At 67.2% G+C, this 50466-nt stretch carries 13 protein-coding genes and 1 pseudogene; 13 read left to right on the forward strand and 1 reads right to left on the reverse strand.

The annotated features are described in order from the left end of the window. A partial coding sequence (locus F3J14_RS14585) for a 4Fe-4S dicluster domain-containing protein (RefSeq protein ID WP_211080354.1) occupies positions 1 to 524 on the forward strand: 524 nt, incomplete at its 5' end. Positions 525 to 637: 113 nt separating this feature from the next. Here the strand turns inward: F3J14_RS14585 and F3J14_RS14590 are convergent. Beyond that, entirely contained in the window at positions 638 to 910 is a 273-nt protein-coding gene (locus F3J14_RS14590) for a hypothetical protein (RefSeq protein ID WP_211080355.1), read from the reverse strand. A gap of 55 nt (positions 911 to 965) precedes the next feature. Between F3J14_RS14590 and F3J14_RS14595 the strand changes: the two are divergent. From F3J14_RS14595 to F3J14_RS14650, 12 genes and pseudogenes are all read left to right on the forward strand, one after another. After that, a pseudogene (locus tag F3J14_RS14595) lies at positions 966 to 1253 on the forward strand (L-asparagine permease); the annotation flags it as partial. Positions 1254 to 1619: 366 nt separating this feature from the next. Beyond that, positions 1620 to 2339 (forward strand): alpha/beta fold hydrolase, encoded by a 720-nt coding sequence (locus F3J14_RS14600; RefSeq protein ID WP_166723594.1) that lies wholly within the window; start codon positions 1620 to 1622, stop codon positions 2337 to 2339. A gap of 155 nt (positions 2340 to 2494) precedes the next feature. Continuing rightward, the gene (locus tag F3J14_RS14605; RefSeq protein WP_006751989.1) at positions 2495 to 3445 is read left to right on the forward strand and encodes a UDP-glucuronic acid decarboxylase family protein; all 951 of its coding nucleotides are present in this window, start codon (positions 2495 to 2497) and stop codon (positions 3443 to 3445) included. Positions 3446 to 3651: 206 nt separating this feature from the next. Continuing rightward, positions 3652 to 4962 carry a diaminobutyrate--2-oxoglutarate transaminase family protein gene (locus F3J14_RS14610; protein ID WP_166723595.1) on the forward strand — a complete coding sequence of 437 codons (1311 nt, stop codon included), beginning with the start codon at positions 3652 to 3654 and terminating at the stop codon, positions 4960 to 4962. Between the two features lie 77 nt (positions 4963 to 5039). Further along, positions 5040 to 6038 (forward strand): TauD/TfdA family dioxygenase, encoded by a 999-nt coding sequence (locus F3J14_RS14615; protein ID WP_166723596.1) that lies wholly within the window; start codon positions 5040 to 5042, stop codon positions 6036 to 6038. A gap of 195 nt (positions 6039 to 6233) precedes the next feature. Then, positions 6234 to 10658, forward strand: a complete 4425-nt coding sequence (locus tag F3J14_RS14620; RefSeq protein WP_166723597.1) for a beta-ketoacyl synthase N-terminal-like domain-containing protein — start codon at positions 6234 to 6236, stop codon at positions 10656 to 10658. Further along, positions 10655 to 13978, forward strand: coding sequence for a type I polyketide synthase (locus tag F3J14_RS14625; protein ID WP_166723598.1), 3324 nt, complete (start codon positions 10655 to 10657; stop codon positions 13976 to 13978). Before F3J14_RS14620 ends, F3J14_RS14625 begins: the two co-directional genes overlap by 4 nt. Beyond that, positions 13975 to 27399: a non-ribosomal peptide synthetase/type I polyketide synthase gene (locus F3J14_RS14630; RefSeq protein WP_166723599.1), complete on the forward strand. Its 13425-nt coding sequence runs from the start codon at positions 13975 to 13977 to the stop codon at positions 27397 to 27399. The genes F3J14_RS14625 and F3J14_RS14630 overlap by 4 nt, the downstream gene beginning before the upstream one ends. Further along, positions 27389 to 29026: an MBL fold metallo-hydrolase gene (locus F3J14_RS14635; RefSeq protein WP_348771995.1), complete on the forward strand. Its 1638-nt coding sequence runs from the start codon at positions 27389 to 27391 to the stop codon at positions 29024 to 29026. Before F3J14_RS14630 ends, F3J14_RS14635 begins: the two co-directional genes overlap by 11 nt. Beyond that, complete coding sequence (locus F3J14_RS14640; protein WP_168736224.1) at positions 29023 to 32928, forward strand: non-ribosomal peptide synthetase; 3906 nt, start codon at positions 29023 to 29025, stop codon at positions 32926 to 32928. Before F3J14_RS14635 ends, F3J14_RS14640 begins: the two co-directional genes overlap by 4 nt. Then, positions 32925 to 42035 carry a non-ribosomal peptide synthetase gene (locus F3J14_RS14645; protein ID WP_166723602.1) on the forward strand — a complete coding sequence of 3037 codons (9111 nt, stop codon included), beginning with the start codon at positions 32925 to 32927 and terminating at the stop codon, positions 42033 to 42035. Before F3J14_RS14640 ends, F3J14_RS14645 begins: the two co-directional genes overlap by 4 nt. 87 nt (positions 42036 to 42122) lie before the next feature. Next, on the forward strand, positions 42123 to 50466 hold an 8344-nt coding region (locus F3J14_RS14650; protein WP_166723603.1), incomplete at its 3' end, for a non-ribosomal peptide synthetase.

Genomic DNA, 50466 nt, shown 5'->3' on the forward strand with positions numbered 1-50466 from the left:
AATCGTGGCTGTACACGGAGCTGTACCGCGCGCGCAACTTCAAGCAGTGGATGGCCAAGGGGCTGTACCTGGGCACGCTGATGGTCGGGCTCGAGCAGAAGGTGATGGGCGGCAACGTGCCGTGGACACTGCATCACAAGCATGCGGACCACGAGATGCTGAAGCCCGCATCGCAATGCACGCCGATCGAGTATCCGAAGCCGGACGGCAAGCTGACGTTCGACCGGCTGTCGTCGGTGTTCATCTCGAACACGAATCACGAGGAGAACCAGCCGGCGCACCTGACGCTGAAGGATGCGAACGTGCCGGTGAACGTGAACCTGCGCACGTACGCGGGGCCGGAGGCCCGCTTCTGCCCGGCGGCGGTGTATGAGTTCATGAAGAACGACGACGGCGGCGATCGGCTCGTGATCAACGCGCAGAACTGCGTGCACTGCAAAACCTGCGACATCAAGGACCCGACGCAGAACATCGTGTGGGTCACGCCGGAAGGCGGTGGCGGGCCGAATTACCCGAACATGTAACCTGCCGGAAAACGCCGCCTCGCGCGGCGTTTTTTTGCCCGTTCGACCGTCGACGCTGCCATGCCCGCTATCCGGCGTGCGACTCATGCACGGCACGCCGTACCCTCGCCTCGTCAGCGCAATACACTGCCACGTCCGCCCCTTACCCATGCCTCATAATCCGCATAGGCCTGCGCGCTCGGCGGATAAACACCCCACAACGGTTCGCCGGCGGCGATGCGCAGCGCGAGGTAGGTTTCGATGTCGTCCTGCTTCTCGCAAATATCGGCCAACTCGTCCGCCAGATGTGCGGGCACCACCGTCACGCCGTCGTGGTCGCCGACGCCGGAATCCGTCGGGACCGCACGAATTCCTTTGACGACGTCTTCGCAACGGTGATGCTGCACCGAGATGTCGGATGACGAGTTCTTGCATTCGGATCTGCCAAACCTGCCGCCGGACGTGTTCGAGATCGTGCTCAACGTTGCATCGCTTGGCATCATCAGCACGTGGGGTTTCATCATTGTCTGCCAGATGAAGTTCCGCGCGGCCGTCAAACGTGGTGACGTGGACGACGTGCCATTCAAGATGCCAGGCGCACCGGTCACGTCGTGGCTCACGCTGCTGTTCCTGCTCGGCGTGCTGGTGCTGATGGCGTTCGACTATCCCAATGGAACCTGCACCGTGGCGTCGATTCCGGTAGTCGCACTGCTGCTTGTCATCGGCTGGCGTTGGGTGAGCGGCCGAGCTACGCGCGTCCCCTTTTCCTACGACATACATTCAAGCGGCCTCATGTTTAACTCATGCCAGACCGGATCGGGCGTATTCCGGATCCGAGCGGCGCGCAACGTGAATTTTCATGACGCAAATCGATGCTTCCATGACTTCCGTCGTGCTCGACGCACCGCCCTTGTAGCGTTGACGAACCGGCCATCGGAGCGTGAGCCGGGGCGCGCCTGGCTGTCGCGCCCGTTTCTCTCCACGTGAAGATTGCCGACGCATCGCCATGGCAACAATGACTGGAACTTGAATGGTGAAAAACACCGAACACGTGAATTCCCGCAGCGCGATCCCCGGTGCGCCGGTAGCAAGCGAGCCGCTCGAGTACCCGCTCGCATGCGCCTGATCTGTTTTCCCTATGCGGGCGGCTCGGCCGCCGTTTATCGTGCCCTGCAAGCCTTGTTGCCCGGCATCGAAGTGTGCCGTCATGAACTTGCAGGCCGGGGCAGCCGCCTGTCCGAGCCTGCCGCACGCGACATGTCGACGCTGATCGACGCGTTGCTGTGCGACTTGGACAACTGCTTCGATCGTCCCTTCGCACTGCTCGGACACAGCATGGGCGCGGCTATCGCCGTCGAACTGGCGCTGCGGCTTCCCGCCCGGGCGCAACCGAATCTTCGGCATCTGTTCGTGAGCGGGCGCGCCGCACCGGGCAGGGAGCGATCGATTCGACACATGCAGGCGCTGGACGACCGCGCCTTCGTCGATGCACTGCACGAGATGGGCGGCACACCGAAGCCGGTGCTGGACAACAGCGAACTGATGGCGCTGCTGATGCCGGCGCTGCGTGCGGATTTCACGCTGATCGAAAACTACCGGCCCGTGCCCGGGCGCAGGCTCGCGGTGGACATCACCGCGTTCGCGGGCCGGGCGGATGAACACGCCCCCGTTGATGCCGTTGCAGGCTGGGGCGCCGAGACGACCGGGCACTTCGATTTTCATGTCATCGAAGGAGATCATTTCTTTATGAGAAGCGAAATGCGGGCGATGGCCGGCATCATCGCGGCGCGCCTGCGGCGCACGGAACACGTTGCGTTGAGCGCACTGCAAGCATGACGGGCCGATCCTCGCGATCGGCGTGCCGGCCGGTGCCGTGATCGTCGAATGAAGAGGCTCGCGCCTTATCGGCTTCCATGCCGGCGCCGCGGGCCGGTCAAGCATGCGTGGAGGCCGCGCGTCGCTTCCTTGCGCGCGATACCTGGAGTGCAATTGTGCAACGTAATCGAAAACGAATCCTCGTAACAGGTGGCGCGGGTTTCCTCGGTTCGCATCTTTGCGAGCGTCTGGTCGAACTCGGTCACGACGTATTGTGCGTCGACAACTATTTCACCGGCACGAAGCAGAACGTGGCCGCACTGCTCGGCAACCCGAGCTTCGAGGCGCTGCGCCACGACGTGACCTTTCCGTTGTACGTGGAGGTGGACGAGATCTACAACCTCGCCTGTCCGGCTTCGCCGATCCACTATCAATTCGATCCCGTGCAGACCACCAAGACCAGTGTGATGGGCGCGATCAACATGCTGGGGCTCGCCAAGCGCACGCATGCACGCGTGCTGCAAACCTCGACGAGCGAAGTGTACGGCGACCCCGATGTGCATCCGCAACCGGAGAGTTACCGGGGCAACGTCAACCCGCTCGGGCCGCGCGCCTGCTACGACGAAGGAAAACGTTGCGCGGAGACCCTGTTCTTCGACTATCACCGCCAGCAAAACGTGCGAATCAAGGTGGTACGCATCTTCAACACGTACGGGCCGCGCATGCATCCCAATGACGGCCGCGTGGTTTCCAACTTCATCGTGCAGGCGCTGCGCGGCGAGAACATCACGCTGTATGGCGACGGCAGCCAGACCCGGGCGTTCTGCTATGTCGACGATATGGTCGACGGTTTGATCCGGATGATGGCCTCGCCCGCGGACCTCACCGGCCCGATCAATCTCGGCAATCCGCACGAGATCGCGATCAGCGAACTTGCGCAGATCATTTTGCGCCTGACCGGCTCGAAGTCGCGGCTCGTATTCCGTCCGCTGCCGAAGGATGATCCGACACAACGCTGCCCCGATATCGGCCTCGCACGCGCCCACCTCGACTGGGCGCCGACGGTCGGGCTTGAAGCCGGGCTGCGGCGGACCATCGACTATTTCCGCTCGACCGTGCCGGCTTGACGCCGCGTCCCAAAACCACGCGTCGATGATCGGGAGGCGATGGCATGACGTAGTGACGTTGCGTTGCCTGTGTCCCATTTTTACGTGACAGACGTGATATGGAGGACATGCTCCAATCAGGCCGTACCGTTACGCCATTGGCCGGGATGAAGCGATTCTCGTGCGCCAGTGTCCATCAATCCGCCTCGCAAGCCGGATCTCCGTGCATGGAAAAACTTGAGTATCTGAAGCGTGTCGAATCGAAGGCGCGAACCTACGCGACATCTTTCCCACGGCTGTTTACCCATGCCAAAGGCATACGCGTACGCGACGCCGACGGGCAGGAATACATCGACTGTCTGTCCAATGCAGGTACGCTCGCGCTCGGACATAATCACCCGGAAGTCAATGAAGCCGTCATGCGGTTTCTGTCGTCCGATCAAATGCAACAGGCACTCGATCTGGCAACGCCGGCAAAGCACGCATTCGTCGAGAAGCTTTTCTCGCTCCTGCCCAGGAAGATCGCCGAATCCGGCAAGATCCAGTTTTGCAGTCCCAGCGGCGCGGATGGCGTCGAAGCGGCCGTCAAGCTGACCAAGCACTATACGGGCCGCTCGACGATCATGGCGTTCCACGGCGCCTACCACGGCATGACGGCCGGCGCACTCGCCGCATCGGGAAATCTCACGCCCAAATCGGCCGGCGGCAATGGACGCGACGTTCATTTCCTGCCGTATCCCTATGCGTTTCGCTGCCCGTTCGGCACCGATGGCTCGGCGACCGATCAACTCAGCATCAACTATATTCGGACCGTCCTGTCCGATCCCGAGAGTGGAATAACCAAACCGGCGGCAATCATTGTCGAAGTCGTGCAAGGCGAAGGCGGCTGCATCCCCGCTTCGGACGCCTGGTTGATCGAATTGCGCAACCTGACGCTTCGGCATGAAATCCCGTTGATCGTCGACGAAGTGCAGACCGGGCTCGGTCGAACCGGCGCCCTGTTCGCCATCGAACATTCCGGCATCCGGCCGGACGTACTGGTGTTGTCGAAGGCCTTCGGCGGCGGCTATCCGTTATCGGTGGTGGTCTATGACGAGCGCCTGGACACCTGGCCGCCCGGCGCACACGCCGGCACCTTCAGAGGCAACCAGATTGCGATGGTGGCCGGCTTGTCGACCATGCACATCGTCGAACGAGAGGGTCTGTCGGCGCACGCGGACAGAGTCGGCAAACTGCTGGTTGCCGGCCTCGAAGGGTTGGCCGAACGCTTCCCCTGTCTGGGCCAGATACGCGGCCGCGGCCTGATGATCGGCGCTGAAGTCGTCATGCCCGGCACACATGGCCAAACCGGCCCGACCGATGCAGCACGGGCAAAAGCCATCAAGCTGAACTGCCTGCGAAACGGACTCGTGATCGAAACCGGCGGCCGCAACGGCGCGGTGCTCAGGTTCCTGCCGCCGCTGATCGTTTCGGAAGCGGATATCCACGAAATTCTCAATCGCTTCGAGCATGCCGTGGAAACGGCCTGCCGTGCCTAGCCGCATCGCGGCGCGACCCTGCAGGCCGACCGGTTCGGGTTTCGCCGCGATCCTCGTTCAGAAAAGGACTATTGACGATGCTGGGCATGACGGAACGCAAGCTGCTTGCCGAGGGGAGCTCCCCGTGGCTGCTGGAGCCTGCGTCGAACGCGCGCGCGAACGGGCACGATCTCGTGCTGGCGGTGAACGACAACCGGGTGGAACTCGAATCCCGGCTTCTGGAACACGGTGCGCTGCTGTTTCGTGGCTTCGACGTTTCATCCGTGGGCGGCTTCGAAGCGTTTGCCAACGCGATTTCGGCCCATAAGTCCGACTACGTCTATCGTTCCACGCCGCGCACCTCGATCGGCAACGGCATCTTCACCGCTACCGAGTATCCGCCGAGCGAGACAATCGCACTTCATTGCGAAAACGCGTATCAACGAAGCTGGCCGCTGAGCGTTGCATTCTGTTGCCTGACTCCGGCCACGACCGGCGGCGAAACGCCAATTGCCGACATGCGGGAGGTGAGCCGCAGGATCGGACCGCGCATCATGGAGCGCTTCGAGGCGAAACAGGTCCGCTACGTCAGGCACTACCGGCGGCATGTCGACATTCCGTGGGAAACCGTCTTTCAGACCTGCGACCGCAGCCAGGTTGCGGCCTTCTGCGCAGACAACGACATCGAGCTCGAATGGCTCGACGACGACACGTTACGCACCGTACAGATCAATCAGGGCGTGGCTTACCATCCGGTCACCCGCGACAGGGTGTTCTTCAATCAGGCACACCTGTTCCATATCTCGAACCTGGAAGCATCGCTCGCCAGTTCGATCGTCAGCCTGTTCGGTCATGACCGAATTCCGCGCAATGCGAGCCATGGCGACGGGAGTCCGTTCGATCTCGCCGACATCGAGCAGATCCGCAACGCGTTCCGCGAATGCGCGATCACGTTTCCATGGCAACGAGGCGACGTCCTGCTGGTCGACAACATGCGCTTCGCGCATGGCCGCAACCCGTTCGAAGGCGAGCGCAAGGTCGTCGTGTCTCTGCTGGACCCGTACTCCCCCGACATCGAAGGAATGGCCGGTCGTTAGCAGGGCCGCGCGCGCAAATTAATAAAAACCCATATTGATCAAGCGCGCGAAACGCCGTGTCCATGGATTACGGGGCAGACGTCGGGTTAGAGCGGTGCTCTAATTTCATGCCATCCAATTCAAGAAGCAAGCTTGGCGGGATCGCCGCAACTGGTCCTGAGGAATTCAACGTTTAGCAGACAACGAAGGTCGAGTATGCTTCCCGATACAAAATTCAGGACTGTTACAGAAATTTTCATATTTCGCGGCAAGGTCGAACCGGAGAAGACGGCATTCATTTTTCTCGAGAACGGCGAATCGGAGCGGGCTCGACTCACGTTCGGCGACCTGGACAAACGGGCTCGCGGCATCGCCGCCAGGCTGCAGGGCATGGCGCAACCGGGCGATCGCGTCCTGCTGGTCTATCCGCCCGGCCTTGAATTCATCTGCGCATGGGTGGGATGCCTGTACGCCGGCCTGATCGGCGTGCCGGCCTATCCTCCGCGCAAGCATCGTCCCGCCGATCGTCTCAAGGCCATCGTCGCCGACGCCCGGCCGGTCGTCGCGCTGACCGATGCAGCCACGCTCGACGGCATGGCGCATCGCGCGGATGGCTATTCCGACACGCTGGAACTGAAGATCCTGGCGACGGACCAGGGCTTCGACGCACCGGCCGAACAATGGCGCGCACCGGACATCACGCCGCAGACGCTGGCGCTTCTGCAATACACGTCAGGCTCCACCGGTACGCCCAAAGGCGTGATGATCAGCCACGCGAACATCCTGAGCAATATGGCGGTCATCGCCGAGGCGAGCGATGCCGATGCGTCGACGGTGTTCGTCAGTTGGCTCCCGGTGTTTCACGACATGGGTTTCTTCGGGAAGGTGCTGCTGCCGATCTATCTCGGCGTGCTGGCGGTGCTGATGGCGCCCGCGGCGTTCGTGCAGAAACCCATCCGCTGGCTGCAGGCAATCACGAAGTATCGCGGCACGCACTGCGCCGCGCCGGATTTCGCGTACGACCTGTGCGCGCGCAAAATATCCGATGAAGCCCGCGCGCAGCTGGATCTGAGCAGTTGGCGGGTTGCATTCAACGGCGCGGAACCGGTGCGCGCGGAGTCGGTGGCACGTTTTTCGCGCGCCTTCGCCGCATGTGGTTTCCACGCGCAAACCATGCGCCCGGTCTACGGCATGGCCGAGGCGACCTTGTTCATCTCCGGTCAGCCGGCACGCTCGCTGCCGCTCGTGGCGGACTACGACGCCGACGGCCTGGCACAAGGCGTGGCGACGAGAAGCGACCGCGGCAAGCGCCACGCGCTGGTCTCATGCGGCCGGGCCTGGGCGGAGCACCGCCTGCAGATCGTGAATCCGGATACCGGTGAGCGCTGCCCGCCCGACCGGATCGGCGAAATCTGGTTGACGGGCCCGAGCGTCGGCGTCGGTTACTGGAACCGCGTCGAGGAAACGGAGCACACCTTTCGCGCGAAGCTGGATGGCGATGATGCGCACTACTTGCGCACGGGCGATCTCGGCTTCGTCGATGGCGAGAACCTCTTCGTCACCGGCCGTCTCAAAGACCTCATCATCGTCGCCGGGCGCAATCACTACCCGCAGGATCTCGAGCAATCCGCCGAGGGAAGCCACCCCGCGCTGGCGCCCAACGCGTCGGCGGCTTTCTCGATCAACGTCGATGACGTGGAGCGGGTCGTTATCGCATGTGAAGTGCGCCGGGAAGCGCTCAACACGCTGGACGCGGAAGCCGTCGCCGCGGAGATCCGGCGCAAGCTCGCCGAAGAGCATGACGTCGATCTGTATGCGGCGATCCTGTTGAAGCCCGCCACGATCCTGCGCACGTCCAGCGGAAAAATCCAGCGGAGCCGAATCCGGCAAGCATTCCTCGATGAACAGGGGCTCGCGATCGCGGGCGAGTGGCGGCGTTCGTTCTCCGCGGAGTACGCGCCCTCCACGGCCGCGGTACGCGACACGCAAGCGCTGGTGCAATGGTGCGTCGAGCGTGTCTCGCGTCTGTCGGGAATCGCTTCCGGCAAGATCGACCCCGACGCGCCGTTCAGCATCTACGGGCTCGATTCGAAGGACGCCATCATGCTCTCGGGCGAGTTGCAGGACTGGCTCGGGCTGCCGGTCTCGCCTACCGTCGTCTACGATTTTCCGAGTATTGCCCTGCTGGCGCGCCATTTGAGCGGTATCGGGAATGCCGTGCCGGACCACGCGCCCGGTTCCGCCGAAGCACGCGCGGATATCGCGATCGTCGGCATGGGATGCCGTTTCCCCGGCGCCGGTCATCCCGACGCATTCTGGCAGCTTCTGCTGGAGGGCCGGGACGCGGTCGGCGCGTCGAAGAAGCGTGCCAGCGACCTTCCGCCCACCGGACTGCTGGACCAGGTCGATCTGTTCGATGCGGCGTTCTTCGGCATCAGCGCCCGCGAAGCCGAATCGATGGATCCGCAACAGCGCCTGCTTCTCGAGGTTGCGTGGGAGACGCTCGAGCATGCGGGGATCGCGCCCCGGCGTCTCGCCGGCGGACGCACCGCGGTCATCGTGGGCATCAGCAATTCGGACTACATCCGTCTGGCGCAGGAAGAAGTCGCGGATGTCGGCCCTTATGTCGCGACCGGCAATGCGCTCAGCGTCGCCGCCAACCGCATTTCCTACACGCTCGATTTGCGCGGCCCGAGCTGGGCGGTCGATACCGCGTGTTCGTCCTCGCTCGTCGCGGTTCACCACGCGTGTCGCGCGCTGCAGCGTGGAGAGGCCGATGCCGCGCTGGCCGGCGGAGTCAACCTGATTCTGGCACCGCAATTGAGCGACTCCTTCACGCAAGCGGGCATGCTTTCGCCGGATGGCCGATGCAAGGCGTTCGATGCGGCAGCCAACGGCTATGTGCGCGGCGAAGGTGCGGGTATGGTGCTGCTCAAGCGTCTCGACGATGCGCTCGAGCACGGCGACACCGTGTTCGCCGTGATCCGCGGCTCGGCGGTGAACCAGGATGGACGCAGCAATGGCCTGACCGCGCCGAACGGCCCGGCCCAGCAGGCCGTGATTCGCGGTGCGCTGCACGATGCCGGCGTACGCGCGCAGGACATCGGCTTCGTCGAAGCGCACGGTACGGGAACGCCGCTCGGAGATCCGATCGAATTGAACGCGCTGGCGGCCGTCCTGAGCGAATCCCGTCGGCCGGACGATCACTGCTGGATCGGTTCGGTCAAGACTAACATCGGCCATCTGGAATCGGCGGCGGGCATCGCCAGCCTGATCAAGACCGCCCTTGCGCTACACCATCGCGCCATTCCGCCGAACCTCCATTTCCGGTCGATCAATCCTGAAATCGCGCTCGACGGCACGCCCTTCCGTATTCCGCAGCAGGTCACGCCCTGGCATTCGGAACACGGGCCGCGCATGGCCGGCGTGAGTTCGTTCGGCTTCGGCGGCACCAACGCGCACATGATCCTGTCCGAAGCGCCACGGCCCGGCGAGATCGACGCCGACCCGGCGGCGCCCGCGGCGCGCGTCGTGACGCTCTCCGCGCGCACCCCCGAAGCGTTGCAAGCACTGGCGGCGTCCTATGCGGCGTATCTCGACGCCCATCCCGAGATCCGTGTGCGGGATGTCGCGTTCACGGCAAATACCGGGCGCACCCACTTCACGCGGCGAGCGGCCATCGTCGCATCGAGCCTCGATACGTTGCGTTCGCAACTGGATGCCGTTTCGGCCGGCGAGCCCGCCGAAACGCCGCCTGCGGTGACATTCCACTTTTGCGCCGACGACGGCGGCAGCGACGAGGCGGTGCGGCAATTGCGTTCGGCCAGCCCCGCTTTCGGCGCGCTGATGCAGCGGCAACCGGAGGTGTCCGAGGCGCCCGGGGTCGATTCCGCCGAAGCCGGGTTCACGGCATTCCAGCGCGCGCTCGCGCAACTGTGGATGTCCTTCGGCATCACGCCGGGCGCCGTCAGCAGCACGGGCGACGGGCATCGCGCCGCGGCCGCGTTTGCGGACGTGCCGCAGGCGCCGGACGGCGCTGCGGCGGGAAGCCACGGCATCGTGATCGAAATCGGCGCGCACACGGCCGCGTGGGACACGATCCTGCGCACGCTCGCCGAGCTCTACGTACGTGGCGCGTCCATCGACTGGGATGCCGTGGAGCAGGACGCCCCGCGCCGCCGGCTCGCGCTGCCGACCTACCCGTTCGAGCGCCGCGCCTTCTGGATCAGTCCACGTGCGCCTCGGCATCCGTTGCTCGGGCGTCTCATGGAGCAGCACGCACATGCGCCGGCCACGTGGATCTGGCAGTCGCGTCTCGACGCGCCGGCCACCACCTTTCTCAGCGGTCATCGCGTCAAGGGATCGCCCGTGCTGCCCTATTCCGCCTATGTGGAAATGGCGCTGGCGGCGACGTCGGAAATCGGCGCCGCCAGTCATACCACGTTGAAGGACCTCGCACTGCATGCGCCGTTGCCGTTGCATCCGCATGCATCGCGCACCGTGCAGACCGTACTGAGCCGCCGGTCCTGGGGACCGTTTTCGTTTGCCGTCTATCACCGGATCGAGGACACCCGCGCCGCCGCGTCATGGCAGATATGCGCGAGTGCCGAAATTCACGAATCGGATCGGAGCCAAGCATGAAATTCGGCCTGATGTTCTTCGCCAGCAGTGAAGAGGCGTTGTCCGGCAACAAGTACCAGCTTGTCATGGAAAGCGCCCGTTTCGCCGATGCGAACGGGTTTTCCAGCGTCTGGGTGCCGGAGCGCCATTTCACCGAATTCGGCTCGCTGTACCCGAATCCCGCTGTCCTGCACGCCGCGCTCGCCGCGGCCACCCAGCGCGTGAAGCTGGTCGCGGGCAGCGTGGTCGCAGCGCTGCACAACCCGATCCGGATCGCGGAAGAGTGGTCCATGGTGGACAACCTGTCGAACGGCCGCGTGGGCGTGTCGTTCGCATCCGGATGGAATCCGGACGACTTCGTGTTCGCCCCGGACAAATATGCGACCCGGCAGGATGAGATGCTGACCACGATGCGCGCCGTCCAGCATCTGTGGCGCGGCGGGTCGCTGGATGCGCGCAACGGCGTCGGCAAGCCGGTGCAGTTGCGCATCTATCCGACGCCGGTGCAGCCGGAGCTGCCCGTCTGGGTGACCGCCGCGAGCAATCCGCAGACCTTCGTGCGCGCCGGTGAAGTCGGCGCCAACCTGCTGACCCACGTGCTCGACCAGGATCGGGACCAGCTCGCGCAGAAGATCGCCCTCTACCGCGCGGCGCGCGCAACGCATGGCTTCGATCCGGCGGCCGGCACCGTGTCCGTGATGCTGCACACGTTCGTCGGCGACGATGCGGCGCGGGTGCGCGAGCAGGCGCGTGCGCCGTTCTGCAACTACATCCGCAGCAATATCGGGCTGTTGAACGGGCTGGCGCAGAGCCGCGGCCAGTCGGTGGACGTGCGCGCGATGGGCGCGCGCGAACTGGACGAGTTCGTCGAGTTTCTCTACGAACGCTTCGCGCAATCGCGCGGCCTCATCGGCACGCCGGAAACCTGCGTCGACCTGGTGCGCGATCTCGAGTCGATCGGCGTGGACGAAGTGGCCTGCCTGCTCGATTTCGGTCCGCCGGTCGAGCTGATCCTCGGCAATCTTCCGCAGTTGCGTCGGCTGCGGGAGCTGTGTGCCCCGAGGCAATCCGCCGCGCCGACGAGATTCGATGCCGCCGCGGTGCAGGCCCGCTGCATCGAAACGACTTCAGGCGCGGACTTCAATGGCGAAGTCCGGCAGCACGGCGTGCAGATCGACGGCGTGTTCGACGCGATCCAGCAGATCTGGCGCACGGCCGGCGAGGCGCTCGGGAAAATCAGCCTGCCGGCCGACGCGCTGGCATCGTCGCAATACCAGGTGCACCCCGCCTTTCTCGACGCGTGCAGCCGGGTGCTCGCCGCCGCGATCGATCCGGCCGCGCTGGAGGCGGGCGACCTGTACCTGCCCAGTTCGATCGGTGCGGTACGGGTTCATCAGCCGCCGTCGTCAACGGATGCGTGGAGTCACGCCACGCTGCGCAAGCCGATCGGGCAAGGCGCGCTGGAGGGCGATATCCGCGTCCATGACCTCGCCGGGCGACTGCTGATCGAGATCGATGCGCTGCGGTTGCAGCATGTGCGTTCCGGGCCCACCGTCGAGCGGCACGACTTGTCCGCGCTGCTCTATCAGCGCGTGTGGAGACCGTCGAGCGTCGACGCGGCAACCGGCGCTTCGGCGCAGGGCGAGTGGCTGATTCTCGCGGACCGCGGCGGCGTCGGCGCGCAACTGGCCGACCTGCTGGAAAGCGCGGGCGATACGTGCACGCTGCGCTTCGCCGACGCGACGCCGGAACTGCCCGCGCTCGACCGGCCGCTGAAGGGCATCGTTCACCTGTGGAGTCTCGATCTCGCGCCGGCCGACATCGCGGCGAGACGGCGTGCCAGCGCGAGCGTGCTGCAACTGGTCAGGGCGCTTGCGTCACGCGCACCGGCGGCCCGGCAGGCGCGTCTGTGGCTGGTGACGTCGGGTGCGATGAACGTGCTGGACGGCGAATCGACCGCCGTGGCGCAGGCCCCGCTGTGGGGATTGGGCCGGGCGATCGCCGTGGAGCAGGCGGCGCTGCGGGGCGGGCTCATCGACCTCGATCCCGCGCAGCCGTCGGCGGCGCACATCGTGCAGGCGATACAGGCCGGCGGCCGTGAAGACATGGTCGCGTTTCGCAGCGGACAGCGGTACGTCGCGCGTATCGCCCGCGACAACCGCGAATTCGTCAGCCACCGTCCGATCAGGTTCCACCATGACGCGACCTATCTGGTGACCGGCGGGCTCGGCGGGCTCGGCCTGCGGCTCGCGTCCTGGCTTGCCGCCAACGGCGCCGGCAAGGTCGTGCTGCTCGGGCGCGGCGCGCCCTCCCCCGCGGCCGGGAAAATCCTGAGCACGCTCGACGCGCGGTTCATTCGCGCCGACCTGTCGCGGCGCGAGGACGTCGCGCAAGCGCTCGGTGAAATCGCGCATTCGATGCCGCCGCTCAAGGGGGTCTTTCACCTCGCCGGCGCGCTGGACGATGCGCTGCTCACGCGCCAGGACGACGATTCCTTCCATCGCGCCGGAAGCGGCAAGGCCGATGGCGCGTGGTATCTGCACGAGCTGACGGCCGACCTGCCGCTTGATCATTTCGTGCTGTTCTCGTCGATGGCCGCGCTGATCACCATGCCGGGCCAGGGCAACTACGCGGCGGCGAACAGCTTCCTCGACGCCCTCGCACAGCATCGGCGCGCGCAGGGAAAACCGGGGCTCAGCGTGAATTGGGGGCCGTGGGCGGAGATCGGCCACGCCGCCACCGACTATGGACGGCGCGCGCACGAACAGCTGGCCGCGCTCGGCGTCGGCACGCTGTCGCCCGAACTGGCCATCGCGGCACTGGAACGGCTGATGGCGTCCGGCGTCGCCCAGTCCGGGGTGGCCCGGATCGACTGGCCGACCCTGTTCCGGGTCGACGCGCCGGCCGCCGGGTCGGCGCTGTTTGCCGAGCTGGCGCAACCGGCCGCGCAGCCTGCGCAGCAAGAGACGGCATTGCTGCGCCAACTGCATGCGTGCGCGCCGCGCGAGCGGGTCGAGCTCATCACCGACACGCTCGCGAAGATGCTGGCCGAGACCCTTCGTCTGTCCGGCCCCGACGCCATTGCGGCCGAGCAATCGCTGCTCGATCTCGGCCTGGATTCGCTGGTCGCGCTCGAACTGACCGACCGCCTCAACAAGGTGTTCGGACGGCCGTTTCGCGCGACGCTGTTCTTTTCCTATCCGAACCTGCAAACGCTCGCCCAGTACGTTCTCAACGAACTGTCGCCGTCGCTCCCCGCGCCCGTCGTCGATGAAGCATCCGACGACCTCGACGAGGACGACCTTTCCGAACTGATCGCCCAGGAGATCGGCGCCCAATGAACGCCAAGGCCACGCATGCACTGAAAGCCGCGCTCGACGAACTGCGCCTGCGGCGCGCGGAGATCGCGGCACTGCGTTCGGACCGCAACGAGCCGATCGCCGTCATCGGCATGGCTTGCCGATTCCCCGGCCGCAGCGATACGCCGTCCGCGTTCTGGCAATTGCTCGATCACGCGCGCGATGCCGTCGCCGAAGTGCCGGGCGAACGCTGGGACATCGATCGCTATTACGACCCCGATCCGTCCACGCCCGGCAAGATGGCGACCCGCCACGGCGCGTTTCTCGAACGCGTGGATGAATTCGACGCGGCGTTCTTCGGGATCGCGCCGCGCGAAGCCACTTACCTCGACCCGCAGCAAAGGCTCCTGCTCGAAGTGGCCTGGGAAGCGCTCGAAAACGCCCATCTCCCGCCCGAACGCTTCAGGCAATCCGCCACGGGCGTGTATGTCGGCATTACCTGCTTCGACCATGCGATCCAGGTGTCCAACGCGGCGACTCCGTCGAGCAGCTACGCCGGCACGGGCAGCGCGCTGAACATGGCCGCGGGCCGCTTGTCGTTCGTGCTGGGCCTCACCGGCCCGAGCATGGCGATCGATACCGCCTGCTCGTCGTCGCTGGTCTGTCTGCACCTGGCCTGCGAAAGCCTGCGCTCGCGCGAAAGCAACATGGCGCTTGCAGGCGGCGTCAACCTGATGCTCTCGCCCGAGGTGATGGTCAGTTTCTCGCAAGCGCGCATGCTGTCGCCGGACGGCCGGTGCAAGACCTTCGACGCGGCGGCAGACGGCTATGTGCGCGGCGAAGGTTGCGGCATGGTGGTGCTCAAGCGCCTGTCCGACGCGCTCGCCGACGGCGACCGCGTGCTCGGTATCGTGCGTGGCACGGCGGTCGATCAGGGCGGTGCGGGCGGCGGGCTGACCGTGCCGAGCCGCGATTCGCAGGAACGGGTGATCCGTCGCGCACTGAATCAGGCCGGCCTCGTGCCCGGCGACATCTCCTATGTCGAGGCCCACGGTACGGGGACGTCCCTCGGCGACCCGATCGAGGTCGAGGCGCTGGCCGGCGTCTACGGTCCCGGCCGCGAGGCGGCCGAGCCGCTCGTGATCGGTTCGGTCAAGACCAATATCGGGCATCTGGAGTCGGCCTCCGGCATCGCCGGCCTGATCAAGGTGTTGCTGTCGTTCGAGCACGACAGGATCCCGGCGCATCTGCATTTCACGCAGCCCAATCCGCATACGCCGTGGCAGGACATCCCCATTCGCGTGGCGGCCGACCCAGTCGCCTGGCGGCGCGGCGAACGCAGGCGAATCGCCGGGGTGAGCGCGTTCGGATTCAGCGGCACCAATGCGCACGCGATCGTCGAGGAACCGCCCGTCGCGCCGGCCCATGCCGCGCAGCGCACGCTGCTGCTGCTGTCGGCCCGGTCCGAAGCGGCGCTCACGGCGCTCGCACAACGCTACGAGCGCGCGATCGCCGGCGCGACGCCGCGGGAACTGGCCGCCATCTGCCGGGCCGCCGCCACTGGGCGGGCTCATTATCCGTTTCGCGCGGCCTATGTGTCGGGCGTGAGGGAACCGTCGGCGGCATCGGCACGCACCGGCAAGGCGTTGCGCATCGGCTTCATGTTCGGTGCGCCGGACACCGGCGTCGCACGCGAACTCCACGCGTCAGAACCGCTTTTCCGCGACGCCTTCGCGCGTTGCTCGGTGCCGCTGGCGGCACTCGATACCGACGAGGGCCGCTTCGCGATCCAGTTCGCGTGGGCGGAACTGTGGAAGGCATGGGGCATCCGCCCGTCCGTCGTGTCGGGCCACGGCGTCGGAGAATATGTCGCGGCCTGCGTGGCGGGGGTCATGAGCGTTGCCGATGCGCTGCGCCTCGTCGCAGCCCGGTCGGATTCCGACGCCTTGCGCGCGGCGCTTCAGGACATGCCCCTCGCACGGCCCTCGGTCCGCCTGATTTCCGGCTGTCTCGGCGCCGAGCTGACCGACGAGGTAACGCATCCGCAGTACTGGTTGCAGCTTGCCGAGTTGTCGAATCAGGCCCAGGCGCAGGCCAACGCGCAGGCCGAAGCGCCGCCCGCGCAGGAGGGGCTTGCCGACGGCTGGCTGCCGCCGCCATGCGCCGGCGATGCACTGGAGCGCGCACTCGCGGCGCTGTATGTGCAGGGCGCGCAGTTCGACTGGAACGCATTGTTCCCGGTGCCCGCCCAGCCCGCCACGACCCTGCCGAACTACCCGTTCGAGCGGCAGCGCTTCGGTCTGGAGAAAACGCCGTCGCCCATCGTCGGCATGGATGCCGGCAGCATCGAGGAAGCGTTGCGGCACCTCAAGACGTCGGGCAAGTACGCCGAGGACGTGCTGAACGCCTTTCCGGACCTGCTTCAGACTGCGTTCGCTCCCGCCGGAACCGCTGCCCCGAACGCCCACCCGCTCTATCACGTCGCATGGGAGCCGCAAGCCGCGTTGCCGGAGGCCAGGTTCGCCACCGACGCGTCCCCGTGGCTGATTTTCGCGGATGAAAGCGGTGTCGGCGAGCGGTTCGCCGACCTGCTGCGCGCGCGCGGCGCATCCTGCTCGCTGGTGCGCCCCGGCCCCGACCATGGCGGCGGCGCGGAAGCGGGCTGGCAAGTCGCGCCCGAGCGGCCGGATCATTTCGTCCGCTTGCTGAACGAGACCGCCGCGCCGGGCCAGCGCATCGTGTTTCTATGGGCGCTGGACGAAGCCGTCGGCGCGTCGCGCATGTCCACCGCCCTGCTGCATCTCGTGCACGCGTTGGTCGGCAGCGCGCGCGATTGGGCGCCGTCGACCCGACCCAGGATCTGGGTGGTCACGCGCGACGCGGTGGAAGCCGGCGAAGCGCCCCGCGTATCGGGGCTCGCACAGGCTGCGTTGTCGGGCCTGGCGCGGGGGGCGATGATCGAGCATCCGGAATGGTTCGGCACCTCGATCGATCTCGATCCGGCCGCGCCGGAGGATGAGACGCAGGCGCTGCTTCAGGAAATCCTCGGTGAAAGCCGTGAAGAGCTCGTGGCGTTGCGGCACGACGTGCGCCATGTCGCGCGCCTGAGCCCGCTCGCGCCAGCCGAAACGGCCGCGTTGCGGGTCGACCCGGAAGCGGCCTATCTGATCACCGGCGGGTTCGGCGCGCTCGGGCTGCACACCGCCCGGTGGCTGGCGGCACACGGCGCAGGCACGCTGATCCTCGTCGGCCGACAAGGGGCCCGCAGCGACGAGAGCCAGCAGGCGATCGCCGAGCTGCGCGAGCGCAACATTTCCGTGCGTTGCGAGCGCCTCGATATCGCCGATCCGGTGGCGGTCGCCGATTTCTTCGCCGCGCTCCGGCGCGACGGCGTGCCGCTGCGGGGCATCGTGCACGCGGCCGGCATCGTCGGCTACAAGCCGCTGATGCAGGTCGAGCGCGAGGAACTGGAAGCTGTCCTGCAACCGAAGGTCGCGGGCGCCTGGCTGCTTCATCAGCACAGCGAACCGTTCCCGCTCGATTTCTTCATCCTGTTTTCGTCGATCGCGTCCGCGTGGGGTTCGCGCGACCAGGCGCACTACAGTGCCGCGAACCGATTCCTCGACGCGCTCGCGCATCATCGCCGCGGCCTGGGCCTGCCGGCCCTGAGCGTGAACTGGGGGCCGTGGGCGCAGGGCGGCATGACGTTCCCTGACGCGGAAGCGCTGCTGCGCCGTGTCGGTATCCGCTCGCTGGCGGCGGATCGCGCGCTCGACGTGCTGGATCGTCTCCCCGCGGTGCCCCAGATCGCGGTCGTCGATATCGACCTGGCGCTGTTCCAGGGCTCCTACGAGGCGCGCGGACCCAAGCCGTTCCTCGATCGCGTGCGGGTGGCCGGAGCCCCGTCAGGCGCGCTGGCGATGCCGGCGTTGAGCGACGCATCACCCCGCGAGCGAAAGCGCCTGCTGGCGGACAGCATCGATCGCGCGGTTGCCCAGGTGCTCGGCTTCGGCGCGGCGACGCTGGACCGCGACCTCGGCTTCTTCGAGATGGGCATGGATTCGCTGATGGCGCTGGATGTGCGCACGCAGCTCGAGAAAGTGCTTGGCATCCCGTTGTCGGTCGCGCTGTTGTTCGACCATCCGACGGTCAATGCCCTCGCGGATTTCCTCGCGGAGCAATCGTCCGGCACTTCGCCGGACGCGCACGCGGCACCGGCGCAGGCCGTGCCGCCGCAGCCGCGGCCGATCGCGCCGGCCATCGAGGCCCGCGAGGCCGGCACGCCGGAACCGATCGCGATCGTCGGCATGAGCTGCCGGTTTCCGGGCGCCGCGCGCGATCTCGACGCCTACTGGCGGCTGCTGAACGACGGCGTGGATGCGATTTCCGAAGTGCCGCGCGAGCGCTGGGATGTCGACGCGTACTACGATCCCGATCCGGAAACGCCGGGCCGGATGGTTTGCCGCTTCGGCGGTTTTCTCGAAGACGTCGATCAGTTCGATCCGGCATTTTTCCGGATCACGCCGCGCGAAGCGGCCGCGATGGACCCGCAGCAGCGCCTGTTGCTCGAAGTCAGTCACGAAGCGCTGGAGCACGCCGGCATTCCCGTCGACAGTCTCAAGGGCAGCCGGACCGGCGTCTTCGTCGGCATCACCACCAACGATTACGCGAATCTGCAGCTTCGCAACGGCGGCGGCAGCGGCATCGACGGCTATTTCTTCACCGGCAATCCGCTCAACACGGCGGCCGGCCGCATCTCCTACGGGCTCGGTGTGCAGGGGCCGAGCATGGCGATCGACACCGCCTGCTCGTCGTCGCTCACCGCGATCCATACCGCCAGCCAGAATCTGCGCAGCGGCGAGTGTGATCTCGCGATCGCGGGCGGCGTCAACCTGATCCTGTCGCCGGACAACTCGATCGCCGTCTCGCGCACGCGGGCGCTGGCGCCGGACGGCCGCTGCAAGACCTTCGACGCGGCGGCGGACGGCTTCGTGCGCAGCGAAGGCTGCGGCGCGCTGGTGCTCAAGCGCCTGTCCGATGCGCTCGCCGCGGGCGATCGCGTGCTGGCCGTGCTCCGCGGATCGGCCGTCAACCACGACGGTGCGTCGAGCGGCTTTACCGCGCCGAACGGCCGCGCGCAGGAAGCCGTCATCCGCCAGGCGCTGGGCGGGCTTCCCGCCGCATCCATCGATTACGTGGAAGCGCACGGCACCGGCACGCCGCTGGGCGATCCCGTCGAGGTGCAGGCGCTGGCGACGGTGTTAGGCGCCGACCGCGGCGACGGCCGGCGGCTGCGCATCGGCTCGGTGAAAACCAACATCGGCCACACGGAATCCGCCGCCGGCATCGCGGGGGTCATCAAGGTCGTGCTGTCGCTGAACCACGACCGCATTCCCGCCCACCTGCATTTCCGCCAGCCGAGCCCGCTGGTGCAGTGGGACGCGCTGCCGATCGAGGTCTGCGCCGAGGCGAGCGCGTGGCCGCGCGGCGAGCGGCCACGGCGCGCCGGCGTCAGCGCGTTCGGCGCGAGCGGCACCAATGCGCACCTGGTGCTGGAAGAAGCGCCCGCGCCGGTGCGGCAGGCGACGCCGTCGAAGCACAAGGTGCATCCGCTGGTCCTGTCGGCCAAGACGCCGGCGGCATTGCGCGAGCTTGGCCGGCGCTATCAGCGGCGGCTCGAAGCCGAACCCGGTCTCGATATCGCGGCCGTGGCCTTTTCGGCATCGACCGGCCGCTCGCATTTCGCGCATCGGCTGGCGCTGCCGGTGACGTCGCTCGAGGACGCCATCGAAAAGCTGCGCGCGTTCCAGGCGAAGGAACCGGCCGACGCGGCGCAGCCCCCGCGGGTGAAGATGGCGTTCCTGTTCACCGGTCAGGGCTCGCAATACGCCGGCATGGGCCGCCGTCTGTACGACGCCTATCCGGTTTTCCGCGACGCCATCGACCGCTGCCGTGCGGTGGCCGATCCGCTGCTCGACAAACCGTTGCTCGAGGTGCTGTCGGCTCAGAACGACGATATCCACCAGACCGGCTACAGCCAGCCGGCCCTGTTCTCGCTGCAGTTCGCGCTCACCACGTTGCTGGCGTCGTTCGGCGTGGTGCCCGACGCCGTGATGGGACACAGCGTCGGCGAGTACGCAGCGGCTTGCGCGGCCGGCGTCTTCTTGCCGGAAGACGGCCTGCGGCTGATCGCCGAACGCGGCCGGCTGATGCAGGCGTTGCCCCGCGACGGCGAGATGGCGGCCATCTTCACCGACCTCGCCACGGTCGAGCGCGCGATCGAAGCCTGGCCGCACGAGGTCGCGGTGGCGGCCGTCAACGGTCCGGCCAGCATCGTGATCTCCGGCAAGCGCGAGCGCATCGCGACACTGGTCGACGCGTTTGCTGTGCTGGACATCCGGTCCGTGCTGCTCAATACCTCGCACGCGTTCCACTCGCCGCTGGTCGAGCCGATGCTGGACAGCTTCCAGGCCGTCGCGAAAGCGGTGCGCGTCACGTGCCCGGCGATTCCGTTCTATTCGAATCTCACGGGTGCCGTGATGGACGAGGCGCCCACCGATGCGTACTGGCGCCGTCACTGCCGGGAGCCGGTGCAGTTCGCGAGCAGTGTCGAGCGCCTCGCCGAAGCCGGGTTCAACCTGCTGGTCGAAATCGGCCCCAAGCCGGTGCTCGTCAACCTGGCCCGCGCGTGCTGTGCGCCGGACGCCGGGATCCAGTTCCTTGCGCTGCAGCGGCCGCAAGTCGAGCAGCAAGCGCTGGTCGAAACGCTGTCGAGCCTTTATGCGCGCGGCGTCGATGTCGACTGGGCCCCTACCGAAACACCCGCGCCCACGCGCGTCGCATTGCCGTCCTATCCCTTCCAACGCAGCCGTACCTGGTTCCAGAAAGCGGACATGTCCATGACTCAGACAAGCGCATCACCCATCGCTGCAACCCCGACGCACAACCGTAGCGGCGAGGTTCTCGAATGGCTTCGCGGCAAGATCGGCGAATTGATCCAGGCCGATCCCGCCACCATCAACATCGACCTGCCGTTCCTGGAGATGGGCGCCGACTCGATCGTGCTGATCGAGGCCATCCGACACATCGAGAAACAGTACGGCGTGAAGCTGGTCATGCGCCGCTTCTTCGAAGACCTGGCGACGGTGCAGGCGCTCGCCGAGTACGTCGCGGACAATCTGCCGGCGGTTGCCGCGCCGGCCGAGCCCGAGGCCACGGCCGAAGCCGGGCTGTCCGCGGTGGCGGTCGCGCCGTCCGGGGAGGCGCTCGCGCCGCTCGCCGCCGCCCCGACGGAATGGGTGGCGGCCGAAGGCGGCTCCACGGTCGAGCGGGTATTGCGGGAGCAGAATCAGTTGCTGTCCCGCGTCATGGGTCAGCAGATGGAATTGCTGCGCACGTCGCTGACCGGCCAGGCCGGCGTCCGGCCGACAACGATCGCCGCGCAAGCCGTCGCGAGCGCTGCGAGCGTCGCCAACGTCGCCAACGTCACACCGAAGGCCGCCGGGCCCGCAACGAAGCCCGCGCCTGCAACTGCGGCCGCGGCCGCGGCGGACAATCGGCCGTCCAAGCCGATGATGCCGTGGGGCAGCCCGGTCGAACAGCGGGCGCGTGGCTTGTCCGCCGTGCAGCAGGAGCATCTCGAAGCGCTGATCGTGCGTTACACGACGCGCACCCGGAAATCGAAGGAATCGGTGCAGGCGTCCCGCCCGGTGCTGGCCGACAGCCGCGCCACGGTCGGCTTCCGGTTTTCGACCAAGGAGATGCTGTATCCGATCGTCGGCGATCGCGCGGCCGGTTCGCGGCTGTGGGATATCGACGGCAACGAGTACATCGATTTCACGATGGGCTTCGGCGTGCATCTGTTCGGCCACACGCCGGACTTCATCCAGCACCAGGTCACCCGCGAGTGGCAACGTCCGCTCGAACTGGGCGCGCGCTCGAGCCTCGTCGGCGAAGTGGCCGCGCGCTTTGCGCGCGTCACCGGTCTCGATCGCGTGGCTTTCTCGAACACCGGCACCGAGGCGGTCATGACCGCGATGCGGCTCGCGCGTGCCGTGACCGGTCGCGACAAGATCGTGATGTTCACGCATTCGTATCACGGCCATGCCGACGGCACGCTCGCCGCGGCAAACGCGGAAGGCGTGACGGAAACCATCGCCCCCGGCGTGCCGTTCGGTTCGGTCGAGAACATGGTCCTGCTCGACTACGGCAGCGACGCCGCGCTCGACGCCATTCGCGGGATGGCGTCGACCCTCGCCGCCGTGATGGTGGAGCCGGTGCAGAGCCGCAACCCGTCCCTGCAGCCCGTTGCGTTCCTCAAGGAGTTGCGCCGCATCACCGAGGAGGCCGGAATCGCGCTGATCTTCGACGAAATGATCACCGGCTTCCGCGTCCATCCGGGCGGCTCGCAGGCCATGTTCGGGGTCCGGGCCGATCTCGCGACGTACGGCAAGATCATCGGCGGCGGCCTGCCGCTGGGTGTCATCGCCGGTTCCAGCCGCTTCATGGACGCCATCGACGGCGGCATGTGGACCTACGGCGACCACTCGTTCCCCGCGGCCGACCGCACCGCGTTCGGCGGCACCTTCTGCCAGTATCCGCTCGCGATGGCGGCCGCGCTGGCCGTGCTGGAGAAGATCGAACAGGAGGGGCCGGCGCTGCAGGCCGCGCTCAACGAACGGACCGCGCAAATCGCCGAAACGTTGAATGCGTTTTTCGCGGAGGCCGAGGCGCCGATCAAGGTGACGTGGTTCGGCTCGATGTTCCGCTTCGAATTCACCGAGAACCTCGACCTGTTCTTCTATCACATGCTCGAAAAGGGCATCTACATCTGGGAGTGGCGCACCTGCTTCCTCTCCACCGCGCATACGGAAGCCGATATCGACCGGTTCATCCGGGCGGTGAAGGACAGCGTCGCCGACCTGCGCCGGGGCGGTTTCATCCGGCCTCACTCGAAGCACGGCACGGTGGCCGCGCTGAGCGAAGCGCAACGCCAGCTGTGGATCCTGTCGGAAGTCGATCCCGAAGGATCGCTGGCCTACAACGTCAACACCACCCTCGAACTGAATGGCCGCCTCGACGAGGCCGCCATGCGCGCGGCCGTGCAGGGTCTCGTCGACCGGCACGAAGCGCTGCGCACCACGCTGACGCCGGACGGGTCGGGCCAGATCGTGCATCCGTCGCTGACGCTTCAGATTCCGCTGATCGACACGAACCAGGACGCGTGGCGCGACCACGAAAGCCGCCAGCCGTTCGACCTCGTGAACGGTCCGCTCTTTCGCGCCGCGCTCGTGCGCCTGGACAGCACGCGTCACCTGCTGGTGATGACGGCCCATCACATCATCTGTGACGGCTCGACGTTCGGCGTCCTGCTCGAGGATCTCGCCCGCGCTTATGCCGGTGCTGCACCGGCCGCGGCGCCGCTGCAGTTCCGCGAGTACCTGAAGCAGCTCGACGGCCAGCGCCACAGCCCGGAAACGAAGGCGAATCGCGCGTACTGGCTGGCGCAATGCGCGCGCCAGGCCGAACCGCTGAATCTTCCGCTGGATTACCCCCGGCCCGCGGTGAAGACGTTTCATGGCGCGCGCGTGTCCCTGCATCTGGACGCGGCCGAGGCCGCGTCGCTGCGCACCGCCGCTCGTCAGAACGGCTGCACGCTCTACATGATGCTGCTCGCGGGCTTCAATCTGTTCCTGCACCGCATCGCCGGCCAGCAGGAGATCGTCACCGGCATCCCGGTGACCGGCCGCTCCGTGGCCGGCAGCGATCGCCTCGCCGGCTATTGCACGCATCTGCTGCCGTTGCGCTCCACGCTGCCGGAGCAGGCCACCGTGGCCGGCTTCCTGGCGGGCACCCGCCAGAACCTGCTCGACGCGCTCGAGCACCAGGATTTCCCGTTCGCCGAACTGGTCCGCGAAATCGGCGCGCAGCGCGATCTCAACGCCGCCCCGCTGGTGTCGGTCGTCTTCAATCTGGAACCCGTGTCGGCGCTGCCCGAACTGCCCGGCCTGACGGTCGGCCTGGTCACGCCGCTGATCCGCCATACCGCGTTCGATCTGAACGTCAACGTCCTCGACGCGGGGCAGGCACTCCTGATCGACTGCGACTACAACAGCGATCTGTTCGACGAGAGCACGGTGCAACGTTTCCTCGGGTTCTACCGGACCTTGCTGACGTGTGTCGCGGACGATGCGTCGGCCGCCGTTGCGCGGCTACCGCTGACGAGCGAGGCGGAGCGGAACCTGCTGACCATCGAATGGAACCGGACCGAGACGGATTTCGGCGAGGCCGCCGCGCAACCGCTGCACCGGTTGTTCGAACAGCAGGTCGAGCGCACGCCCGATGCCGTCGCCGCCGTCTACGACGACCTCGCGCTCACCTACGCCGAACTCAACCTGCGCGCCAATCGCCTCGCCCACCGGCTCATCGAGCTCGGCGTTGCCCCCGATGCCCTCGTCGGCGTCGCGATGGAACGCTCGCTCGACATGATCGTCGCCCTGCTCGCGATCCTCAAGGCCGGCGGCGCTTACGTCCCCGTCGACCCCGAGTACCCCGCCGAGCGCGTGCGCTTCATGATCGACAACGCGCAGCTGCGCTGGCTCCTCACCCAGCAGCATCTGCTTGACGTGCTGCCCGACACCGACGCCCGCGTGATCGTCGTCGATCGCGACACGCTCGACCTCGATGCCGCGCCCGCGTCCAACCCCGCGCCCGCGCTGAGCGGCGAGAACCTCGCCTACATGATCTACACCTCCGGTTCGACCGGCAGGCCCAAGGGCGCGCTCAACACCCATCGCGCCATCACCAACCGCATCCTGTGGATGCAACACGCGTACACGCTCGGCGCCGACGATGCCGTGCTGCAGAAGACCCCGTTCAGCTTCGACGTGTCGGTCTGGGAATTCTTCTGGCCGCTCGTCACCGGCGCGCGCCTCGTGTTCGCCCGGCCCGGCGGCCAGCGCGAGACCGACTACCTGGTCGAACTCATCGAGCGCGAACGGATCACCACGGTCCATTTCGTGCCGTCCATGCTGCGCGCCTTTCTCGATCATCCGGACCTCGACGCGCACTGCACGTCGCTGCGCCGCGTCGTGTGCAGCGGCGAGGCCCTGCCATTCGACCTGCAGCAGCGTTGCCTTGCGCGCCTGGACGTCAGGCTGTTCAACCTCTACGGCCCCACCGAGGCCGCCGTCGACGTGACCGCATGGGAATGCCGGCGCGACGACCCGCACCGCATCGTGCCGATCGGCCGGCCCATCGCCAATACGCGCCTCTACATCGTGGACGCGCAGCTGCAGCCCGTGCCGGTCGGCGTGGCGGGCGAGCTGCTGATCGGCGGCACGCCGGTCGGGCGCGGCTACCATGGCGAACCCGAACTGAGCGCCGAAAAGTTCATCACCGATCCGTTCTCCGCCGATCCGCATGCACGCCTCTACCGCACCGGCGATCTCGCGCGCTACCGGCCCGACGGCAACATCGAATTCCTCGGCCGCATCGACCACCAGATCAAGCTGCGCGGCCTGCGCATCGAACCCGGTGAAATCGAGGCGGCGCTGGCATCGCATCCGCTGGTCGAGGCCGCCGTCGTGGCACTGCGCGGTGCGGACGATGGCGCGCGACTCGTCGCATGGCTGCGCTCGTCGCACCCCGAAGCCGAACTGATCGCAGCGGTACGCGGGCACCTGCGGCAGCGGCTGCCGGATTACATGGTGCCGTCCGCATTCGTCGTCGTGCCCGCATTCGAGCAACTGCCCAACGGCAAGCTCGATCGCGTCCGACTGCCCGAACCCGGCGACAGCCTGGACCACGTTGCGCCCGCCAACGCGCTCGAAGCGCAGTTGACGGCAATCTGGCAGGAAGTGCTCGGCCAGGCCCGGATCAGCACGACCGCCAATTTCTTCGAATTGGGCGGCAATTCGCTTTCCGCGACGAAGGTCGCCGCGCGCATCCGCCGCGATCTGCAGGTGAAGCTGGAAATCCGCAGCCTGTTCTCGCATCCCACCATTTCGAGCCTCGCGAAACGCATCGCCGATACGCAGCCGATCGATTACGCGCCGGTGACGCCGCTGCCGGTGCAGGCGCATTACGCACTCTCTCCCGCCCAGACGCGGCTGTGGGTCCAGGATCGCCTGAATGCGGCGCAAGCCGGCGGGCCGCTGCCCACGTCCCTGCTGTTCGAGGGGGTGCTGGACGTGGACGCGCTCGTGCGGGCGTTCCGTGCATTGAGCGAACGGCATGAGATCTTGCGCACGCGGTTCGTGCTGTCCGGCAATCAGCCGGTCCAGCAGGTGCTGCCTCCGGGCGAAGCCGCGTTCCCGGTCGAGGTCATCGATTTGCAGGAAGCCGAGGACCGGGATGCCCAGGCCATGTCGATCACCGCCCGCGAACGGCTCGCGCCGATGGATCTCGGCACCGGCCCGCTCTTCCGCGTCAAGCTGCTCAGGCTCTCCGAAGTCCGTCACGTCTGCATCTGCACGATGCATCACATCGTGAGCGACGGCTGGTCGACGGAGGTGCTGCTCGACGACCTGTCGAAGATCTATGACGCGTTGGTCCAGCGTCGCGACAATCCGTTGCCCGCGCTCTCGATCCAGTACAAGGATTACGCCGGCTGGCTGAACCGCCTGCTGGCCGGGCCGGACGGCGAACGCATGAAGGAATACTGGCTGACCAGGCTGGGCGGCGGCCTGCGCGCGCTGGAACTGCCGGGCGACATCGAGCAGCCGGCCGCGCCGAGCTGGAAAACCTGGCGGTTCGAGCTGCCCGCCGCCGAGACGACGGCGCTGGAATCGCTCGGCCAACGCCACGGCGCGACCTTGTTCATCGCACTGTTGTCCGCGATCAAGGCGCTGTTCTACCGCCGCTCCGGCCAGGAGGACATCGTCGTCGGCACGCCGGTCGCGGGCCGTGAGCTGCCCGAACTCGAGTCGCAGGTCGGCCCCTATCTGAACGTGCTGGCGCTGCGCGATCGCGTCGCCGGCGACGATCGTTTCGATACGCTGCTGACCCGGGTGCGGGACACCGCCCTCGAAGCGTTCTCGCACCCGCTGTATCCGCTGGATCGCTTGCTCGACGACCTGCGCATCAAACGCGTCGCGGGACGCAATCCGCTCTTCGACATCGGCCTGACGCTGCAGAACCAGCGACAAGGCGCCGTCGATCGCTACGCGGGACAAGTGCGCATCGCCGAACTGCCGGACCACGACCTGCAGGGCGCGGACACGGAAGCCGCGACGGACTTCTGGTTCCTGGCCGAGCCGCACGCCGAGGGCCTCGCGATCCGCGTCGTCTATCACGCCGGGCGGTTCAGCGAGGCGCTGGTGCAGGGCCTCGCCAACGAGCTGACGTCCGTCATCGGCGAAGTGCTGGCCAATCCGGGCGTTCGCATCCGGAACCTGACCTTGGGACAACACGTGCTGCAGGCCGAAGCCCGCCAGCCCACCGTCGAACTCAGTGCATTCTAAGGAGCCTTCGTTGACTATTTCGTCCAACACGCAGGTCTACCTGCGGCAAAACATCCAGTTCGAACCGCTGATCAACGGCTGGTACGCGTGGTTTCACACGCTTCCGCCGTTGACCGCCGCACTCAACGTGGCCGAGCGGTTCCTGCCGCTGATGAAGTCCTATGTCGCCTCGCCGATGATGCATGCGGCGGCGTGCAAGGATCCGGCGATGCGCGGCGGCCCGTTCCTCGATCTGGACGGCAAGCGCGTCGACGAAATCCGCGCGCTGATCGAGCAGACCACCCGGCGCGCGACCGCGCAACTGGAACTGGCGAAGGCCTACAAGGCATTCTCCACGCTGCTGCTGGAACAGGCCAAGGGGATGGCGTCGGACCCGCTCTACCCGCAGATTCCCGAGGTGTTGAAAGGCTATGTCGAGATCTACTACGACCTGAACCACAACCCGTCCTTCCGGGTCTACGAGAGCTTGCTGTACGCGAGCCCGCTCTATGTGCGCGACGCGCAGAGCATCGCGCTGTCGGCGATCGACGAGCACACGCCCCGCCCATTCATTCTCAGCACGCCCCGGCTCAGCGACGAGCGCACTGTGTTCAGCAACACGGCCTTCGACGATCGCGCGCTCGACGTGCTGTTCCGCATGCGCGACACGCCCGGCAGCTACGCGAAAATCGTCGATCTGATGCGCGTGGAGGAGAAGGACGAGCCGCTGTTCCGCTCGTTCTTCGTCGAAGAGGCACCGGCACCGAAACCGGATCGTTCGTTCGACGGCGACGACATCCGCATCCGTTACTACGGCCATGCGTGCCTGCTGATTCAGAGCCGCGGCGTGAGCATCCTGATCGATCCTGTGATCAGCTACGGCTACGACACCGCGCTGCCGCGCTATACCTTCGCCGACCTGCCGGACCAGATCGACTACGTGCTGATCACGCACAGCCATCACGATCACATCGTCTTGGAAACGCTGCTGCAGCTTCGCCACAAGGTCAAGACCGTGGTGGTCGGCAGGAACCTGGACGGTTTTCCGCAAGATCCGTCACTGCAACTGGCGTTGCGCAAGCTCGGCTTTGACGACGTGCTGGAAGTTCGGGATGCGCAGGAAATCAAGGTGACCAACGGCGCCATCACAGCCATTCCGTTCCTGGGCGAACACAACGACCTGGCGATCCAGAGCAAGCAGAGCTTCATGATCCGCTTCGGCAAGCGTTCGGTGCTGTGCATCGCCGATTCGTGCAACCTGGACCCCACTCTTTACGAGCATGTCTTCCGCCTCGCCGGCAAGCCGGACACCCTGTTCGTCGGGATGGAAACCGAGGGCGCGCCGCCGTCCTGGGTCTGTGGCCCGCTGTTTCCCAAGGCGCTGCCGCGCGACATCGATCAGTCGCGCCGTGCGCGGGGCTGCCAGTTCGGCGAGGCCGCCGCGCTGGTGGACGACTTCGCGTTCAACGCGGCATATGTCTACGCGATGGGTCAGGAGCCGTGGCTGAATTACCTCCTCGACAACACCTTCGACGAAAACTCGCCCAGCCATATCCAGTCCACCCAGTTCGTCGCGCACTGCAAGGCCAAGGGCATCGATTCCGAAATCCTGTACGCGACGAGGGAGATCGTGCTGTGTCAGAAATGAATCTCAACACGCTCTCGACCAGCGGGCAATACCAGGAACACGTGGCGTTCTGGAGCGACGCGCTCGGTCGCATCGACGAAGACTTCCGGCTTCAGCAGGCGTGGCAAGCCTATGCGCTACCGCTCGGCCCGGCACCGGAACTGACGTTCGAGCTCGACGGCGACGCATCGCAGGTGCTGGAGAAGCTCGCTTCCGGCCAGGCGCTGGGCGCTTTCGTCGTGCTGCTGGCGGCCCTGTTCCGTGTCCTCGGGCGCTACGACGGCACGGCCGGCCTGTTCGTGGAGTCGCCGCACCTGATCGTCGAACCCGCGAGCGGTTCCGCCGACCCCGTCCCGCTGTTCGACGCCATCCAGCCCGGCCCCACGGTACGCGCGTATCTGAACCAGGTTCGCGACAGGGTGCAGCGTAGCTATTCGTATCAGGACTTTCCGATCGCCGCCCTGGCGCACAAGCTGCATGGCGAACGCCGCACGACCAACGTAGGCGTGCGCTTCGACGGTCTTCATGAAGACTGGGCGTCGGCGGACCACGACCTGTCGATCGAGATCCGGCATCGCGAGCGCTACGAGATCGTGCTGACGGGCCGGCCGACGGCGTTCACGCTGCATTATCTCCAGCATGTCGCGCGACACCTGTGCAACGTCGTGGCCGGCTTCGGCACGCTGGATGCGCCGCTCGACACCGTCTCGCTGCTCGACGACGACGAACGTGCGCGACTTCGTTCGCATGCGGCGCCCGTCGCGGTGCATGGCACCTTCCTGGCGCAGTTCGCGCAGCGGGTCGCGGCCGCGCCGGACAGCATCGCCGTGGCGACCGCCGACGCATCGCTGACCTATGCCGAACTGGACGATCAGGCGTCGCGGCTCGCGAGCTTCCTGCTCACGGAATACGCGATCGAACGCGGCGACGTGGTGGGCGTGGTGGCCGACCGTTCCGAGCGCTGGATCGTCGGCCTGCTCGGCGCCCTCAAGGCGGGCGCGGTGTATCTGCCGCTCGACCCGGAGTTTCCGCAGGAGCGCCTGCGCTTCATGATCGAGGACGCGAAGGTCAAAGCGCTGCTGACGCACTCGGAACACCTGCCGCTGCTCGCCGATTTCTGGGCGATTCCGATGTTCGCCCTCGACTTTCAGCTCGACACGCTGGCACCCGCATCGGCGTCGGCGCAGGTCGAGGTCCGGCCGGACGACGCCGCGTACATCATCTACACGTCCGGCTCCACGGGCGTGCCCAAGGGCGTCGTGCTCGAACACGCAGGCCTCCTGAACATGGCGCAATACCATGTGGACGCCTTCGGTTTCGATGCCACCGACCGGTTCGTCCAGTTCTACTCCCCGGGCTTCGACGGCTCGATCATGGAGATTTTCGTCACGCTGCTCGCGGGCGCGCGCCTGGTGCTGGCGAAGACCGCCGTGATCCGGGACGTGCCGCGTTTCGTGGAATATATCGCGCAGCAGGGCGTCACCACCGTCAACGCGACGCCTGCCTATCTCGCCGCGCTCGACTGGAACGCGCTCGGCACCGTGAAACGGGTCATCAGCGCGGGCGACAACGCCCGCGTGGCGGATCTGCGCGAGCTGGCCCGCACACGCTCGTGCCACAACTCGTACGGCCCCACCGAGGCCACCGTCTGCATCGCGGACTACGTGGTCGATCCGGCAATCGCCTACGGCGCCCGTCTGCCGGTAGGCCGGCCGATCCACAATACGCACCTGTACCTGCTCGATGAGCACGGGGCACTGGCGCCCGAGGGCTGCACGGGGGAGATCTGCGTGTCCGGCATCGCGCTGGCGCGCGGCTACGTCGGCCGGGACGACCTGACTGCCGCCGCGTTCGTCGACCACCCGTTCGAGTCGGGCGAGCGCCTCTATCGCACCGGCGACCTCGGCGTCTGGCTGCCTGACGGCAACCTGGAAGTCACCGGGCGCCGCGACATGCAAGTGAAGATTCGCGGCTATCGCATCGAAATGGGGGAAATCGAAGCGGCGCTCAGGCAGCACGCCGACGTCGCGGACGCGATCGTGTTCGTGCGCGAGGACACGCCGCAGCACAGGCAGCTGGTAGCCTGCGTCGAGACGACGACGGCCAGCGTCGCCGGCCTGCGGGCATACCTGAAGGAACGCCTGCCCGAGTTCATGGTGCCGGGGTCGATCGTGACGCTCGAACGGCTGCCGCTGACGCCGAACGGCAAGCCCGACCGCAAGGCGCTCGCCGCGCTGGAACTGGGGCCCGTGGCGAGCGAAACCGAGTATGCCGCGCCGACCAATGACGTCGAGGCGCGCTTGGGCACGATCTGGTCGGAGGTGCTGGGCCGCGAGCCGATCGGCGTGCACGACAATTTCTTCGAACTGGGCGGCGACTCGATCCTGCTCATTCAGGTGATGTCGCAGGCCCAGCAAGTCGGCCTCCGATTTACCGCCGATCAGTTTTTCGCCCATCCGACCATCGCCGACCTCGCCCGGGTTGTCGTGGATGCGCCACCCATCAGGATTCCTCAGGAGCCGGTAGTCGGTCCCGCCCCGCTGACGCCGATCCAGCATTGGTTCTTCGCGCAAGACGTGGCGGATCCGCACCACTACAACCAGTCGACCATGATCGAGGTGCCCGCGTCGCTGCGGCCGGACGTGATCGAGCACGCGCTGGCCGCCGTCGCGACGCATCATGACGCGCTGCGGCTGAGTTTCGAACGCGTCGCCGGCGCGTGGCAGCAATCGCACGCGGCGCCGCCGCTGGCGATCCCGCTCGGCGTCACGTCGCTGGCCGGCGCGGCGCCCGCCATGCGGCAGGCCGAGATGCTCGCGACCGCCACCCGCATGCAGGAAAGCTTCACGTTGTCCGCGCCGCCGCTGCTGCGCGCCCACCTGTTCCAGTTCGGTCCCGGCGAGCCGCAGCGCCTGCTCGTGGTGGCGCATCACCTGGTGATCGACGGCGTCTCGTGGCGCATCCTGTTCGAAGACCTGTACACGGCGTGCCGCCAGCTCGAGGCGGGCGAAGCGGTGCAGCTCCCGGCCAGGACGACGGCCTGGCGCGACTGGTCGACGCGTCTGTCCGAACTCGGCGCGACCGCGCTCGACGGACTGGACTATTGGCTCCAGGCGAACGCCGAGGAACCGGCCGGCTTCGACGACATGCCGGTCGGCACCGTCGCCGAAGCCGGCTCGACGTTCATCGAGTTCGACGCCCAGCAGACGCTCGCGCTGCTGCAGGACGTGCCGCGCGCCTTCAACACCCAGATCAATGAAGTCCTGCTGACGGCCCTGCTGCTCGCGTTCGGCGACTGGACCGGCAACGCTTCGCTGGTCGTCGATCTCGAAGCCCACGGCCGCGAGGACCTCTTCGACGGTGTCGATACGTCGCGCACCATCGGCTGGTTCACCGCGCACTATCCGGTGTTCCTGAATGCCGGCGACGCCACCGTGGCGGCCGAGGCGTTGCGCAACGTCAAGGAACAGTTGCGCGCGGTGCCGATGCGCGGGCTCGGTTACGGCATCGCACGCTACCTCGGCAAGGACGCCGGCATCGCGGCAGCACTGGAACGGCAGCCGCCGGCGCCGGTGCGCTTCAACTATCTCGGCCAGATCGATCGCGTGCTGACCGACGACACGGGCTGGAAGCCGGTGCTCGACTTCCAGAGCCCCGAGCACAGTCCGCGCGCACGGCGCGGCCATCTTTTCGAGATCGACGGGATGGTGTGCGACGGGCGTTTGCGCCTGACCTGGCACTACAACCGGGAAGCCTGCGCGCCGGACGTCATCGCGCAGCTGACGCAGTGCTACCGCAGCCGTCTGCTGTCGATCGTCGCAGCCAGTGGCGGCGACCCGCGCGGGCTGAGCCCGACGGACTTTCCGGCCGCGCGCATCAGCCAGGAAGCGTTGGATGTGCTTGTTTCAAGGATCAAATCGTGACATCCCCCACCATTGCCGATATCTACGAGCTCTCCCCGATGCAGGAGGCGATGCTCTTTCATGCCGTGCACTCGCCCGGCACGAGAAGCAGCTTCAACCAGCTCAGTTGCCGGATCACCGGCAGCCTCGACCCCGCGCTGTTTCATGCCGCATGGCAGCAGCTGGTCGATCGGCATCCGGTGATGCGCACGTCGTTCCATTGGGAGGAATTCGACAAGCCCATGCAGGTCGTGCATGCGCACGCCGCGCTGCCGTGGGTGCAGGACGACTGGCGCGACCTGCCGGAAGACGAACAGCGCACGCGGTGGCGCGCGCATCTCGAAAACGATCTGGCCGAGGGCTTCGCGCTCGATCGCGCGCCGCTCGTGCGCTGCCGGCTCGCGCGCGTCGCTGCCGACGCGTACCTGTTCAGCTGGAGCCACCATCACATCCTGGCCGACGGCTGGTGCCTGTCGCTCGTCATCGAGGAAATCTTCCAGGTCTATGGCGCGCTCACGCGTGGCCTACCGCCGGCGCTCCCCGCGGTGCGCCCCTATCGCGACTATATCCAGTGGCTGCAGCAGCGCGAACCGCAAGCCGCGCAGCAATACTGGACACGCTATCTCGAAGGGTTCCGCTCGCCGACCCCGCTGCCCACGGCAGCGCGCGCGGAAGCGAACGATCGCTTCGGCCAGGGCCTCGCGCAAGTCCAGGCCGACCTGTCGGCCGACCTGAGCGCGCGCCTGCGGCAATTCGCGGCCCGGCATCACGTCACCCTCAACACCCTCGCGCAAGCGGCCTGGGCGCTCGTGCTGTCGCGTTACAGCGGGGAAACCGACGTGGTGTTCGGCGCCGTCGTGTCCGGACGGGGCGCCAACCTGCCGGGGATCGAAACCATGCTCGGCCTGTTCATCAATACGGTGCCGGTGCGGGTGCGGGTCGATCCGCGGCAGCCGCTCGCGGCCTGGCTGAAGATGATCCAGGCGCGCGTGGCCGCTCGTGCGCAGTTCGAGCACACCCCGCTTCCGGATATCCAGCGCTGCAGCGAAGTGCCGCTGACGACGCCGCTGTTCGAGAGCAACATCACGTTCATGAATTACCCGCTCGATGCGTCGCTGACGCATGGCGCGCATGGCCTGGCGGTCGACGAGGTGCAGCTTTACAACCGCGCCGACATCCCGCTCGAATTCGTCGTGACGGCGCGCGACGACTGGAAGATGGAGCTGTCGTTCGATCCGCGGCGCTTCGATGAAGACACCATGCAGCGGATGCTGGGCCACGTGGCCGCGACGCTCGACGCATTCGCGGCCGATCCGAACCGGCTGCTCGGGCGCCTGCCGATGCTGCCCGAGGCCGAACGCCGGCAGTTGCTGGACACCTTCAACGACACCGACGTGCCGTTCGATGCCGCGCGTACCGTGGTGCATCGCCTGGAACAGGCCGCGGCGGACCACCCCGAGCGGCCGGCGGTCGAGTACCGGGATATCGTCCTGAGCGCGGGCGAGCTGAACGCCCGCGCCAACCGCACGGCTCACCGCCTGCTGGCCGCCGTCGAGCTGCGGCCGGACGCGCTGGTCGCGATCTGTATGCACCGGTCGGAGCGCCTGATGGAGGCGATCCTCGCGGTCTGGAAGTGCGGCGCCGCCTATATTCCGATCGACCCCGACTATCCGGCGGCCCGCATCCGCACGATTCTCGAGGATTCCGGCGCCGCGCTCGTCATTACCTGCGACGGCCTCCTGCCGCCCGAGCTGGCCGCGCTCGCGCCGGTCGTGTCGCTCGATACCGTCACCGAGGGCGGCGACGACGCCAATCCCGGCCGCCCCGTGTCGCCCGACAGCCTCGCCTACGTGATCTACACCTCCGGTTCGACCGGCAAGCCCAAAGGGGCGATGGTCGAGCACGCCGGCATGCTGAATCACATGCTCGCCGAAATCGACGAGTTTTCGATCTCCGCGTCGTCGGTGATCGCGCAAACCGCGCCGCATTGCTTCGATATTTCGGTCTGGCAATTTTTCACGGCGCCGCTCGCCGGCGGCAAGACCGTGATCGTCGACGACGCGTGCATCCGCGACCCGGCGTCTTTCGTCGCGACCCTGGAAGCCGCCCGGATCAGCATCCTCGAACTGGTGCCGTCCTATCTGTCCGCCGTGCTCGACCACGCGTCGGAACGGCCCGCGCTGCTGCGGCACCTGCGGCACCTCCTCGTCACCGGCGAGATGGTCAGCCCGGCCCTGGTGAAACGGTGGTTCGACGTGTTCCCGGACATCGCGGTGGTGAACGCGTACGGCCCGGCCGAAGCGTCCGACGACGTCGCGCAGCACCGCATGACGTGCGCGCCGACCACGCCTTACGTACCGGTCGGCAAGCCGGTCCGCAACGTGCGCATCTATGTCGTCGACCCGCAGATGAACCTGTGCCCGATCGGGGTTCCCGGCGAACTGTGCGTATCCGGCGTCGCCGTCGGCCGCGGCTATCTCAACAACGAAGCCGGCACGCGGGAAGCGTTCCTCGAAGACCCGTTCCGCGCGGACCGCGGTGTGCGCATGTACCGCACCCGCGACATCGGCTGCTATCTCCCCGATGGTTCGATCGTCCTCTACGGCCGCAAGGACCATCAGCTGAAGATCCGCGGCTACCGCATCGAACTCGGGGAGATCGACAACGCGCTGGCCGCCATTCCGGAAATCCGCCAGGCGGCCGCGCTCGATTATCGCGACGACACCGGCCGCGCCGCGCTGTGCGCGTATGTCGCGTTCCGCGCCGGCGCGTCGCTGAGCGACGCGGAGATTGCCGCCGCGTTGTCCGCCACGCTGCCGAACTACATGGTGCCCGGCATCTACGTGGTGCTCGACGCGCTGCCCTTGAGCGGCAACGGCAAGATCGACCGCAAGGCGCTGCCCCCGCTGGACCGCGCGCGGCTGTCCGCCGCGGGACAGGCGCCGACATTGCCCCGCACGCCCACCGAGACGCTGCTGTGCCGCATCTGGGGCGAAGCGCTGGGCATTCCGGCGCCGGGCATCCTCGACAATTTCTTCGCGCTGGGCGGCGATTCGATTCTCAGCATGCGCATCGTGTCGCTGGCCGCCAAGGCAGGGCTGAAGCTCACCACCCGGCTCATCTTCCAGCATCCGACGGTTGCCGAACTCGCCGCCGTGGCCACCCGCGGCGCGCTCGGCGCGGCGGAGTTCGTCGCGTCGTCCGGCCCGCTGCCGCTGACGCCCATCCAGAAGGACTTCTTCGCGCAGCGCAAGGACGACCAGGACCAGTACAACCAGGCGGTCCTGCTCGACGTGCCGGCGGATTTCGATCCGGTCTTGCTGCGCCAGGCGCTGCGGCACGCGGTCAAATGGCATGACGCGCTGCGGCTGCGCTTTCGTGCGGGCGAGTCCGGCTGGATCCAGGAAGTCGTCGACGATCCGGAGATTCCCGTCGGCGTAGTCGAGATCGGACGCGATCAGCTCGCGCAGCACGTCGCGCACGCTCATGCGAGCCTGAATCTGTCGGACGGCCCCGTCGTGCGCGCGGACCTGTTCCGCGTCGACGAAGGCCGATCGCTGCGCTTGCTGCTGGTCGCCCATCATCTGGTCATCGACGGCGTGTCATGGGGCGCGCTGCTCGAAACCGTGTACGACGCCTATACCCGCCTGCGCCACGGCCAGGCCCCCGAATTCGCGGGCGGCGGCGCGACGTGGACCGCCTGGACCCGGGCCATCTCGGATTGGGCCGGCTCCGGCGCCGCCGACGCCGACATCGCCCACTGGCAGGCGTTGGCGCGTGCCACCCTGCCCGGCCTGCCGCTCGATCGCGCCGCAACGGCTGCCGCCAATTCCGTGTCGTCCGCCGAAACGATCGTGGTCGAGCTGGGCGAATCCGCGACCGCGGCCTTGCTGGGCGCCGCACCCCGCGCCTACGACGCGCAGATCAACGACGTGCTGCTGGCCGCGCTCGCGCGTGCCGTCAGCGACTGGAGCGGTTGCGCCGACGTGCTGGTGGATCTCGAAGCGCACGGGCGCGAGGAACTGATCGCGGATCTCGACATCTCGCGCACGGTGGGCTGGTTCACGTCCCTGTTCCCGGTCGTGCTGACGGTCGATGCCGGCTCGCACGACCCGGCTCGGCTGGTTGCGTCGATCAAGACGCAACTGCGCGCCGTCCCGAGCGCGGGCATCACCTACGGCCTGCTGCGGGACCGGCTCGATGGCCCCGTTCCGCAGCCTCGGCTGCTGTTCAACTACCTGGGTCAGACCGACCCGATGCTGAACGCCGCCCGCGACTGGAAACAGGCCGTGGAGCCGAGCGGAGACGGCCGCAATGCGAACCAGCTGCGCGAGCACCTGCTCGACATCAACGCCTACGTGACCGGTAACCGCCTGCACGTTGCATGGGAATTCAGCCGCGCCTGCCACGACGCCGACACCATCCGGCGCGTTGCGCAAGCCTACATCGCGGCGCTCGAATCGCTGGTTGCCGACCATGCCGTCCCGTCCGCATCGGCCCGGCCCGCGTCGGGCCAGCCGGCGAATGCGCTGCCGCAGGCGCTGGCCTCGGTCATACCGGACGAGATCGCCGACGTCTACGCGCTGACGCCGACCCAACAGGGCATGCTGTTCCACAGCCTGTACGAACCGGCATCGGATGCGTATCTCAGCAGCCTCGATTTCCGTATCGACGGCGCACTCGACGTCGAACGGTTCCGCCGCGCGTGGGATACGGTGGCGCACCGGCACGACATCCTGCGAACCTCGTTTCACTGGGAAGAAATCGAAAGCCCCGTGCAGGTCGTGCATCGCCGTATCGACTTGCCCTGGCATGACGAGGATCTGCGCGCGGCGTCCACCGAGGAGGCGGAACGGCGTTGGGCGGCCTACGTGGCGCAAGACCGGGCACGCGGCTTCGACTTTACCCGGGCGCCGCTGATGCGGCTCGCGCTGTTCCGCGTGGCAGATCACGCATGGCGCTTCCATTGGAGCCATCACCACATCCTGCTCGACGGGTGGAGCTCCGCCCGGCTCCTGAGCGAAGTGGCTGCCACCTATCAGGACCTGGCGGACGAAGGCACCCCGCAGCGCGCCGCGCCGCCCGCCTTCGCCGATTACGTGCGCTGGTTGGCGCGCCAGGACGCCGCCGCGGCGGAACGCTTCTGGAAGACGAAGCTGGAGGATTTCCCGACCACGACGCCGCTCGTGCTGGGACGCCCCGAACTCGACGGCACGGCCGCGCCGGGCGCCTATGTGGAAGAACAGCTGCTGCTCTCCGAAAGCGAGACGCGGCGGCTCGTCGCCTTCGCGCAAACCCGCCGCATCACCCTCAACACGCTCGCCCAGGGCGCGTGGGCGCAGTTGCTGAGCCGCTATAGCGGCGAAGCGGACGTCGTGTTCGGCACGATCGTTTCCGGTCGCCCGGCGTCGCTGCCGGCGTCGGACGAGATGGTCGGGCTGTTCATCAACACGCTGCCGGTGCGGGTCCGCATCGACACGCGTCCGACGTCCGCGTGGCTCGCCCAGCTGCAGATCGATCTCGCGCAGCAGGAGGAGTATGCGCACTATCCGCTGGCCGACATTCAGACATTCGCGGGCCTGCCGCCCGGCGTGCCGCTCTTCGAAAGCCTGCTGATCTTCCAGAACTATCCGGTCGAGGAAGCGCTGGCCGATGCGCTGCCCGGTCTGCGGATCGGCGAATTCCAGGTGTCCGATCCGAACAATTACCCGCTGACCCTGGTCGTGACGCCGGGCAAGCGCCTGTCGCTTCAAGTGCTGTACGACGATGGCCGGTTCGACCGCGACACGATCGTCCGCCTGTTGCGCCATGTCGAAACGCTGCTCGCCGGCCTTGCCGGTGCGGAAGATCACCCGAACCGCAGCATTGCGCTCCTCACCACGGACGAGCGGGACGCCATCCTGCACGGCTGGAACGACAGCATCGCGCCGGTTCCGTCCGACCGGACGCTGCCCGAACTGATCGAGGCCGCAGCCGCCGCTCATCCGGAGCGCATTGCGGTCCGCCACGGCACGGCGGTCCGCACCTATCGGGATCTCGTCGAGGGCGCCAACCGGATCGCCGGTCATCTGCTGCAGACAGCGGCGATCCAGCCGGACGACCGGATCGCCGTCTGGATGCCGCGCTCGCCGCTGATGCTGGAAACGATCCTGGCCATCTGGAAGTGCGGCGCGGCCTACGTTCCGGTCGATCCGGCCTATCCGGCCCAGCGGGTCGAGACCATTCTGACGCTGGCCCGGCCGACGGTCATCGTCGCCACGGACTGCGTGCCGCCGCCGGCCCTGGCGTCGATCCCGCTGGTCGATCCCACCCGGCTGCCCGACCATCACGGCGCCGGGGCGCCGGCGCCCGTGACGCCGCGTTGCCGGCCCGTGGACCTGGCCTACGTGATCTTCACATCGGGTTCGACCGGCCAACCGAAGGGCGCGATGGTCGAGCATCGCGGCATGCTCAATCACGTGCTCGCCATGGCACGCCGGGTCGAACTCGGCGCGCGGAGCGCGGTCGCGCAGACCGCTTCGCACTGCTCCGATATTTCGGTCTGGCAGTGCTTCGCGGCGCTGGTGTCGGGCGGTACGACCGTGATCTATCCCGATGCCGTGATCCTCGAGCCCGCGCGTCTGATCGACTGCCTTCACCGCGACCGCATCACGGCGATGCAATTCGTGCCGTCCTATCTGGCCACCTTTCTCGGCGAGCTGGAAAGGCATGCGGCACCGGCTTTCCCGCACCTCGAAACGCTGCTGACCATCGGCGAAACCCTGCAGCCCGCGTCCGCGCAAGCGTGGTTCCGTCTGAATCCGGGTGTCCGGCTCATCAACGCCTATGGGCCGACCGAAGCGTCGGACTCCGTGGCGCACTACAGCATGGAGCGCGCGCCGGATCTGCCGGCGATTCCGATCGGCCGCCCCATCGAGAACCTGCGCCTCTACGTCGTGGATGCCGACATGAACCTCTGCCCGATCGGCGTCAAGGGCGAGATCTGCATCGGCGGAGCCGGCGTCGGGCGCGGCTACCTGTTCGACGAAGCGCGCACCCGGGCGGTGTTCCGCGACGACCCGTTCAGTCCGGAACCGGGCGCGCGCCTGTATCGCACCGGCGATGTCGGCTGCTTCGGGCCGGACGGCAATCTCCACTTCTTCGGACGACGCGACTTCCAGGTCAAGATTCGCGGATATCGCATCGAGCTCGGGGAAATCGAAACCGCCCTGACCGGTCTCGCCGGCATTTCCAACGCCGTCGTGGTCGTCCGCGACACGTCGGACGCGGAAAAGACCCTGTGCGGCTACGCGTCGGGCACCGGCTGGACGCCCAAACGCCTGCGCGATGCACTGCGCGACAAACTGCCGGCGCATATGGTGCCCGACACCTTGATGCTGCTGCCGGCCCTGCCCGTCATGCCGAACGGCAAGATCAACCGCGCCGCGCTGCCGCTCCCGGAGGCCGCGTCCGTGCCCGACGGCGTGCCGGTCGAACCGCGGACGCCAGTCGAGGCGGCGCTGCTGCGCATCTTCGCCGAGGTGCTCGGCCGCCAACCGGGCGGTGTCGACGACAATTTCTTCGAGCATGGCGGCCAAAGCCTCAAGGCGATCCAGATGGTCAGCCGGATCAGGCGCGAACTGAAACTGAACGTCGCGGTCGCCGATATCTTCCATGCACCGTCGCCACGCGCGCTCGCGCAGAAGCTCGCTTCCACGCACGCCGACGACGCCGGTGGCGCGGCGATCATCCCGGCCCTTGCCGCGCAATCGTCCTACGCGGTGTCTCGCGCCCAGAAGCGGATCTGGCTCGCCAGCCGCGGCGCGGATCCGTCCACGTACAACATGGCAGGCGCGCTGCAACTGGACGGCGCCGTCGATACGGCGCGCCTCGTCCGTGCGTTCGACATGCTGGTCGATCGCCACGAGAGCCTGCGCACCGTGTTTGCGATGATCGAAGGCGATCTGCGGCAACGCATCCTCACCCGCGAAGCCTCCGGTTTCCGCGTCGAGCAGGTGGACCTCGCGGACGATGCCGGGCCGCAAGCGATCGATGCGCTGATCCGCGCGGAAAGCGAGCAGCCATTCGATCTCGCGACGGGACCGCTCTTTCGCGTCAAGCTGGTCCGGCTCTCACCGGCGCAACACCTGCTGCTGCTGAACATGCACCACGTGATATCGGATGCGTGGTCGATCCGCGTGCTGACCGACGATCTGCATGCGCTGTATGCGGGACGCGACCTGCCGCCGCTTTCGATCCAGTACCGCGACTACGCCGCGTGGCACAACGCCAGCCTGGAAGGCGCGCGTGCCGCCGCGCATCGCGCGTACTGGCTCGAGCAACTCGCGCCGCCGCTGCCCCGCCTGCAACTGGCGTCCGACTACCCGCGCCCCGAGCGGCTCGGTCATGCCGGGCAGACGCTCGAAGTCGAACTGTCGGGCCCGCAGGTGGAAGGGCTCGCGAAGCTGGCCCGCGCTCACCATACGTCGCTCTACGCCGTGCTCCTGGCATCGTTCTGCGTGCTGATGCACCGCTACACGGGGCGTGAGGACATCGTCATCGGCAGCGTGTCGGCCGGGCGCGACAGCGAACAGCTCGAATCGCAGATCGGGGTGTTCCTCAACACCGTCGTGCTCCGCGTGCCGGTGCGGAATTCCGCGACCGTGGAAGAAGTAATCGACGGTGTGGCGAAAGCCTCCACGCAAGCGCTGGAGCACGCGTCCTATCCGTTCGATGTCCTGCTGGAAGACCTCCGGATCCGCACCCCGGCGGGCCATTTCCCGATCTTCGACATTCAAGCGAACCACATTTCGATGCCGGCGCCTCAGCCGGGCCTTCGCATCACGGACCGCTCGCAGACGGACACCACGGCCAAGTTCGACCTGTCCTTCCAGATCGTGGAAAGCGACGGCAGGCACCTCATCCAGTTCATCTACAACACCCACCTGTTCCGCCCCGCGACCGTCGCGGCGATGCGCGATCGACTGCTCGAGATCCACGACGTCTTTCTCCGTGATCCGACCACGCCGGTCGATCGTATTTCGCTCTCCGGCAATGCGCCCGCCGCCAGCCCGAGGGTCCGGGTCGGTCTGCGCCTGAAACGCACGCCCGAAGTCACCGCCGACGATGCGCTCGAGGAGAAAACGTGATGCGGGCCGGGCGGGGTTCGAGCGGCGCGCGCCGTGCGCGCTGCGTCGGGTTGTTTCAGGTGAACAAAACGTTTCAAGGAGTTTCCCGTGCAAGACAATAACGTGCTGGTCACCGACCATCGCTATGCATCCACCGCGCGTTTCTGGCGCGAAAGCCTTTCCCAGGTCGCCGGCGTCTACCGGATCGCGGCGTACGCCCCGAGTCAGCAGGCGGGCAGCCCGCTGTCCCGCACGGTGCGGCTCACGCCCGCGTCGCTCGACCTGTTGCGGCGCATCGGCGACGGCGAGCTCGCCGAATTCGCCGTCACGGCGGCGGGCATTGCGTTCCTGCTCTGGAAATACTTCCGGATTCCGGTCACGGTGCTCGGCACGCCGGCGCTGGCCGGGCATCCGTCGGCCAGCGCCGCCACCGTTCCGCTGATCATCGAGGTCCGTCCCGAGGAGCGCATCGAGGACTACCTGTCGCGCGTGGCCGGGATCGTGGAAGACAGCTACGCCGAGCCTCAATTCCCGCTTGAAACGCTCGTTCGCAACGAGAAGGACATGGCGCTCGCGCAGCTCACGAAAGTCGCGCTGGCGGACGATCGGGTGCACCATGCACCGACCGGTCGCGACGACGATCTGCAATTGCATCTGCGGCTCGCGCGCGGCGAAATCGAGCTTCGTTACAGCGGGGCCATCGAGCCTTTCATCATCGACGGTTTCGCCGGCAGCCTCGGCGCGGTGCTGGAGGCATTCGAACACCTCGACGCACCCGTCGGCGACATCGAATCGGCCCCGCCGGAAGAGGGCCCGCTGCTGGCCGCCTTCAACGAAACCACGACGACCGGCCCCAGCCACCCGACGGTCGTCGCCATGTTCGAAGCGCAGGTCGCCCGCACGCCGACGGCGCCGGCCCTGGTCACCGACAGTTCGCTGATGACCTACGCCGACCTGAACGCCCGGGCCAACAGCCTCGCGCATCAATTGCGCGAACACCACGGCGTCGGGCCGGAATCGCTGGTCGGCATCATGCTCGACCGTTCCGAATGGATGATCGTCGCGATTCTCGGCATCCTGAAGGCGGGAGCGGCGTTCGTTCCGCTGGACCCGGCGTATCCGGCCGAACGGATCAATCACATCCTCGGCGACACCGGCCTGTCGCTGCTGGTGACCCAGTCGAGTCAACTCGCGCAGTGGTATGAATTCTCCGGCGTGACGCTGCTGCTGGACCAGGAACTCCCCGGCTGGACGCCGCTGCCGGACAACCCGCCGCACCGTGCCGAACCGGCGCACCTGGCCTACGTGCTCTACACGTCCGGCTCGACCGGGAAACCCAAAGGCTGCCTGCTCGAACACCGGAACCTGGCCCACTACATCGCGTGGGCCGCCGCGTACTACTTTCCGGAAAGCACGACCGGCAGTTTCGGCCTGTACAGCTCGCTCTGCTTCGATTTCACGCTCACCAACATCTTCTGCCCGCTGGTGCGCGGCAAGACGCTGCGCATCTATCCGCAGTCGGAAAGCATCGACACCATCCTGGCCCGGATGTTCCAGCCCGGCAGCGGCGTCGACACCCTCAAGCTCACGCCCACCCACATTCACTTGCTGGAATACATGAACCTGGCGCGCTCCGGCGTGCGCAAGGTGATCGTGGGCGGCGAGGAACTGACGCCCCAGCACATCGCCACGCTGCGCAAGATCGATCCCGCGATCGAAATCTACAACGAGTACGGTCCCACCGAGGCGACGGTCGGCTGCATCGTCGAGCGCGTCGAGGACGCGCCGCCGACGGTGCTGATCGGCCGGCCCATCGCCGACACCCGCGTGTACATGCTCGACGACGCGCTGCGGCCGGTTCCGCTCGGCGTGCCCGGGGAAATCTGCCTCGCCGGCGCGGGCCTTGCACGCGGCTACCACCAGCGGCCCGACGTCACCGCCGCGAAATTCGTCGAGCATCCGTTTCCCGGCGAAGCGCGCATCTATCGCACCGGCGACATCGGCCGGTGGCTGCCCGACGGACGTATCCAGTGCTACGGACGCGTCGACCACCAGGTCAAGATCCGCGGGCACCGCGTCGAACTCGGCGAGATCGAGGCCGCGATCGCCGCGCACGAGGACGTCGTCGGCGCGGCGGTCATGCTGCGCGAATCCGCCCACGGCGTGCGCAAGCTGGCGGCCTACGTCAAGGGCGCCGCGAGCCTGAGCGTGCCGGACCTGCGGGCCTATCTGGCCGGGAAGCTGCCGGACTACATGGTCCCGTCCGACATCATCCCGATCGCCGAATTCCCGCTCAACGCCAACGGCAAGCTGGATCGCCCGGCGCTCCTGGCGCTGGAGCCCAACGCCGCGCCCGACACCGCCAGTCTCGACGCCACGCCGATTCAGCTCGAGCTCGTGCGCATCTGGCGCGACGTGCTCGACAATCCGGCCGTCGATCTCACCGGCCGCTTCTTCGACTACGGCGGCGATTCGCTGCAAGCCATGCAACTGGTCTCGCGGATCTGGAGCAGCTTCTCCGTAGAGATCGGCATCGACGCGATTTTCGAACTCCAGACCATCAGCGCGGTGTCCGACCTGATCGAAGCGTCGTCGCCCCACGCCGGTTCGACGGCCGGCACCATCGTGCCCCGCTCGCGCGCGAACGACCTGCCGCTGTCCTTTCCGCAGCAGCGGCTGTGGTTCCTCGCGCAACTGGAAGGCCCGTCGGCCACCTACAACATCTCGAGCGCGCTGCGCTTCGACGGCGAGCTGGACATCGCGCGCCTGCAGGCAGCCGTGTCCGAGATCAGCCGGCGTCACGAGATCCTGCGCACGACGTTTCCCGCCGTCGACGGCCGCGGGGTTCAACGCATCGCGCCGCCGGCGCCGGTCGCGCTCGACGTCGTCGATGTCGCCAGCGAGTCCGACACGCTCGCGATGCTCGCGGCGGAAGCCGACCGCCCGTTCGATCTCGCCGCCGGGCCGCTCTATCGCGTCGTGCTGTATCGCGTCCATGAGCGCCTGCACGTCTTCGGCATCGTGATGCATCACATCGTTTCCGATGCATGGTCGTCAGGCATCCTCATCGGCGAACTGGCCGCGCTCTATGCCGGCGAGTCGCTGCCGGAACTGGCCGTCCAGTACGCGGACTACGCCGTGTGGCAGCACGAGCGCCTGGCGTCCGCCGACACGCATCGGGAACTGGCGCTCCTGAGCGCCGCGCTGGCGGATGCGCCGGACCTGATCGAGCTGCCCACCGACCGCCCCCGGCCCGCCGTCCAGCAGTTCCGCGGCGCGGTCCTGCCGTTCCAGCTGAGCGGCGAACGCGCCGACGGCCTGCGCGCGATTGCCCGCGCGTCCGGCACCAGCACGTTCATGGTCGTGCTCGCCGCGTATGCGCTGCTCCTGTCGCGATACAGCAACCAGCAGGACCTCGTCATCGGCTCCCCGATCGCCAACCGGCGTTCCAGCATGACCGAGCCGCTGATCGGCTTCTTCGCGAACATGCTCGCGCTGCGCGTGGACCTGTCGGGCAATCCGACCTTCGGCGAACTGCTGGCGCGTGTGAAGCGCGTCGCGCTCGACGGCTACAGCCGCCAGGAGATTCCGTTCGAGCAGGTGGTGGACTCGCTCGAGCTCGAACGCAACCTGAGCCGCACGCCGGTGTTCCAGGTCGTGTTCGCGTACGAGAAAGCGCCGTCCCAGCCGGTGAGCTTCCCCGGTCTCGTGGCGACGCCGGTGGCGGTGGAGACCCACACCGCGAAGTTCGACCTCACGCTGCATGTGCAGGATGCCGACGACGGCCTCGCGGGCTCGCTGGAATACAACCTGGACCTGTTCGACGCCGCCACGATCGATCGCATGGCGGAACACTTCCGCACGCTCGTCGATGCCGTGATCGCCGATCCGGACCGGCCGCTCGGCGCGCTGTCGTTGTCCAGCGATGCGGAGCGGAACCGGCTGACCGTCGAGTGGAACCGCACCGACACGGACTTCGGCGAAGCCGCCGCGCAACCGCTGCATCGCCTGTTCGAACAGCAGGTCGAGCGCACACCCGACGCCGTCGCCGCCGTCTTCGACGATTCCACGCTCACCTACGCCGAACTCAACCTGCGCGCCAACCGCCTCGCCCACCACCTCATCGCGCTCGGCGTCGGCCCCGATGCGCTCGTCGGCGTCGCCATGGAGCGCTCCCTCGACATGAGCGTCGCCCTACTCGCGATCCTCAAGGCCGGCGGCGCTTACGTCCCCGTCGACCCCGAATACCCCGCCGAGCGCGTGCGCTTCATGATCGACAACGCGCAGTTGCGCTGGCTCCTCACCCAGCAGCATCTGCTTGACGCGCTGCCCGACACCGACGCCCGCGTGATCGTCGTCGATCGCGACACGCTCGACCTCGATGCCGCGCCCGTGTCCAACCCCGCGCCCGCGCTGAGCGGCGACAACCTCGCCTACATGATCTACACCTCCGGTTCGACCGGCAGGCCCAAGGGCGCGCTCAACACTCATCGCGCCATCACCAACCGCATCCTGTGGATGCAACACGCGTACACGCTCGGCGCCGACGATGCCGTGCTGCAGAAGACCCCGTTCAGCTTCGACGTGTCGGTCTGGGAATTCTTCTGGCCGCTCATCACCGGCGCGCGCCTCGTGTTCGCCCGGCCCGGCGGCCAGCGCGAGACCGACTACCTGGTCGAACTCATCGAGCGCGAACGGATCACCACGGTCCATTTCGTGCCCTCGATGCTGCGCGCCTTTCTCGATCATCCGGACCTCGACGCGCACTGCGCGTCGCTGCGCCGCGTCGTGTGCAGCGGCGAGGCCCTGCCATACGACCTGCAGCAGCGTTGCCTTGCACGCCTGGACGTCAGGTTGTTCAACCTCTACGGCCCCACCGAGGCCGCCGTCGACGTGACCGCATGGGAATGCCGGCGCGATGACCCGCACCGTATCGTGCCGATCGGCCGGCCCATCGCCAATACGCGCCTCTACGTCGTGGACGCGCAGCTGCAGCCCGTGCCGGTCGGCGTGGCGGGCGAGTTGCTGATCGGCGGCACGCCGGTCGGGCGCGGCTACCATGGCGAACCCGAACTGAGCGCCGAGAAGTTCATCGCCGATCCGTTCTCTTCAGACCCGCATGCACGCCTCTACCGCACCGGCGATCTCGCGCGCTACCGGCCCGACGGCAACATCGACTTCCTCGGCCGCATCGACCACCAGATCAAGCTGCGCGGCCTGCGCATCGAACCCGGTGAAATCGAGGCGGTGCTGCGCGAGCATCCGTCGGTCGACGACTGTGTCGTGATCGCGAAAACCGACGGCGCCCGGACGTTCCTGATCGCCTACGTCGCGACCGCATCGCCGGACCTCGCCGATATTCGCGGCTATCTGAGCGGCAAGCTCGCGGACTACATGGTGCCGTCGAAGTTCGTCATGCTCGAATCCCTGCCGCTGCTGCCCAACGGCAAGATCAACCGCAAGGCGCTGCCCGTCCCGGCGGACACGGTCGACGCGGCCCAGCCGCACGCGCCGGCCGTCACGCCCCGGGAAATCCTGCTGGCGTCGATCTGGCAAGACGTGCTGCAACTGCCGTCCATCGGCATCCACGACAATTTCTTCGAACTGGGCGGCGACTCGATCCTGAGCATCCAGGTGATTTCGCGCGCCAATCAGGCGGGACTTCGCGTGACGGCGAAACAGCTGTTCCAGTATCAGACGGTCGCTCAGCTGGCCGCGGCGCCTGAAGAACGGGCAGCGCACGCGTCGAGCGTCAGCCCGCTGGGCGATGCGCCGCTCACACCGGTCCAGCACTGGTTCTTCGAACAGGAGATCGATACGCCGTCGCACTACAATCAAACGGTCCTGATCCAGGTGCCGGCGGATATCGACGCGTCGAGGCTCGCCGACGCGTTCCGACAAGTGTACGAACATCACGATGCATTGCGCCTGCGTTTCTCGCGCAGCGCGGGCCACTGGACTCAGGAAGTCGTCGCCGCCGGCGAGATGCCGGCGCTCTTCGCGAAGGAAGTGCTGGCAGGCGACGCCGGCGAGCGCATCGCGGCGATGCGCGCCGCCGCCGAGGAAGCGGAACGCGGTATCGACATCACGCATGGCCCGTTGCTGGCAGCCCGGCTTTTCTGCTTTGCCGACGAACCGCTCGCCCGCCTGTTCGTGTCGATCCATCACCTTGCGGTGGACGGCGTGTCATGGCGCGTGCTCCTCGAGGACCTGCATGCCGCGTACCACGGCCGGCCGTTGCCCGCGAAGACGACTTCATTCCGCGAATGGGCGTTGCATCTGCAGCAACTGGCGCGGTCGCCGGCCATCGGCGACGAGGCCCCACGGTGGCAAGCCCTCCTGTCGCAGGACGTCGAGCCCATGCCGGTCGATTATCCGGCCGCGGGCGCGGCCAATAAAGCGGCCAACAATGCAGTCGGCGACGTGGCATCCGTTTCATTCGAGCTGGACGAAGCCGACACCACGGCGTTGCTGCGCCGGCTGCCGCGGGCCTACGACACCCGCATCAACGACGTGCTGCTCGTCGCGCTCGCGCAAGCCTGCAGCATGGCCACCGGCAACGCCCGCACCCGTATCGATCTCGAAAGTCACGGCCGCCACGTGTCGGATGCGCCGCTCGACGTCACCCGAACGGTGGGCTGGTTCACCTCCATCTACCCGATCGTGCTCGAGGCCGACGCGATGCACACGCCGGAGGAAGCGCTGCGTGCCGGGCAGCAACAGCTGCGCCGGATTCCGGCCGACGGCCTCGGGTATGCGCTGCTCCGCTACCTGAGCCCCGACGAAGCCGTGCGTGACAGCCTCGCCGCGCTGCCGAATGCCGATATCCTGTTCAACTATCACGGGCAGCTCGATACCGTGTTGCAGCAGTCCGACGGCTGGAGCCCGGCGGCCGAAGACCTCGGTTCGCTGCGCGCCGAGCGCTCCCGGCGCACGCACGCGTTCGAGATCGTCGCCGCCGTTTCCGACGGCAAGCTTCAGGTGGATTGGCGCTACGGCGAGCGTCTCCACCAGCGGCAGACGGTCGAAAACCTGGCCGCGCACTTCAAGGACCGGTTGCTCGACTTCGTGGCGTCGGTTCCCGACACCGCGTGGGAAAACATCGAAGACAGCTACCCGCTGTCGTCCCTGCAGCAGGGCATTCTGTTCCATTCGCTGTACGAACTGGACCCTGCCGCCTACTTCCAGCAGTTCAGCTTCGTCGTCAGCGGCCCGCTCCAGGTGCCCGCGCTCCGGCAAGCCTGGGCCAACGCGCTCGCGCGCCATCCCGTATTGCGCACCGCGTTCGCGTGGGCCGATCGCGACCATCCCGTCCAGACCGTCCTGCACACGGTCGACCTGCCGTGGACGTTCCTCGACTGGCGACACCGCGATGCGTCCCGCCGCGCGCAGGACTTCGATGCGTTCCTCGCTGACGACCGGCGGCGCGGCTTCGATCTGCATCGGGCGCCGTTGTTCCGCTGCACGCTGATTCAGGAAGCGGAGGCACGCCATCGTTTCTGCTGGAGCGCGCACCACATCATTCTCGACGGCTGGAGCACCGCCACCCTGATGAAGGAAGTGTTCGACGATTACCTGTCGCTCGCCCGCACCGGCACGCCCACGGTCGCGTCGTCGGCGCCGGAATACCGCAGGTACATCGACTGGCTCGCGCGTCATCCTCGCTCGGCCGACGAAGCCTGGTGGCGCGCCGAGCTGGCCGGGTTCCATGCCGCCACGCCGATCGCGGCCAATCCGGCCCGGCAGATCGCCGGCGACGCCGCGCGACAGGACACGCTCAGGACACAGCAATTCCTGCTGGACGAGGCCCTGACCACCCGGCTGCAGGCGCTCATGCGCACCCATCGCCTCACCCTCAACGTCCTGATACGCGCGGTCTGGGCCCTGGTGCTGCGGCGCCACGCCGGGACGAACGACGTCGTGTTCGGCGTCACCGTGTCCGGCCGCCCGCCGCAGCTCGACGGCGTCGAGTCGATCGTGGGGCTGTTCATCAACACGCTGCCGTTTCGCGTGCGCATCGCGCCGGAGCGCCCCTTCGTCGAGTGGCTGGCGGAGGTCCACGCAGCCCAGACGGCGATGGAGCCGCATTCGTACAGTTCGCTGGTCGATATCCAGTCATGGAGCGAACTGCCCGCCCGCGACAGCTTGTTCGACAGCCTGCTGGTGTTCGAGAACTTCCCGGTTGCCGCCGCTCCCGATCTCGGGCCCGACGGCATCGAGATCCGCGACACCCGCGCCTTCGCGGAATCGAATTACCCGCTGACCCTGACCGTACACCCGGATAACCGCCTCGCCTTCCATATCACGCACGACGCGCACCGCGTCGCCCCCGACGCGGTGCGGCAGATGCTGGGCACCATCCGCGCGTTGCTGGAACGATTCGCCGACGATCCGGCCCAGCTGACCGGCCAGCTCGCCGATGCGCCGGCGCAGGGCGCCGGCAGCCGGCCGG

Source organism: Burkholderia sp. Tr-862 (assembly GCF_011753085.1).
Classification (GTDB): Bacteria; Pseudomonadota; Gammaproteobacteria; order Burkholderiales; family Burkholderiaceae; genus Burkholderia; species Burkholderia ambifaria.

Coding starts and splice junctions, on each gene's coding strand:
- F3J14_RS14625 (WP_166723598.1), top strand. CDS start 10,655: ATGAAATTCGGCCTGATGTTCTTCGCCAGCAGTGAAGAGGCGTTGTCC.
- F3J14_RS14630 (WP_166723599.1), top strand. CDS start 13,975: ATGAACGCCAAGGCCACGCATGCACTGAAAGCCGCGCTCGACGAACTG.
- F3J14_RS14615 (WP_166723596.1), top strand. CDS start 5,040: ATGCTGGGCATGACGGAACGCAAGCTGCTTGCCGAGGGGAGCTCCCCG.
- F3J14_RS14640 (WP_168736224.1), top strand. CDS start 29,023: ATGAATCTCAACACGCTCTCGACCAGCGGGCAATACCAGGAACACGTG.
- F3J14_RS14620 (WP_166723597.1), top strand. CDS start 6,234: ATGCTTCCCGATACAAAATTCAGGACTGTTACAGAAATTTTCATATTT.
- F3J14_RS14610 (WP_166723595.1), top strand. CDS start 3,652: ATGGAAAAACTTGAGTATCTGAAGCGTGTCGAATCGAAGGCGCGAACC.
- F3J14_RS14600 (WP_166723594.1), top strand. CDS start 1,620: ATGCGCCTGATCTGTTTTCCCTATGCGGGCGGCTCGGCCGCCGTTTAT.